The 46807-nt window shown below is 71.8% G+C and carries 43 protein-coding genes and 1 pseudogene; 23 read left to right on the top strand and 21 right to left on the bottom strand.

All coding sequences use genetic code 11. The features are described from left to right. Positions 1-134: 134 nt before the first annotated feature. Both ACFWGJ_RS09355 and ACFWGJ_RS09350 read right to left on the bottom strand, forming a co-directional pair. Positions 135-1133 (bottom strand): anion permease, encoded by a 999-nt coding sequence (locus tag ACFWGJ_RS09355; protein ID WP_387322107.1) that lies wholly within the window; start codon positions 1131-1133, stop codon positions 135-137. Positions 1134-1140: 7 nt separating this feature from the next. Then, positions 1141-1761, bottom strand: coding sequence for a DUF47 domain-containing protein (locus ACFWGJ_RS09350; RefSeq protein WP_107015224.1), 621 nt, complete (start codon positions 1759-1761; stop codon positions 1141-1143). A 203-nt stretch (positions 1762-1964) separates the two neighbouring features. On the opposite strand from ACFWGJ_RS09350, the gene ACFWGJ_RS09345 reads away from it, so the two are divergent. Next, on the top strand, positions 1965-2342 hold the full coding sequence (locus ACFWGJ_RS09345; protein WP_381834114.1) for a metal-sensitive transcriptional regulator: 378 nt from the start codon (positions 1965-1967) through the stop codon (positions 2340-2342). Between the two features lie 277 nt (positions 2343-2619). Here ACFWGJ_RS09345 and ACFWGJ_RS09340 read toward each other — a convergent pair whose 3' ends face one another. Both ACFWGJ_RS09340 and ACFWGJ_RS09335 read right to left on the bottom strand, forming a co-directional pair. Next, the gene (locus ACFWGJ_RS09340) at positions 2620-2814 is read right to left on the bottom strand and encodes a hypothetical protein (protein ID WP_387322103.1); all 195 of its coding nucleotides are present in this window, start codon (positions 2812-2814) and stop codon (positions 2620-2622) included. Positions 2815-2914: 100 nt separating this feature from the next. Continuing rightward, entirely contained in the window at positions 2915-3766 is an 852-nt protein-coding gene (locus ACFWGJ_RS09335; protein ID WP_387322101.1) for a hypothetical protein, read from the bottom strand. 131 nt (positions 3767-3897) lie between these two features. Here ACFWGJ_RS09335 and ACFWGJ_RS09330 point away from each other — a divergent pair, with 131 nt between their 5' ends. Further along, complete coding sequence (locus tag ACFWGJ_RS09330) at positions 3898-4062, top strand: hypothetical protein (RefSeq protein WP_387322114.1); 165 nt, start codon at positions 3898-3900, stop codon at positions 4060-4062. Between the two features lie 124 nt (positions 4063-4186). Here the strand turns inward: ACFWGJ_RS09330 and ACFWGJ_RS09325 are convergent, their stop codons facing one another. From ACFWGJ_RS09325 to ACFWGJ_RS09300, 6 genes are all read right to left on the bottom strand, one after another. Next, entirely contained in the window at positions 4187-4600 is a 414-nt protein-coding gene (locus tag ACFWGJ_RS09325; RefSeq protein WP_387322099.1) for an NUDIX hydrolase, read from the bottom strand. A 69-nt stretch (positions 4601-4669) separates the two neighbouring features. Further along, complete coding sequence (locus tag ACFWGJ_RS09320; protein ID WP_387322096.1) at positions 4670-5755, bottom strand: CHAD domain-containing protein; 1086 nt, start codon at positions 5753-5755, stop codon at positions 4670-4672. Next, complete coding sequence (locus ACFWGJ_RS09315; RefSeq protein WP_381832583.1) at positions 5736-7967, bottom strand: RNA degradosome polyphosphate kinase; 2232 nt, start codon at positions 7965-7967, stop codon at positions 5736-5738. The genes ACFWGJ_RS09320 and ACFWGJ_RS09315 overlap by 20 nt, the downstream gene beginning before the upstream one ends. A 535-nt stretch (positions 7968-8502) precedes the next feature. After that, positions 8503-9498, bottom strand: coding sequence for a hypothetical protein (locus tag ACFWGJ_RS09310; RefSeq protein ID WP_381833421.1), 996 nt, complete (start codon positions 9496-9498; stop codon positions 8503-8505). Then, positions 9495-10481 carry an ABC transporter ATP-binding protein gene (locus ACFWGJ_RS09305; protein WP_387322093.1) on the bottom strand — a complete coding sequence of 329 codons (987 nt, stop codon included), beginning with the start codon at positions 10479-10481 and terminating at the stop codon, positions 9495-9497. The genes ACFWGJ_RS09310 and ACFWGJ_RS09305 overlap by 4 nt, the downstream gene beginning before the upstream one ends. After that, complete coding sequence (locus tag ACFWGJ_RS09300) at positions 10478-10867, bottom strand: GntR family transcriptional regulator (protein ID WP_387322091.1); 390 nt, start codon at positions 10865-10867, stop codon at positions 10478-10480. The genes ACFWGJ_RS09305 and ACFWGJ_RS09300 overlap by 4 nt, the downstream gene beginning before the upstream one ends. A gap of 156 nt (positions 10868-11023) precedes the next feature. On the opposite strand from ACFWGJ_RS09300, the gene ACFWGJ_RS09295 reads away from it, so the two are divergent. The 6 genes from ACFWGJ_RS09295 to ACFWGJ_RS09270 all read left to right on the top strand — a co-directional run bounded on the left by ACFWGJ_RS09295 (position 11024) and on the right by ACFWGJ_RS09270 (position 15804). Further along, complete coding sequence (locus ACFWGJ_RS09295) at positions 11024-11566, top strand: RNA polymerase sigma factor (RefSeq protein WP_189771615.1); 543 nt, start codon at positions 11024-11026, stop codon at positions 11564-11566. A 38-nt stretch (positions 11567-11604) separates the two neighbouring features. Further along, complete coding sequence (locus ACFWGJ_RS09290; RefSeq protein ID WP_387322112.1) at positions 11605-12474, top strand: zf-HC2 domain-containing protein; 870 nt, start codon at positions 11605-11607, stop codon at positions 12472-12474. Further along, on the top strand, positions 12474-12641 hold the full coding sequence (locus ACFWGJ_RS09285; protein WP_387322089.1) for a hypothetical protein: 168 nt from the start codon (positions 12474-12476) through the stop codon (positions 12639-12641). The genes ACFWGJ_RS09290 and ACFWGJ_RS09285 overlap by 1 nt, the downstream gene beginning before the upstream one ends. Before the next feature lie 69 nt (positions 12642-12710). Beyond that, entirely contained in the window at positions 12711-13613 is a 903-nt protein-coding gene (locus tag ACFWGJ_RS09280) for an ABC transporter ATP-binding protein (protein ID WP_387322087.1), read from the top strand. Next, on the top strand, positions 13610-15136 hold the full coding sequence (locus tag ACFWGJ_RS09275) for an ABC transporter permease (protein ID WP_387322085.1): 1527 nt from the start codon (positions 13610-13612) through the stop codon (positions 15134-15136). The genes ACFWGJ_RS09280 and ACFWGJ_RS09275 overlap by 4 nt, the downstream gene beginning before the upstream one ends. A gap of 5 nt (positions 15137-15141) precedes the next feature. Continuing rightward, positions 15142-15804, top strand: coding sequence for an ABC transporter (locus tag ACFWGJ_RS09270; RefSeq protein WP_387322083.1), 663 nt, complete (start codon positions 15142-15144; stop codon positions 15802-15804). 93 nt (positions 15805-15897) lie between these two features. On the opposite strand, the gene mshD is transcribed toward ACFWGJ_RS09270, so the two are convergent. Then, positions 15898-16863 carry a mycothiol synthase gene (gene mshD / locus ACFWGJ_RS09265; protein WP_387322081.1) on the bottom strand — a complete coding sequence of 322 codons (966 nt, stop codon included), beginning with the start codon at positions 16861-16863 and terminating at the stop codon, positions 15898-15900. Between the two features lie 281 nt (positions 16864-17144). On the opposite strand from mshD, the gene ACFWGJ_RS09260 reads away from it, so the two are divergent. The 4 genes from ACFWGJ_RS09260 to ACFWGJ_RS09245 all read left to right on the top strand — a co-directional run bounded on the left by ACFWGJ_RS09260 (position 17145) and on the right by ACFWGJ_RS09245 (position 22604). Continuing rightward, a complete protein-coding gene (locus tag ACFWGJ_RS09260) occupies positions 17145-18971 on the top strand; it encodes a bifunctional metallophosphatase/5'-nucleotidase (protein WP_387322079.1) in 1827 nt (608 codons plus the stop codon). Between the two features lie 70 nt (positions 18972-19041). Continuing rightward, positions 19042-20355 carry a DUF2993 domain-containing protein gene (locus ACFWGJ_RS09255; protein ID WP_387322076.1) on the top strand — a complete coding sequence of 438 codons (1314 nt, stop codon included), beginning with the start codon at positions 19042-19044 and terminating at the stop codon, positions 20353-20355. Between the two features lie 227 nt (positions 20356-20582). Further along, a complete protein-coding gene (locus ACFWGJ_RS09250; RefSeq protein WP_387322074.1) occupies positions 20583-20717 on the top strand; it encodes a hypothetical protein in 135 nt (44 codons plus the stop codon). Positions 20718-20837: 120 nt separating this feature from the next. Beyond that, the gene (locus tag ACFWGJ_RS09245; RefSeq protein ID WP_387322072.1) at positions 20838-22604 is read left to right on the top strand and encodes an ABC transporter ATP-binding protein; all 1767 of its coding nucleotides are present in this window, start codon (positions 20838-20840) and stop codon (positions 22602-22604) included. Between the two features lies 1 nt (position 22605). Here the strand turns inward: ACFWGJ_RS09245 and ACFWGJ_RS09240 are convergent. Beyond that, positions 22606-23577, bottom strand: a pseudogene (locus tag ACFWGJ_RS09240) (pectinesterase family protein); the annotation flags it as partial. A gap of 349 nt (positions 23578-23926) precedes the next feature. Between ACFWGJ_RS09240 and ACFWGJ_RS09235 the strand changes: the two are divergent. The 6 genes from ACFWGJ_RS09235 to ACFWGJ_RS09210 all read left to right on the top strand — a co-directional run bounded on the left by ACFWGJ_RS09235 (position 23927) and on the right by ACFWGJ_RS09210 (position 30155). Then, entirely contained in the window at positions 23927-26995 is a 3069-nt protein-coding gene (locus tag ACFWGJ_RS09235; protein ID WP_387322070.1) for an NACHT domain-containing protein, read from the top strand. Further along, on the top strand, positions 26992-27357 hold the full coding sequence (locus ACFWGJ_RS09230; RefSeq protein WP_387322068.1) for a hypothetical protein: 366 nt from the start codon (positions 26992-26994) through the stop codon (positions 27355-27357). The genes ACFWGJ_RS09235 and ACFWGJ_RS09230 overlap by 4 nt, the downstream gene beginning before the upstream one ends. A gap of 265 nt (positions 27358-27622) precedes the next feature. Then, positions 27623-27970: a DUF6247 family protein gene (locus ACFWGJ_RS09225; protein ID WP_387322066.1), complete on the top strand. Its 348-nt coding sequence runs from the start codon at positions 27623-27625 to the stop codon at positions 27968-27970. Then, positions 27967-28290, top strand: a complete 324-nt coding sequence (locus ACFWGJ_RS09220) for a hypothetical protein (protein ID WP_387322065.1) — start codon at positions 27967-27969, stop codon at positions 28288-28290. The genes ACFWGJ_RS09225 and ACFWGJ_RS09220 overlap by 4 nt, the downstream gene beginning before the upstream one ends. Before the next feature lie 84 nt (positions 28291-28374). Further along, positions 28375-29019: an RNA polymerase sigma factor gene (locus ACFWGJ_RS09215; protein WP_387322109.1), complete on the top strand. Its 645-nt coding sequence runs from the start codon at positions 28375-28377 to the stop codon at positions 29017-29019. Then, the gene (locus ACFWGJ_RS09210; RefSeq protein ID WP_387322063.1) at positions 29016-30155 is read left to right on the top strand and encodes a CU044_5270 family protein; all 1140 of its coding nucleotides are present in this window, start codon (positions 29016-29018) and stop codon (positions 30153-30155) included. Before ACFWGJ_RS09215 ends, ACFWGJ_RS09210 begins: the two co-directional genes overlap by 4 nt. Positions 30156-30193: 38 nt before the next feature. On the opposite strand, the gene ACFWGJ_RS09205 is transcribed toward ACFWGJ_RS09210, so the two are convergent. The 4 genes from ACFWGJ_RS09205 to ACFWGJ_RS09190 form a co-directional block, all read right to left on the bottom strand. Continuing rightward, a complete protein-coding gene (locus tag ACFWGJ_RS09205; protein ID WP_387322062.1) occupies positions 30194-31660 on the bottom strand; it encodes a sensor histidine kinase in 1467 nt (488 codons plus the stop codon). Beyond that, positions 31657-32388, bottom strand: a complete 732-nt coding sequence (locus ACFWGJ_RS09200; protein ID WP_384813573.1) for a response regulator transcription factor — start codon at positions 32386-32388, stop codon at positions 31657-31659. The genes ACFWGJ_RS09205 and ACFWGJ_RS09200 overlap by 4 nt, the downstream gene beginning before the upstream one ends. A gap of 111 nt (positions 32389-32499) precedes the next feature. Beyond that, positions 32500-32754, bottom strand: a complete 255-nt coding sequence (locus ACFWGJ_RS09195) for a hypothetical protein (protein WP_387322059.1) — start codon at positions 32752-32754, stop codon at positions 32500-32502. Between the two features lie 140 nt (positions 32755-32894). Then, positions 32895-34055, bottom strand: coding sequence for a S1C family serine protease (locus tag ACFWGJ_RS09190; RefSeq protein ID WP_387322057.1), 1161 nt, complete (start codon positions 34053-34055; stop codon positions 32895-32897). A gap of 271 nt (positions 34056-34326) precedes the next feature. On the opposite strand from ACFWGJ_RS09190, the gene ACFWGJ_RS09185 reads away from it, so the two are divergent. Continuing rightward, positions 34327-36087: a trypsin-like serine protease gene (locus ACFWGJ_RS09185; RefSeq protein WP_387322054.1), complete on the top strand. Its 1761-nt coding sequence runs from the start codon at positions 34327-34329 to the stop codon at positions 36085-36087. 134 nt (positions 36088-36221) lie between these two features. Here the strand turns inward: ACFWGJ_RS09185 and ACFWGJ_RS09180 are convergent, their stop codons facing one another. Continuing rightward, positions 36222-37241, bottom strand: coding sequence for a LacI family DNA-binding transcriptional regulator (locus ACFWGJ_RS09180; protein WP_387322052.1), 1020 nt, complete (start codon positions 37239-37241; stop codon positions 36222-36224). A gap of 23 nt (positions 37242-37264) precedes the next feature. After that, positions 37265-38095, bottom strand: a complete 831-nt coding sequence (locus ACFWGJ_RS09175; RefSeq protein ID WP_387322050.1) for a winged-helix domain-containing protein — start codon at positions 38093-38095, stop codon at positions 37265-37267. 198 nt (positions 38096-38293) lie between these two features. On the opposite strand from ACFWGJ_RS09175, the gene ACFWGJ_RS09170 reads away from it, so the two are divergent. The 4 genes from ACFWGJ_RS09170 (at position 38294) to ACFWGJ_RS09155 (ending at position 42720) form a co-directional block, all read left to right on the top strand. Next, the gene (locus ACFWGJ_RS09170; RefSeq protein ID WP_387322049.1) at positions 38294-39232 is read left to right on the top strand and encodes an alpha/beta hydrolase; all 939 of its coding nucleotides are present in this window, start codon (positions 38294-38296) and stop codon (positions 39230-39232) included. 57 nt (positions 39233-39289) lie between these two features. Beyond that, on the top strand, positions 39290-39544 hold the full coding sequence (locus ACFWGJ_RS09165) for a MoaD/ThiS family protein (RefSeq protein WP_210881217.1): 255 nt from the start codon (positions 39290-39292) through the stop codon (positions 39542-39544). Positions 39545-39551: 7 nt separating this feature from the next. Then, positions 39552-40823 (top strand): hypothetical protein, encoded by a 1272-nt coding sequence (locus tag ACFWGJ_RS09160; RefSeq protein WP_387322047.1) that lies wholly within the window; start codon positions 39552-39554, stop codon positions 40821-40823. Positions 40824-41079: 256 nt separating this feature from the next. Then, a complete protein-coding gene (locus ACFWGJ_RS09155) occupies positions 41080-42720 on the top strand; it encodes a phospho-sugar mutase (protein WP_387322045.1) in 1641 nt (546 codons plus the stop codon). A 68-nt stretch (positions 42721-42788) separates the two neighbouring features. Here ACFWGJ_RS09155 and ACFWGJ_RS09150 read toward each other — a convergent pair whose 3' ends face one another. The 3 genes from ACFWGJ_RS09150 to ACFWGJ_RS09140 form a co-directional block, all read right to left on the bottom strand. Further along, positions 42789-43688: a hypothetical protein gene (locus ACFWGJ_RS09150; protein WP_387322044.1), complete on the bottom strand. Its 900-nt coding sequence runs from the start codon at positions 43686-43688 to the stop codon at positions 42789-42791. An 88-nt stretch (positions 43689-43776) separates the two neighbouring features. After that, positions 43777-45465: a hypothetical protein gene (locus ACFWGJ_RS09145; RefSeq protein WP_387322042.1), complete on the bottom strand. Its 1689-nt coding sequence runs from the start codon at positions 45463-45465 to the stop codon at positions 43777-43779. 195 nt (positions 45466-45660) lie between these two features. Continuing rightward, on the bottom strand, positions 45661-46317 hold the full coding sequence (locus tag ACFWGJ_RS09140; protein WP_387322040.1) for a PH domain-containing protein: 657 nt from the start codon (positions 46315-46317) through the stop codon (positions 45661-45663). Positions 46318-46807 lie beyond the last annotated feature (490 nt).

The following is a 46807-nucleotide window of genomic DNA, read 5'->3' as shown; positions in this document are numbered from 1 at the left end:
TTCGCGGACCGTCCGCGAATCTCCAGCCCGTCCGGCGTTTGAGGACGAGCGCGAAGCGCGATCAAGGGGGGCGAGGGGGCGCAGCCCCCATGCAGTGACGGGAAGGGTAGGGGCGGCGGGGGCGAAAAAAGGGGTTACAGGAACAGCACGTTCACGAGCCAGAAGCTCGTTGCCGCTACCAGCGCCGCCGCCGGCATCGTGATGAACCAGCCCAGGATGATGTTCTTGGCGACACCCCACCGCACCGCGTTCACCCGCTTCGTGGCCCCCACACCCATGATCGCCGAAGTGATGACATGAGTCGTCGAGATCGGCGCGTGGAAGATGAACGCCGTCGTGAACATCAGCGACGCACCCGTGGTCTCCGCCGCGAACCCCTGCGGAGGATCCAGCTCGATGATCTTCCGCCCGAGCGTACGCATGATGCGCCACCCACCGGCGTACGTACCCAGCGACAGCATCACCGCGCACGCGATCTTGACCCAGACCGGAATCGGGTCGCCCGCCTCCTCGACGTCCGAGATGACCAGGGCCATCACCACGATGCCCATCGTCTTCTGGGCGTCCTGGAGGCCGTGCCCCAGCGCCATACCGGCCGCCGACACGGTCTGCGCGATACGGAAACCGCGCTTGGCCTTGTGCGGGTTGGAGCGGCGGAAGAGCCACATGATCGCGCACATCACCAGATAGCCGGCGACCAGGCCGACGATCGGGGAGACGAACATCGGGATGACGACCTTCTCCAGGACGCCGGACCAGATGACATCGATGCCGCCGGCGAGCGCCGCGCCCACCATGCCGCCGAACAGCGCGTGGGAGGAGGAGGACGGCAGGCCGAAGTACCAGGTGACGAGGTTCCACACGATCGCGCCCACCAGCGCGGCGAACAGGATCCACATGCCCCTGTTGCCGTGCGGTGTCTCGATCAGGCCCTCGCTGACGGTCTTGGCGACCCCGCTGCCCAGGAAGGCACCGGCGAGGTTCATGACGGCGGCCATCGCGAGTGCCGCACGCGGCGTCAGCGCGCGCGTCGACACGGAGGTGGCGATGGCGTTCGCGGAGTCGTGGAAGCCGTTGGTGTAGGTGAATCCGAGCGCGACACCGATGGTCACGATCAAGGCGAAGGTGTCCATGAAGGGGTCAGGACTCCTTGACCGCGATGGTCTCCACCGTGTTGGCCACGTGTTCGAACGCGTCGGCGGCCTCTTCGAGGACGTCCACGATCTGCTTGAGCTTCAGCACCTCGATGGCCTCGTACTTGCCGTTGAAGAGCATGGCCAGCAGCTTGCGGTGGATCTGGTCGGCCTGGTTCTCCAGACGGTTGACCTCGATCCAGTACTCGGTGAGGTTGTCCATGGTGCGCAGGTTGGGCATGGCCTCGGCGGTCAGCTCCGCCGCCCGGGCCAGTACCTCGATCTGCTGCTCGACGCCCTTGGGCAGTTCCTCCACGTTGTAGAGGACGACCAGGTCGACGGCCTCCTCCATGAAGTCCATGATGTCGTCGAGGGACGAGGCGAGGTTGTAGATGTCCTCGCGGTCGAACGGCGTGATGAACGAGGAGTTCAGCTGGTGGAAGATCGCGTGCGTTGCGTCGTCACCGGCGTGTTCCGCGGCCCGCATACGCTCTGCGATCTCGGCTCGGCCGGACGAGTCCGCCCCGAGCAGTTCCATCAGGAGCTTGGAGCCCGTGACGATGTTGTCCGCGGAAGCGGCGAACATGTCGTAGAAGCTCGTCTCCCTGGGGGTCAGACGAAATCGCACGTGGGGTCCTCGGATTGCTTCGGTGTCGGTCAGGCTGATGCTAGGCGCATCATCCGGCCACGGCTAACCGGCCGCCCCCCAGTGTCGCCCATCGGGCACAGTGATCAGCACGGGGTCCCGTGAGGGCGTCTGGCAAGGGCCCTATACCCAGCAAAGTTCGTTACGATATACCCGGTAGGGGTATCAGTCAGCAGGAGGACGCGATGACGACCACCGAGGCCGGCGCGACGGCGCCCTCCGGGGAGACCGGTGCGGCGGGAGCCGGCGCCGCGGAGATCGTGACCGACCACGATCGCGGGATCCACGGCTACCACAAGCAGAAGGACGAGCACCTCAAGCGACTGCGGCGGATCGAGGGGCAGGTGCGGGGGCTGCAGCGGATGGTCGACGAGGACGTCTACTGCATCGACATACTCACGCAGGTCTCCGCCTCCACGAAGGCGTTGCAGTCGTTCGCGCTGCAGCTTCTGGAGGAGCATCTGCGGCACTGTGTCGCTGACGCGGCGGTCAAGGGGGGTGCCGAGATCGACGCGAAGGTGGAGGAGGCTACGAAGGCTATTGCTCGGCTGTTGCGTACGTGAGCCCTGGCCGGAGCCCTGGCCGGGCGGGGGGCCGGAAATGATGCGCTGGCCCTCGCGGGCCTGATGTTGAAGGCCGCGCCGTTCGCCGTGCCCCTCAAGACGAAAAGATTGCGCCGTTCCCCGCGCCCCTGGAGGGCAGCGCCGCTGAACTGATCGGCCGTGGGGATCCGCGGGTGCGTCGTGGCTGGTCGCGCAGTTCCCCGCGCCCCTGAAAGGCGAAAAGATTGCGCCGTTCCCCGCGCCCCTGAGGGGGCGCCCCTGAGTGGGGCGGGGCTGGTCAGGTGGTGGGGTCTTCTGTTCTTTGGTGGGGGAAGCGTTCTTCGGCCACCTTGAGGACCTCGTCGATCTCGTCCGGGCTGAGGCGGTCCTCTCGGGCGGCCGAGGCCGCGATGATCAGGTCGCCGCACAGCTCGATCTCGGCCAGGGCCACGTGGTCCTGAACTGCCGTACCGCGCGCCGGAGCCACGTGCATCACCTCTTCCTGCCGTTACCGACTTCCTAGAGTAGGGAGCGGTCCACGGACAGCGCATGGCACCAACGGACCATTTCCGGCCCCGCCCACCACCCTTCGCTCACTCCGCGATCCGCCCGGCGAAGATGTCCTTCGTCCTCGGCAGACGTACGTCGACCGCGGCCCCGAAGTCGTACAGCAGCGTCGTGGAGGACACCGCCACCGTGTCCTTCTGCTGCCCGTTCACGAAGCTGAACCGGTGGCGGACCTTGCGGATGCGCCCCTGTTCGTCGAGGTAGACGTCGAAGGGGACCGTCGCCGTGGCGAAGCCTTTCGCCGCCGCCCGCAGCGCCGCCCGCAGCGCCTCCCGGTTGCCCGCCGAGGCGTCGCGCGCGGCCACCGTGAGGTCGGCGGTACCCCGGTAGTGCCGTACGGCCGTGCCCGCGACCGACGTCCGGCCCATGTACGTCGCCCTGCGCGCGCCCCGCAGCAGTTCCGCGGCGGCGAACGGATCGGTCGCACCGCCCGTGACGAGGTTCCCGTCGGAGAGCGTGGCCGTGTCGACGCGGACCCACTTGTCGGTGGGCACGCCCGCGCCGCGGTTCTTCATGTAGAGCGCGCCCGGTGCGAGCAGCTCGGTGATGGGGCGGTGCCCTTCGGCGCCGGCCGGGTCCTGCGGGAGGAGTACCTTCAGCCGGCCCACCTGGTCCGCGAAGTCGTAGACGCCCTCGCCGCGGATGGTCACGCGGGTGCCGCCGGTCGCCATCTCCATGGACGTACGCGCCTTGGACGTACCGGCGCGGACGAGGTTCCCGGCGGCTCCGTGGAGCACCTCGACGGGGTCCTCGGCGGTCCGGGCGTCGTCGGAGGCGGTCCCGCCGCCGGAGCATCCGGTGGCGCAGAGCAGTAGCCCCGTCGCCGCGGCGGCCAGGGCGACCGCCCCGTCCGTTCGTTTTCGCTGCCGCTCCACCATCGCCTGCTACCCCCAGCCGGGACGTCCTTGGGCGGGCCTCGTGTCGTTCCGCTTAACGACCGGTGGGAGGTGTTGTCACGCGGGCGCCGCGCATGGGGAAGCGTTTACCCGGCATCGGTACGGTGGGGCGCGTGGCGCAGCAGGAAGAGATCACTCCCCTGGAACACCGGACGACGACGGTCGAGCAGGGCCCCTTCTGCCTGGCCCGATGCACCTGCGGCTGGCGAGGCCCGGCAAGAAGAGCCAGAAGCCTGGCCCGCACGGACGCCCAGAACCACACGGCCGACGCCGGCTGAGACCGGCCCTTTCAAGGGCGCGGGGAGCGGCGCAGTCTTGTGCCTTCAGGGGCGCGGGGAACTGCGCGGCCAGCCACGACGCAGCCGCACCCGAATACGCGCCGGCCTCACGCAGTGCGCAGTGCTACACGCGCCGCAGAACCGCCAACAGCTCATCCACCAGCTCCCGGTCCCGCGCCTGCGTGACCCGCCCCCGCGCCGCGTCAGGCGAGAGCCACAGCACACGATCCACCTCACGGTTGGCCACGAACGCACCCCCCGTCTCCTCCGCGGCCCAGTAACTGACCTGCTTGGGCCGGTCGTTCGCCACATAGTGGAGGGTCGTCAGCCGCGGCCCCGGCGCACACCGGTGCCCGGTCTCCTCCTCGACCTCGCGCAGCGCCGCCGCGAGCGTGTCCTCGCCGGACTTCAGCTTGCCCTTGGGGTGCGACCAGTCGTCGTACTTCGGCCGGTGCACCAGGCAGATCTGCAGTGCGCCGTCGGCCGGTGAGCGGCGCCACAGGACGCAGCCCGCCGCGAGCACCGGGTCTTTGTCCACGAGTACGGGGTTTCCGTCCGAGTGCACTGGGCCTCCGATCGCGAGTAGCGGTGTCCGTCGGTCACACCGTCAGGGGGTGCCGACCGTCTCCCTCATCCAGGCCCGCTGAAACGTGAACCTGGCCGCTTCCACTTCGTGCCGCTGGTCGGCGTGGAGCACACCCAGCGCGTACGCCGTCGCCGGTGCGATCCGCGGGGTGCGGGCCGCCGAGGCCGCCGCCGCGGCGGCCTCGGCCGCGTCGCGGTGCCGGTCCAGGGCCTTGCCCGCGTTCAGCAGGCGGACGTCCAGGATGACGTCGTCGCCGAACAGGACCTCGCGCGCGTAGCGGTGCAGGCGCAGCAGGAGGCGTACCTGGTGCCAGGGGGCGTCCTGGGGCTGCGGGGCCGTGTCGGCGGTGAGGCCGTGCACGAGGGCCTCCGAGTTGTAGGGGTGGCCCGCGGTGACCAGGGGCAGTGCGGTGACGGCGTCACAGAGGCGGTCCTCGGCGGCGGCGGCCAGCGACTTGAGCCCGGCGGACGCCGTGCCGGCCGTCGCGCTCGCCGTCGTCGCGGCGGGGGTCAGCGGGACCTCGCTGGCCAGTACGGCGACGTTGTCGGCGACGGCGTGGAAGCGGCTGGAGCCCAGGGCCTGGAGCGCGGCCGAATGCGCGCGGGTGCGGGCGAGGGTCAGCTGGCGTTCCAGGAGGGCGCCGGCCTTGGCCGCGCCGACGGTCAGCTGCCCCTTCTCCTGCCGTACGTCGGAGGTGGCCTGCGCGGGGAACGCCGCCGATCCGGACAGCCGGTGCAGGGCCGCGAGCAGCCGTTCCTGGCGTGACCCGTACGCGTGCTCGCGGGCCAAGGTCCCTGAGAGCCAGGCCAGTTCGGGGCGCATGGTCTCCGACCAGCCCTCGTCGAGCAGGGGCCGGAAGGTGTGCAGGGTGCCGCTGATGCGGCGGGCCGAGCGGCGCAGGGCGCGCGCCGCGTCCACGGCCTCCTTCGAGCCGTTCTCCCCCACGCCCGACTGCGCGCGCGCGGCGGGACCCCCGCCTGCCGCGCCACCGGTCTCCCGGTGCTGGCGCAGCGCGCGGAGGAACTCCGTGGCCTGGGCCCGCAGGTATGCCGCGAGGGCGTCCCCGGCCACGGGTCCGGCCGTCGGGTCAAGGTGTTGCTGTGCCACGCCGGCGCCTCCGGGCGTCTATGAGCATCTCCTGGACGTTGCGCAGGGGCTGGCCCTCGGCGTCGGTCGCGTGCCGGGTCCATTCGCCGTCGGGGCCGAGGTGCCAGGAGGAAGTGGTGTCGGACATACCGGTCTCGAACAGCCGGTTGAGGGCCGACCGGTGGGCCGGGTCGGTGATCCTCACCAGTGCTTCGATACGCCGGTCGAGGTTGCGGTGCATCATGTCGGCGCTGCCTATCCACACCTCCGGCTCGCCGCCGTTGCCGAAGCCGAACACCCGGGAGTGTTCGAGGAAGCGGCCGAGGACGGACCGTACGCGGATGTTCTCGGACAGGCCCGTGACTCCGGGCCGTACCGCGCAGATCCCGCGGACCCAGACGTCGACCGGCACGCCGGCCTGGGAGGCGCGGTAGAGCGAGTCGATGAGCGCCTCGTCCACCATCGAGTTGACCTTGATGCGGACATGGGCGGGGCGTCCGGCACGGTGGTGCTGGACCTCCTTGTTGACCCGCGCTATCAGGCCGTCGCGCAGGGATTTGGGCGCGACGAGCAGACGGCGGTAGGTCTCGCGGCGGGAGTAGCCGGAGAGCCGGTTGAAGAGGTCGGAGAGGTCCGCGCCCACCTGTGGGTCGGCGGTCAGGAGCCCCAGGTCCTCGTACAGGCGGGCGGTCTTGGGGTGGTAGTTGCCCGTGCCGACGTGGCTGTAGCGGCGCAGGGTGTCGCCCTCCTGGCGGACCACGAGCGACAGCTTGCAGTGGGTCTTGAGGCCGACGAGGCCGTAGACCACGTGGCAGCCCGACTCCTCCAGTTTGCGGGCCCACTTGATGTTGGCCTGCTCGTCGAAGCGTGCCTTGATCTCGACGAGGACGAGGACCTGCTTACCGGACTCGGCGGCGTCGATGAGGGCGTCCACGATGGGGGAGTCGCCCGAGGTGCGGTACAGCGTCTGCTTGATGGCCAGCACGTCCGGGTCCGTCGCCGCCTGCTCCAGGAACGCCTGGACGGAGGTGGAGAACGAGTCGTACGGGTGGTGCAGCAGGACGTCGCGTTCACGCAGGGCCGCGAAGATGTCGGGCGGGGACGCCGACTCGACCTCCGCGAGGTCGCGGTGGGTGCCCGCGATGAACTTCGGGAACTTCAGCTCGGGCCGGTCGAGGGCGCCGATGCCGAAGAGTCCGGTGAGGTCCAGGGGGCCGGGGAGCGGATAGACCTCCGCCTCGGAGATCTTCAACTCCCGTACCAGCAGGTCCAGTACGTACCGGTCGATGGACTCCTCGACCTCAAGGCGCACCGGAGGGCCGAAGCGGCGCCGCATGAGTTCCTTCTCCAGGGCCTGCAGGAGGTTCTCGGCGTCGTCCTCCTCGACCTCCAGGTCCTCGTTCCTGGTGAGCCGGAACGTGTGGTGCTCCAGGACCTCCATGCCCGGGAACAGCTCCTCCAGATGGGCCGCGATGACGTCCTCGATGGGGACGAAGCGGTTCGGGGAGGCCTCCAGGAAGCGGGAGAGCAGCGGCGGCACCTTCACACGCGCGAAGTGCCGGTGCCCGGAGACCGGGTTGCGCACGACGACCGCGAGGTTCAGGGACAGACCCGAGATGTACGGGAAGGGGTGCGCCGGGTCGACCGCGAGGGGGGTCAGGACCGGGAAGATCTGGTGGCGGAAGAGCGTAAAGAGGCGCGCCTGTTCCTTCTCGGACAGCTCGCTCCAGCGGACGAGGTGGATGCCCTCCTCCGCGAGCTGCGGCGCCACGTCCTCCTGGTAGCAGGCGGCGTGCCGGGCCATGAGTTCGCGTGAGCGGGCCCAGATCATCTCCAGCACCTCGCGGGGCTGCAGGCCCGAGGCCGAGCGGGTGGCCACGCCGGTGGCGATGCGCCGCTTCAGACCGGCCACCCGGACCATGAAGAACTCGTCCAGGTTGCTCGCGAAGATCGCCAGGAATTTCGCCCGTTCGAGGAGGGGCGTGTTCGGGTCCTCGGCGAGTTCGAGGACCCGCTCGTTGAACGCGAGCCAACTGCGCTCCCGGTCGAGGAAGCGGCCCTGCGGGAGCTGGACACCGTCCTGCACCAGATCCTCGTACTCGTCGAGGTCGGCGTCGAGGTCGGGCTCCAGGTCGGAGACGTTCGCCGCCACGGTGTGCGGGCGGTGCGCGGCTATGGAACCGACGGACGGCTGCGGGTGCTGGACCTGCGCCTGTGCATTGGGCTGGCTCATGAACCCATTCTTCCGTGCCGGGCCGGAAACAGGCGCGTCGGAGAGAGCGGGCGGAAGCGCCGCGAGGAGGTGCGGGCTTCCGTTCCTCCTCTTCTGGGAGGGCTCGCGCTCCGGCGGAGGCGAGGGCTCGGGCGGACCGGGGTTCATTGCCCGAGGGTCGCAAGCCTGTCTGAATCACTGGTTACGGCGACATGACGTGCGGGATATCGGGGGGAGACCCCCCGACGTCTACATGACTGCCCCGCACGTACGCCCGCCCCCAAGGGCAGACCCAACGCCCTCCCCAGGGCCGCGGGCAACGGCGCGGTCTTTGCCTTCGGGGCCGCGGGCAACGGCGCAGTCTTTGGCTTTCAGGGGCGCGGGCAACGGCGCAGTCTTTGGCTTTCAGGGGCGCGGGCAACGGCGCAGTCTTTGGCTTCTAGGGGCGCGGGGAACGGCGCAATCTTTTAGGGGCGCGGGGAACGGCGCGACCAGCCACATCGGACCCGCACCCGAACACGCACCCACACCCCCCACCCCCGCCCCCACCCGCTCCTCACCCCGTCCGACGCCGCAGCAGCACGAACGCCGCGCCGACGGCGAGCGCGGCGACGCCGAGAACGATCCCGGTCTCAGCGAGTTGCAGGGGCCAGAAATGGGACCGAGGGTGAAAGGTGACCCACACGTCGGCGAGGTCACTGTGGGCCAGACAGCTCCGCAGACCCGCCACGCTGCCGTCGGCTTCGGTGCAGGCCATGTTGTTGCCGATGCGGACGCCGTCGTCGGTGATCACACCGCGGTCGAGCTGGAGGGCCTTGTCCGGCAGGCGCAGCGCCGCGGCGCCGAACACCGTGACCGTGGGCCACATGCTGGGCCGGTACTGATCACCCAGATGGGTGATGGCGAACATGACGGCGACGGCGACGCCCAGGGCGGGCAGCGTACGCCGGGTCACCAGTCCCGCGAGGACGCCGACGGCCAGGCCGCACAGGGCGTACGCGACGGTGGTGGTGCCGTTGGAGCGGAAGCCGTACGCGTCGTACCAGTCCGTCCACAGCAGGTCCTCGCCGCCGTTCCACATCAGGCGGTGCAGGACGACCAGCAGGGCGGTGCCCGCGGTGACGAACAGCGCGGGGACGGCGAGTTTCGCGGCGAGCCAGCGGGCCGGGGAGACGGACTGGGTCCAGGCGAGGTGCGCGGTGCCGTTCTCCAGTTCGCGGGCGACGAGGGCCGCGCCCGCCCAGGCGGCGACGAGGAGGGGCAGGAAGGAGACGACGAGGGTGGTGGAGGCCACGGCCGTGCTGTACCGGTTCAGCCAGGGGCCGCTGGGGAAGTGACAGGCCTCGACGTCCGTTCGGCACTGGTCCTGGACGTCCGCGGAGGCGCTCGCGTGGCCCGGCCCGTACGCCCACAGCATCGTCGCCGCGAGGGCCACCACCAGCAGCAGCCAGAACCACAGCGCCGAGCGGTGCAGCCGTACGAGGGAGCGCGCGAGCCCGAGAGCGACCCCGGGGGCGGGGGCGGGACGCCTGAAGGCGAGAGGAGTCGTCATGGGCGCGCGTTCTCCTCGGTGATCAGGTCCGGTGCCCCGGGGTTGCGCAGATGGGCCAGGAGCAGCTCCTCCAGGGAGGGCGTGGCGGTCTCCCAGCCGTCGGTGGGCGCGCTGTCCGGGCCGTCGGTGCGTATCAGCGCGGTGAGCTGGCGCCCCGTACCGTGCGACTCGACGACGGTGTGGCCCGAGAGGTCGCGTGCGGGGCCGGTCAGCAGGGTGTGTGCGGCGAGCAGCCGTTCGGGGTCGCCGCCGAGCCTGATGCGGCCGCCGCCCATGAGGAACAGGTGGTCGCAGACGCCCTCCAGTTCGGCGACGACGTGCGAGGACATCACGATGGTCGTGCCGTGCTCGGCGGCCTCGCCCAGCAGGGCTCCGAGGAGTTCGCGCCGGGCCAGCGGGTCGAGGTCGGCCATCGGCTCGTCCAGCAGCATCAGTTCGGGCCGTTTGCCGAAGGCCAGGGCGAGGGCGACCCGGGTGCGCTGCCCGCCGGAGAGCGAGCGGATCCTGTCGCCGGGGTGCAGACCGCCCTCGCGGACCACGTCCGGCGCCGGGCCCGCAGCCGCCTTCCCGTGCGTGTCCCCGTACGTATCCCCGTGCGTGTCCGCGTACTCCGGCCCGTACGCGATCCGTTCGGCGCTCTTCCGGTCCCAGCGGGCGGGGTTCAGTTCGGCGCCGAGGCGGAGGGTGGCGGCGACCGTGAGCTGGGGCGGCAGCGGCTTGGCCTGGGCGACGTAGGCGAAACGTTCACGCGCGCGGGCGGGAGTGGTGCCGAGGACCTTCAGCGTGCCCTCGGTGGGGCGGATCAGGCCCGCGGCCAGCGCGAGGAGGGTCGACTTGCCCGTGCCGTTGGGCCCGACGAGGGCGCAGATCCGGCCCGCGGGCAGACGGAACGAGCAGTCCCGCAGTACGGGTCCCCACCTGCGCCGGTACCGCTTGCCCAGCCCGGCCGCTTCGAGCGCGGTCCCTTCACCGTCCCTGTTCATCGCTCCCCCTCAGGGCACTTCTCGTCCAGTACGGAGGTGAAGAGCGCGGAGATGTCCTCGCGCTCCAGGCCTTGCTTGCGCGCCTCGTCCAGCCAGGCCGTCAGCTTCGAGCGCAGGGCGGTGTGGTCGGCGGGTGCGGAGCCCAGGGAGCGCCGCACGAAGGTGCCGAGGCCGCGTCTGGCCTCGACCAGACCCTCGCGTTCCAGCTCGCGGTAGGCCTTGAGGACGGTGTTCGGATTGATCGCGGTGGCCTCCACGACCTCGCGGGCCGTGGGGAGCCTGTCGCCCGGTTCGAGGACGCCCAGGCGCAGTGCCTGCTTCGTCTGCTGGACGATCTGGACGTAGGTGGCGACACCGCTGCGCCGGTCGATGCGGTACTCGACCACGCGGCCATCACCCTTTCACTAATTGAGTAGTGAAAGGGTGATGGCCGCGACGGGCGCCTGTCAAGGTGACGCGGCGGTTCCTAAGGTGAATGAGGGATTCCGGAAACTTCTCCCGGAGACGTGAACCGATCCGTGGGGCTCGTGCGATGAGGGGGTGTGAGGGAAACGAGAAGCGACGGGGATCTGCTGCGGGCCATCGCGGCGGACGGTGACCGGCGCGCCTTCGAAGAGCTGTACCGGCGGTATGCGCCATGGCTCGGAGCGAGGCTGCGCGGCCGCTGTTCCGACGCGGGGACGGTCGACGAGGTCGTGCAGGAGACGTTTCTCGCGGTCTGGCGCGGCAGTGCCCGCTACCGCGAGGAGGGCGACGTGGCCGGCTGGCTGTGGCGCATCGGCTCGCGGCGGCTCATCGACGCCCTGCGGGGCGACGGCGCCCGGGGCCGGATGCGGCAGGCGCTCGCGCGGCTGCGGCACCGCGAGGAGGTGTCGGCGGAGGAGCGCGTGCTCGCGGGGGTGGAGCACGGGGACCTCGCCGGCGCCCTGGTCCGGCTGTCACCGGAGCTGCGGTCGGTCCTGCAGGCCACGGTCATAGACGGGCTGACCACCCGCGAGGCGGCCGTCCTGCTCGGCATCCCGCCGGGGACGGTCAAGACACGGGCACTTCGGGCCCGCAAGCAGCTGCGGGAGGAGTTGGCATGAGCGACGGCGACACGGACGAGATGCGCGATCCGGGCGGAATGACCTGGCACGTCGCGGAGGACGACCTGCGGGCGTACGTACGGGGTGAGCTGGCGGCCCCGATGCTCTGGTCGGCCGATACGCACCTCATGGCCTGCGCGCACTGCCGGGCGGTCCTCGCCGACGTGAGCGACCCGGTCCCGCTGGACGAGGGATGGGAGCGGCTCGACGCCGAACTGGACGTGCCGCGACCGGGGTTCCTGGAGTCGCTGCTCGTCCGGGCCGGGGTGGCCGACCACACCGCGCGACTGCTGGCCGCGACGCCGGTACTGCGCCGATCGTGGCTGATCGCACTCGTCGCGGTGCTGTCCTTCACGGTGCTCGCGACCGGTTTCGCCGGGGCCCCCGACAGCCCGGCGCTGTTCCTCGCCCTCGCCCCGCTGCTGCCCCTCGCCGGGGTCGCGCTGTCGTACGGCCCGGTGCTCGACCCGACGTACGAGATGGCCGTGGTGTCGCCGATGCACGGGTTCCGGCTGCTGATGATCCGCACGGTGCCGGTGCTGGCCGCCGCACTCGCCCTGAACGGGCTGGCGACGCTCGCGCTTCCCTCGTACGGACTGCGCGCCCTGGCCTGGCTGCTGCCGGCGCTCGCGCTCACCTCGACCGGGCTCGCGCTGACACCCCGGCTGGGCCCGGTCCTCGCGCCGAGCCTGGTCGGCGGTACGTGGATCGCCGTGCTGCTGATCGCGCAGGGGACGACCTCCGAGGGGACTCTCGCGCCCTACACGCCTGCGGGGCAGAGCGTCGCCGCCGCGGTCGCCGTGCTCGCCGCCGGGCTGTTCTACCTCCGCCGCGACCGCTTCGACTCGACCTCCGCGCACACACCGTTCGCGGGCTTCACGGGCTACACGGACGGGGGTGCGGCGTGATGTCGGTCGCCTGGCGCAGGCGCTTCAAGCTGGTCGGAGCCGCACTGCTGATGATCGCTTCGGTCCTCTTGAAGCTGCTCTACTGCGCCGTCCTGGTCCTGCTGGCCTTCTCCTCCGGCAAGCGGAGCTCGTCCTCCTCCTCTTCCTCCGGCGGGGACGACGGATGAGGACCCTTCGCCGCCGCGCCCTCCCCCTCCTGCTTTCACTTGCTTCCACGGGATCCACTGGAGTCACGCATGTCTGACCTGTCCTCGGCACGTCCCTCGGTACCTCCTTCGGTGCCGACGGTGTCCGCCGCCGGGCTGACCCTCCGGTACGGCGGGACGGCCGCCCTCGACGACGTGTCCGTGCGGCTCGGCGAGGGAGTCACCGGGCTGCTCGGGCCCAACGGAGCCGGAAAGACCACCCTGTTGCGGGTCCTGGCCACGGCCGTGCCCCCGGACAAGGGAGCGTTCACGGTCCTCGGCAACGACCCGGCCACCTCGGCCGGCCGGCAGGAGGTGCGGCGCGCGCTCGGCTATCTGCCGCAGGCACCCGGTTTCCACCCGGACTTCTCCGCCTTCGAGTTCGTCGACTACGTGGCGATCCTCAAGGAGCTGACGGACCGCACCGCCCGGCACCGCGAGGTGCGGCGGGTCCTGGACGCCGTCGCGCTGTCCGACGTACGGAGCAAGCGGATCAAGAAGCTCTCCGGCGGGATGCGCCAGCGGGTCGCGCTGGCCGCCGCCCTCGTCGGCGACCCCGGTTTCCTGGTCCTCGACGAGCCGACAGTCGGCCTCGACCCCGAACAGCGGATGCGCTTCCGGGAGTTGATCGCCCGGGCGGGGGAGGGGCGGACCGTGCTGCTGTCCACCCACCAGACCGAGGACGTCGCGATGCTCTGCCACCGCGTGATCGTCATGGTCCGCGGCCGGGTCCGCTTCGAGGGCACCCCCGCCGAACTGACCGCACGGGCGGCCGGGCGGGTGTGGAGCAGCACCGCACGCGACCCGGGCGCCTGGGCCGGCTGGCGCACGGGCACCGGCTCCTTCCGCAACGTCGGCGAGCCCCCCGAGGGCGCCGACCTGCTCGAACCGACCCTGGAGGACGGCTACCTCCTCACCCTCGACGGGGAGTCCTCGGAGGTGACGGCCGCATGAGCACGGTCATGGAGACACCCGCACGCACCGCCGCGCCGACGCATCCGCCACGCTCCTGGGCGGCCGTGTTCGCCCTCGCCCGCTTCGAGGCGCGCGAGCTGCGGATGAACATCGCCGTCCTCGCCCTGGCGGTCCTGTACGTGGCCTGGATCGTCTGGCGGGCCACCCAGCGCGAGAACGACTTCCCGGTACTGCAGAACATCGATCGCGGCACACAGATGATGCCGGTGCTGATCGGGCTGGCCGTCATGCTCAACGTCAATCGCGCAATCCTGCGCTCCCGCCGACGCGACACCGACCGGCACTTCGACGTCCTGGTCGTCGAGCCCTGGCGGCGCACGATCGCCCATGTGCTGTCCGCCGTCCCGGCCGCCCTGTTCATCGCCGTGTGCGTGACCGCCCAGTTCACCTGGGCCGCGCTCAAGCCGGGCGCCGTCGGGCACGGTTCGCCCGCCGAGCTCGCCGTCGGCCCGCTGACGGTCCTGCTGTTCGGCGTCCTGGGCGCGCTCTTCGGCCGTCTGTTCCTCTCCATCTTCGCCGCGCCGATCCTCCTCGTCCTCCTGATCTTCGCGGAGATCTTCGTGGCGCCCCCGTCCGGGAGCGACTGGGCGAGCTGGCTGTACCCGGTGGTCTCCGAGGGCGGCTCCGACCCGTTCCCCTCCGACCTGCTGGAGCGCCCCGCCGCCTGGCACGCCCTGTATCTCATCGGGCTCGTCCTGTTCGTCACCCTGCTCGCGGTGCTGTTCAGCGGCGGCCGTTCGACAGCCGTCAAGGTGGCCCTCGCGGGATCCCTCGCCCTCACGCTGGTGGGCGTGGCCGGCCAGTCCGGCGGCACCCCGCCCGGGTCGACACCGGCCCGCGAGCGGGCGTCGGTCACTCCGGAGAAAGTCCGGAAGTGCGTCGAGCACGGGAAGTCCTCGTACTGCGCCTTCCCCGAGTGGACGGACCGCACCGCCGACTGGGCCGCCGTGGTCGACCGCGTCCAGAACCTCGCGGGCGGCAGGGCGGGTGCCGAGCGGCTGACCGTGAACCAGCGCGTCGAAGCCCGCTACGGACTGACGGCCGACACCGTGATCTCCCCGTCCACCGCACCCGGTCACGTGAGCGTCGGCACGGAGTGGGGCGGCAACCGCGTCCCCGAGTTCGCCGTCGCCGTCGCGTCGGTGCTGGTGGCGGGCGACGAGAAGGCGGGCACCGAGCTCTGCGACGCGCGCCTGGTGACGGTCATGTGGCTGGCACTGGGCGGCGATTCCGACCCGATGTCCTCGCTGAGCAACGTCCGCGTCGGCGACAGCGTCTCGGGCCCCGCGCTCGTCCTGTCGCCCACCGAGCCCTTCAGCATGAGCGCCGAACAGACACGCATCGTGGCGGAGTTGCTCAAGAAGCCGCGTTACGACGTCGCCGGCAAGGTGAAGGCCAAGTGGACGGAGCTGACCTCACCCAGGACGTCGCTGGCACGGGTGGCGGAACTGCTGAACGTGTCGGCCGAGGCGGCCTCGGACGGTGACGCGTGCGAGGAATGACGGCCATGACACGCGCTCTTCTCCCGCCCGTGTGGCGCACGCTGCCCCGCCGCGCGCTCGCGGCAGCCGCCGCGGTGGGGCTGCTGCTGGCCGGCATCCCGCGCCTGCAGTCCGGTCCTCCCGATCCGCGAGTCGGTCTCTACGCGCTGCGGGCCGCAGCCCTCGTCCTCGCCCTGGGGCTGGCGTTCCTGCTGGACGACCCGGCGCGGCACATCACCTCGACGGTCCCGGCCCGCCGCCCGGTGCGGGTCGCCCTGCGCGTGGCGTTGGTCGCCCCCTGGGCCGCGCTCACCTGGACGACGGCCCTGCTCCTCGTACCGGAGGAGTCCCGTCCTCCGGCCGGCGCCCTCACGCTGGAGGCGGCGGCCACGGCGGTAGTGGCCCTCGCCGCGGCGACCCTGTCCATACGCCACACCCGCACCTCGGAACCGGGAGCGGCGATATCGACGTGGCTGCTGGTGACGGGGGTGACGGCGGCCCTGCTGCTCCCCCACGACTGGACCCTGTTCGTCACCCCGGGGGACCCCCGCTGGCAACCCACGCACGACCACTGGGCTCTGTTGCTGACGGTGGCGGCGATAGTGGGGGCGAGGGCATGCGCGGAGCCGGTCCGAGCAGGACTGAGGCTGCGCCCCTTTCGGACGGCGCCCTCAAGGGGCGCCCTTTAGGGGCGCGGGGAACTGCGCGACAAGCCCCCACCGGACCGGCACTCTCCCACCGGACCTGATGGACCCGCCCTCATCCCGGCCAGGACCAACCACTCAGGACTCAGTCCGATACATCAGGTCCGTCTCGTGCACCACGAACCCCAACCGCTCATAAACAGCCACCGCAGCCAGGTTGTCCGCGTCGACGTACAACATCGCGTCCGGCACCCCGACACCCGCCAGGTGCCGGAGGCCAACCGCGGTGAGGGCCTTCCCCAGCCCACCGCCCTGCGCATCGGGCCGTACCCCGACGACGTACACCTCGCCCAGCCCCTCGGCTTCGTGGACCTTCGTCCAGTGGAAGCCGACCAGTTCGTCGCCGCGGAAGGCGAGGAAGAACCCGGCCGGATCGAACCACGGCTCGGCCTTGCGCGCGTCGAGGTCCCGCTGTCCGAGAGAGCCCTGCTCGGGATGGTGCGCGAAGGCCGCGGCATTCGCGGCGAGCCAGGCCGCGTCGTCCTCGCCGGGCACGAACGTACGGACCCGCACGCCGTCCGGGAACGTCGGTTCGGGCAGGTCGAGCCCGGTCAGGGGCCGCCGCATCTGGCGCAGTTCGCGGAACAGCGCGAGCCCGAGGACCTGCGCGAGATGACGGGCCGCCGCATGTCCGCCGTGGGCCCACACCCGCAGCCGCTTGCCGGACTCGGCGAGCAGCGCGTTGCCCAGCGCCCGCCCGTGCCCATGGCCCCGGTGGGCCGGGTGGACGACCAGTTCGGCGGCCGGCGCCTCGACGGGATCGGTGTCCTCCAGCTGCGCGTACCCGACGAGCTGCCCCTCGGTGCTCAGCAGCAGATGGCGGATTTCGTCCCGTGCCTCGCCGCGCAACTGCAGCCGGCCCTGTTCGGACACCGCCTGCTGTCCGTCGGTCCGGGCGGCCTCCGCGAGAAGGGCCAGCACGGCCTCGGACTGCTCGGGGCTCAGCGCGGTGAGGACGTCGATGGAGCGGGCCGTGGGAGTGCCGCTCTGGCCGAGCGAGGCCGAGAGCTTGCGGGCAGCCGGTGCGGTGTCGTCGCTGGTCATGGGTACGAGAGTACGGCGTGTCCGGTTCATGGCGAAGTGGCCCGCCAAGGCCCGTCGAGGGCGGGGGCGGCCGGTGCACAGTCGGTGCGCGGCCGGTGGGGCGGCCGGCGCCCGGCCAGGGCGCGACGGGTGCGTGGCCGGTACACGACCTGTCCGTTTCGTACCGGAAACACCCTCGTGGCAACCAGTCCGTAACCCTGAACCCCCTGTCGCGCTACGCGCGTTGACTCTAGGCTGCGCCGGGACGGGGCCCACATATCAGCCGACCCACAGGGGGGCGCATGTCAGCCATACCTCAGCCGTTCCGCCCGAGACGCCGCACCACCCGCCTCCTCGCGGGTGTCGCGGGCGTCGCCACCATCGGCGCGCTGGTCGCGGCGCTTCCCACGACCGCTTCCGCGTCCGCGGGGGAGTCGGCGAAGAAGCACGGGCACGGGCACCAGAGCCCGTCCCGCTACCAGGACGTGCAGCTGCTGTCCTTCAACGACCTGCACGGGAACCTGGAGCCGCCGTCCGGCTCCTCCGGCCGGGTCACCGAGATCCAGCCCGACGGCACCACGAAGACGATCGACTCGGGCGGTGTCGAGTACCTGGCGACGCATCTGCGCCAGGCCCGCCAGGGCAACAAGTACTCCGTCACCGCGGCGGGCGGTGACATGGTCGGCGCCTCGCCGCTGATCTCGGGTCTCTTCCACGACGAGCCCACGATCGAGGCGCTGAACAAGCTCGACCTCGACGTGACGAGCGTCGGCAACCACGAGTTCGACGAGGGCGCGAAGGAACTGGGCCGTCTGCAGAAGGGCGGCTGCCACCCCACGGACGGCTGTTACGTGGAGGGCCGGAAGTTCAAGGGCGCCGACTTCCCGTACCTCGCGGCGAACGTCCTCGACGAGAAGACCAAGAAGCCGATCCTCAAGCCCTACTGGGTGTGGAAGAAGAACGGCGTGAAGATCGGCTTCATCGGGGTCACCCTTGAGGACACCCCGGGAGTCGTCTCCGCCGAGGGCGTGAAGGGCCTCAAGTTCAAGGACGAGGTCGAGACGATCAACAAGTACGCCAAGGAGCTGGAGAAGCAGGGCGTCAAGTCGGTCGTCGCGCTGATCCACGAGGGCGGGCTGCCGGCCTCGTCGGCGTACAACTACGACTGTGACTCGCCCGGTGGCGGCGACGGTATCTCCGGCCCCATCGTGGACATCGCGAAGAACGTCACGCCGAAGGTCGACGCGCTGGTCACCGGCCACACGCACGCCGCGTACGCGTGCACGATCGACGACCCGTCGGGCAAGCCCCGCACGGTCACCTCGGCCGCGTCCTTCGGGCGGCTCTACACCGACACGACGCTGACGTACGACCGCCGCACCGGCGACATCGCCCGGACCGCCGTCGCGTCCGCGAACCACGTGGTGACGCGTGACGTGGCGAAGGCCCCGGACATGACCGACCTGATCACCCGGTGGAACACCCTGGCGGCGCCGATCGGCAACAAGCCCATCGGGTACATCTCCGGTGACATCACCAACGTCGGTACCGAGTCCCCGATCGGCGACCTGATCGCCGACGCGCAGCTCGCGTACGGCAAGGAGCTGGACCCCGAGACCGACCTCGCGCTGATGAACCCGGGCGGTATCCGCGCTCCCCTGACCTACGCGTCCAAGGGCACCGAGGGCGACGGCGTGGTGACGTACGCGGAGGGCTTCACCGTCCAGCCGTTCGCCAACACGGTGAATCTGCAGAGCTTCACCGGCGCCCAGCTCGTGCAGGTACTGAAGGAGCAGGTCAGCGGTACGAACGCGGCCTCGCCGAAGGTGCTGCAGATTTCGTCGGGCCTCACCTACACGCTCGACCTCACCAAGAGCGGTGCCGACCGGGTCGTCACCGATTCCATCAAGTTGAACGGCGCCGCGATCGACCCGGCCGCCACCTACCGCGTCGCGACCAACAGCTTCCTCGCGGGCGGCGGCGACGGCTTCACCACGCTGGGCCTCGGCACCGACGACCTGGTGGGCGACGACGACCTCGCGGCCCTGGAGAAGTACCTGCTGGCCAACTCGTCGGCGACGAACCCGATCGCGCCGCCCGCGGCGAACCGGATCACCGTCGTCCAGTAGTTCGTGAGATAGATCGCGAACCGCAGGCAGGAGTTGCGGGTGGGGTTGGTACGCATGGTCGAATCGGGCGATGCGTACCCCCCACCCCATAGCGGCGCATGCCCCTCCGCATCCCTCGGCCGATCCGCCGCCCAACCCGTACGAGGATCTCGCCGCCCTCGACGACGGGCCCTTCGACAACGGACCCCTTGAGGACTTCCTCCGCGACGAGGAACCCGCGGTCGCCGAGGAACCGCGGCCGGCGGAAGAGACGCAAGCGCGGTGGTCACCCCCCGACCACCGCAAGAACCCCAGTGGCCGGCGCCGGCAGCGGCGCGGCCGTGTCCGTGGCCGAACTCCCCTGTCCGCCCTGCCCCTTGCCGCGAAGGCCGTCATCGCGGTCCTCGTCCTCGCCGCCTTCCTCGCCCTCGGCGACCGCTGGGCGCTGCTGTACGCGGAGCGCACGGCGGCCGAGGAGGTCCGGGACCAGCTGGACCTGCGGGCGGCACCCGAGGTGGAGATCGACGGCTTTCCCTTCGTCACCCAGGTCCTCGACGGCCGGCTCGACTCGGTGTCGGTCACCGTCCCGGACGTGGCGGCGGACCGGATCTCCCTGGCGAAGGTCTCGGCGACGGCCACCGGGGTACGGCTCGACGGCGCCCCGACCTCCCTGCGCGGCGCACGCATCCCCTCGCTCGACGGCGAGGTACTGCTCTCCTTCGACGACCTGAACCGTGAACTGGGCGCCTCCCAGGTCACGTTCACCGGCCATGGCGGCGACGAGGTGCGGGCGCGCGGCACCCTGCCCGTCGCCGGGCACGATCTGCGGCTGCGGGCCGACGCGCGGATCCGGCGGGACGGCGAGCGCGGCATCTCCACCGAGGTCGGCGGTATGCGGCTGGACATCGGCGACCTGGCCACCTTCCGCCCCGGCACCCGTGAGTCCGAGGGCCTGCATCTGACCCGTAGGTCCGCGGACCGTCTCGCGAAGGAGAAGCGCAGGGCGAAGGAACTGCTCTCCGTGCCGGCGATCGCCGGGCGGTTCGGCGTCCCGGACAGCGCGGTGCGGGCGGCGCTGCGCGACGACAACGACTTCGCCCGGTTCACCGGCTCCCCGAAGTTCGTCCGCGGGCTCATGAAGGTCAACCTCGTCGATCTCGCCGTGGACCACCCCGAGATCATCGAGCGGCTCGGCTTCGACCCGGCGCTCCTCGACGGCCTCTCCCGCCTCACGCGACCGGCCCTCGTCGACCGCCTCTCCATCGGCTTCCGGCTGCCGAAGCCGCCCCAGGGCGAGCTGAGGCTGCGGGACGTACGTGTCCACAAGGACGGGATCAGCGTGCGGGTGACGGGCCAGGACCTCGCGCTCGGCGCCTCGGTGGACAAGGCCCCGGCCGGTAAATAAATTCCGGGTGAGCGGCGTAATAAAGCCTGTGTGAACTGGGATCTGGTTCCCGACTCCGTCTGAAAACCGTCTCAGCCGCAATTCATCGAGGTCTCAGCGGATTTGGCGATTTCCGTCTCCGTGCTCCCGTAGTGTTTTCCATGTCGAAGCCGAACAGGGCTTACGGCAAAGGGAACACCGCACGACGCACGACATCAGAGATCACCCGCACAGGAAAGAGAAATCCCATGAGCTTCCACAAGGTCACCCCGGTCCGCACGTCCCGCAAGTCCGCTCCGGCCGCCAAGAAGCAGGCCGGGAAGCCCGCGCCGAAGCGTGCCGCCAAGCAGCAGCAGCGCCGCCGCCCGGTCGGCAACAAGTAGGCGACGCCACGAGGCGGGGCCCCCGGATTCGGTCCGGGGACCCCGCCTCGGCCATTTCCCGCACTCGGGAAATGGAATGGAAAACGGCAGGACACGGGCAGGGAAAGGGAATTAAACGCCATGCGGGGAGTACGGGAGGCATTCGCGCGTTTCTGGCCGCTGACGCGCGGCGACCGCCGATGGCTTTTGCTGATCATCGCCTGCGTGATCGTGTCCGCGCTGGCGGAGACGGCGTCGATCCTGCTCTTCGCGCAACTCACCGACCACGCGCTGCAGGCCGGTTCGCTCAGCGCTTTCTGGGGCCCGGCCGGTGCCTGGCTGGCGGTGGCCGTGCTCGGCGCGGTCGTCGGCTATCTCGGCAACTCCCTGGCGATCCGCACGGCCGAGAGATTCGTCCTGCGCCTGCGCGCCGGCGTCTTCCGCCATGTCCAGGACCTGCCCCCGCACTTCTTCCAGCGGTACCGCCGCGGCGACCTGGTGGAACGGCTCACGGGTGACGTCGAGGCCATCGAACAGATGGTGGTCTCGGGCGCGGTCGGAGCCGTCTCGGCCGCCTTCTCGGCGCTCTTCTACTCCGCCGCCGCGCTCTGGCTCCGCTGGGACCTCGCCCTGGTCACCTTCCTCCTCGCTCCCCTCTTCCTCGTCGCGGCCCGCCGCTTCGCCGGCCGCATCCAGAAGGCCGCGAAGGACGAGCGGACCGCCGACGGCGCGATCACCTCGGTCGTCGAGGAGTCCCTCGGCAACATCGTGCTCACGCAGGCGTACAACCGGCGCGGGGCGGAGGAGCAGCGGCTCGACCGCGAGGCGCGCGCCTGGCTGCGGGCCAGTGTGCGCGGGGCCCGCACGAGCGAGATGTACGAGCAGTGCGTCGAGGTCGTGGAGACGCTCTGCGTGCTCACGGTGATCGGGCTCGGTGCCTGGGAGATCGCGCAGGGCCGGATGTCCCTGGGCCAGCTGCTCGCCTTCGCCGCGTTCCTCGGCTATCTCTATCCGCCGATCCGCGACCTCGGCCAGCTCGGTCTGACCCTGACGGCCGCGACCGCCGGAGCGCAGCGGCTCCAGGAGATCCTGGACACCGAGCCCGCCGTCACCGACCCGGCCGCCCCGGCCGGGGAGTGGCCCGTGCGGGGCCGGGTCTCCTTCCACCACACCTCCTTCCGCTATCCGGGCGCGGAGCGCGACAGCCTGCACGAGGTGTCGTTCACCGCGCAGCCCGGCGAGTTCGTGCTGGTCACCGGCCCGAGCGGGGCCGGAAAGTCGACCCTCGCCACACTCCTGACCCGGTTCTACGACCCCTGTGCGGGGGTGATCTGCCTGGACGGTGTCCCGCTCGGCGACGTCACCCTGGAGTTCCTGCGCGAGAACGTGACGCTGCTGCCCCAGGAGACGCTGGTCCTGCACGGCACGATCCGCGAGAACATCGCCTGCGGGCGGCCGGGCGCGACGGACGAGGAGATCGAACGGGCCGCTCGGGACGCGGACGCCCACGATTTCGTCCGCTCCCTGCCCGACGGGTACGGGACGCTGATCACACCCGGCACGGCCGTGCTGTCCGGCGGGCAGCTCCAGCGGGTGGCCATCGCCCGCGCGATGCTGCGGGCCGCCCCCGTCCTCGTACTCGACGAACCGACCGCCGGGCTCGACGCGCTCGCCGCACGCCGGGTCGTACGGCCGCTGCGGCGCCTGGTGTCCGGCCGGACGACCCTGATGATCACCCACGATCTGACGCTCGCCCCGGACGCCGACCGCATCCTCGTCGTGGACGGCGGACGGCTGGTGGAGCAGGGCACGCACGAGGAACTGCTCGCGTACGGGGGTACGTACGCGCGGTTGGCGGGCCCGGTCCCGACGGAGACGACCATGCCGCTGCTGCAGCCGAGCCCGTAGCTCAGGAGGCGGCCGGCGTCCAGCCGGCCAGCCAGTCCGCGACCTCCTGGCCGGTCGCCTGGGCGTCGGTCAGCTGCGGGCGGTCGCCGCTCGCGGCGCCCGAGCCGGGGCCGGTGTTCCTGTACTCCGCGAAACGGTCGTCCTTCCAGGAGAAGCCGCCCATGTCCACCCACGGGGTCGACCTGATCGCCGCGCTCAGCGTGGAGTCGCGGACGGTGGTCTGCGGATCGAGGGTCGCGTCGCCGCCCGCGTGCCAGTTGCGGCCGAGGTAGAAGGTCCCGGCGGACACGTCACCGTTGACGGCCGAGCGGTTGATGAGGATGCCCTTGCGGTCGGCCGCGGTGCTGGGGGCGGTGATGTACCCCGCCGAGCTGCCGTCCCAGCGCTTCTTCAGGGTGATCACCGACTGGTCGATCACGGCGGTCGCCCGCCCGAAGATGAAGTCGACGTTCCCGATGACGTAGGAGTTGCGGACGTAGACGCGGCCGAGCTTCTCCTTGGCGGCGGTGTCGAGGAGCAGGGTGTCCTGGTCGCCCTCGACGATCACGCCGTCGAGGAAGACCTGGTCGGCGGCGGTGCGCAGGGCCACGGCCTGGTGTCCGCTCAGGCTCTGGTTGGCGCCCTCGTCGAAGTCGTTGGAGAGCGTGAGGTTGCGGGCCTGGAAGTCGTCCGCCTCCACGGCGACGGTGGCGCTGCCGCTCGTCCCGTACGTACCGCCGCCGGGTTTCGCGGTCCCGGCCGCGTTGTTGTGGACGATGACGGTGTCCTTGCGGCTGCCGCCGCTGCCCAGGATCGTCACGTGCGGCTTGTTCGAGGGGACCTTCACCACCTCGCGGTACGTGCCCGGCTTGACGGAGATCACGACGCGTGAGGCGTTGTTCGCGGGCACGGCGTTCACGGCGTCTTGGACGGTGGTGTACATCCCGCTGCCGTCCTTGGCGACGGTGAGGGTGGTGGCCGCGGCACCGGCGGCGGGCGCGGCACTCGCCGTGCCGGCGGTGGAGGCGACCAGGGCCAGCGGGACACCGACGGCCAGGGCGGTCCTGCGCCCGCGGAGGCGGGCCTTGCGGCGGTTCACGGTCACGGGCGGCTTCCGTTCGTGTGGGGGTGGGGGAGCCGGTCGCTGGGTGGTCGCCGCGCGCGGGGGAAAGGTTGCCGCGGCACGGAGGACGGCGTCGGCGCCGGTGCCGTCCGCCGGACACGGGCATGTGCTCCCGTCATGCTTCCGCGCGCCCGCCCAGGCGCCCGGTACGCCGGTACGCGGACACCTGCCGCCTCGTTCACCCCGTGCAAGGACGGGCGCGGGCGGGAGGGGGCGGAGCATGCGGGATGCACGGTTGCGGCGGCGGTTCGGGCTGGGCATGGGCGCCGCGGCGCTGCTCGCGCTGGCCCTCGCGCTGGCGGGCGGTGGCGGCCCCGACCGGACGTCGATGTGGATCTCGGCGGTCTCGGCGCTCGTCTCGGTCGGCGCGTTCCTGACGGAGCTGCTGCGCGAACAGACGGACACCGGCACCGCCGCCGACCGGCGGCAGCGGGCCGCCGACGAACTCGCCGAGGCCGTGGACCTGCAGTGGCGGGCGGAGGCGCGGCTGCGCCGGCTGTACGACCCCGAGCCGCTGACCGTCCGCTGGTCGCGCGTCGGCCCGCCGCTCGCCGACCGGCCCCACACCGTCCGACGAGGTGTGGAACTGCCGGAGCCGCGCGACGGCGACCAGCGGCTGGACCGGATCGTCGAGACGTTCACGGCCCTGCCGTCCCGTCGGCTGGTCGTGCTGGGCGACCCGGGGGCGGGCAAGACCGTACTCGCCGTACGGTTCGTGCTCGGGGCGCTCGCGGACCGGCAGCCGGGCGATCCGGTGCCGGTGCTGTTCCCCCTGGCGGGCTGGGACCCCGGGGCCATGACCCTGCGGGACTGGCTCGCCGAGCGGCTGGCCGCGGAGTACCGGCCGCTGGCCGCCGGCACGGGCGAGCGGACCATGGCACGTGAACTGCTCGACGCCGGGCTCCTGTTGCCCGTGCTCGACGGGTTCGACGAGATCCCCGGGCCGACGCACGAGACGGCCCTGCGGCGTCTGAACGCCGAACTCGACGAGCGGCTGCCCGTCCTGCTCACCTGCCGTACGCAGGACTGGACGCGGGCCGTGGGCGCCGGTGGTGTGCTGACCGCCGCCGAGGTCGTACGGCTGCGACCGCTGGACCTCGCCACCGCGCGCGGCCACCTGGAGATCACCGCGCGACCCGACCCGCACGGCCGCACGCCCTGGACCCCGGTCCTGGCGGACCCGTCCCCGCTCCTCACGGAGGTCCTGTCCTCCCCGCTGATGGTGACGCTGGCCCGCACGGTGTACGGGAACACCTCGCGCGACCCGGCCGAACTGCGGGACATCGGCCGCTTCCCCACCGCCGGACATGTCGAGCAGCACCTGCTGGAGGCCTGCGTCCCGGCGGCCTTCGGGGAGGCGGGCCACGGCACAAGTACCTGGAGTCCGGACGCGGCGCACCGCTGGCTGCGCCGTCTCGCCCGTGACGTCGGCACGACCGGCACCTGGCGGCTGGCCTGGTGGGAGCTGCCGACGGCGATGCCCCGGGCGCTGCGGGTGCTCGGCCCCGCCGTACTGGCGCTGCTCGCCTCGGCGGCGCTGCTGGTGCCGCTGGCCAAACTCGGGCCCGGGGTGGTCGCCGACTGGGACAGCGTGCCTTCGACCTTCCTCAACTACGCGGGCATCCTGCTGGGCCTGTGCTTCGGCCTGGCCCGGCTGCTGCCCGCCACGGCGCGGACTCCGCAGGGGCCACGGCAGTTGGTGCGGTTGGCCCTGTGGATGGCCGCCGCGGCCACGGTGGTGGCGGTGGGCATGGGCCTGCTCGCACCGCCCCTGGTGAGTTCCCGGCTCGGCGCGGTGCTCACGCAGCGACCGGCCTGGTTCCTCAACGGCTGCTGCTTCGGCCTGATCCTGTCCATGATGTTCGGGGTCGCGGGACTGCCCCGGCGCCCCCTCCCGATGGGCCTGCCGTGGGCGGGCAGCCCGAGCGGCCCGCGGACCGTGCGCGCGCTCGGCGCCGTCGTCGTCTTCGCCGGCCTCGCGGTCTACGGCTACTCACGGCAGACGGCGGTGGTCCCCGCCCTCACCTGCCTCGGCGCGGGGCTGCTGCTCCTCCTGGCCGGACTGCGGCGCGGCGAGCGCACGGCGGCGCCGTACACCGGCCCGGGCGCGGTACTGCGCGGCTTCGCCCGAGGGCTCCTCCGCGGGTTCGTGGCCTGCACACTCATCGGGGTCTGCGTGGGGGCGCTGGTGGGCTGCGTGGCCGGTGCGTTCGCCGCGTACCGGATCCACTCGGCGCAGCCGCGGGTGAGCGGTGAGGTCATCGGGGGCTGGCGGCTCCAGGAGACGGCCGACGGCGACCGTACGGTCCGCTCGGTCGTCCCCGGAGAGTTCCTGCTGGTGGAGCGTACGGGCCTCGACGAGCCGTTCGCCGTGAAGGCGGGCGCCCGGATCACGTGGGACGAGGAGGTCGGGGCGTACGAGGGGACGGTGACGATCCACGAGGACCGGGACGACGGCTGGGTGACCGTCTGGAAGGGCGGCCCCGGCGACCGCGAGGGCGAGGCGGTCGACGCCCACAACCTCGTGCTCGCCCTGCCGTACGAGGCCGAACTCTGGCTCGTCCACCGCCCGGTCCGGGCCGTCGTGCTCGACGCTGTGGGCCCCTTCGCGGCCTTCGGCGTGCTCATCGGTGCGATCGGCGGCTGCGCCTCGGGTGTCTACCGCGCCCTGAACACCCCGTCCGACACCATGCGTGCGGCGGGCCCGCGCAGCACCCTGCGCACCGACCGGGACGCCACGCTCGCCAGGAGCGCCATCGCCGCGCTCCTCGCCGGCGGGGTCTGCCTGCTGCTGCTCTCGGTCATGCCACCGGGCGGCACGCTGGGCACCATGCACACCGAGGTGTGGGTCCAGGTCGGCACGTCCTCACTCGCGCTGAGCGCCTGGGGCCGCCTCGCCCCGGCGAGAATCTGGCTGGCCCTGACCGGCCGGGCACCGTGGCGGCTGATGGCCTTCCTGGAGGAGGCACACCGGCGGGGGGTGCTGCGCAGGTCGGGGGCGCACTACGAGTTCTGCCATCTGCGTCTCCAACAGAGCCTGGCCGGTGCCCTGCCGCCGGTGGGCGGCGGCGGCCCGGCTCCCGGACCCGGGAATTGGCCGCCACGACCGGACCGGCCCGGTCCGCGCAGGGGTGCGGCACTGCTGACGGGCGTCGTCGGCGCGGCCACGTTCCGCGGCCTGCGTCCCTCGGGCTCCTCGGGCGCTCCGCCGGGCCCGCCGACGAGGGACGACCAGTTGCACGACGCGTACAACCGGCTCGGCCCACCGCCCACGGGAGGCGCCCGATGAGCGAGCCCACGCCCGCGCCCGCTGCCGGAGCCGAGGCGTCCCCGGAGAACCGGAGCAGTTGGCGCGACCTCCCCGTCGAGGAGCAGATCGCCTCCTGGGAGACGGCCGTCCCGGGCAGCGCGGCGCGGATGCTGCGGCAGGTCGAGGCGGACTACGAACACCGGCGCTGGCTGGACCGGGTGGAGGTCCGCTTCCGGATGTTCGGCGCGCTGCTGGGAGGCACGGGCATCACCGGCGTCTTCTGGCTCACGAAACACCTCGTGGACCACGACGCCCCGGCCTTCGCGGCGGGTGTCTTCGGCACGAGTGTGGCGGCGCTCGCGGGACTGGTGCTCAGGAGTGATCGCAGGCGGGGGCCGTGAGCGGGTGCGGATCGACGCCGACGCGAATCCGCGCCGGCCGGGTCCGCGTTCACCCCCGGGCGTCAAGCGTGGGGCGGGCCTGCATCCCAGCGGGTGAAGCGGGCGGGGAACCCGGACGGGAAGGCGGGCCGTCCGGGCAGGGTGATGCCATGGCAGAGATCATGACCACAGACCCCTCGGCGGAGCCGCCGCGCGCACAATCCGCGCCGGGACGGTGAGCGCGACTATGGTCGTGGACACGGCGCGTCGAAGGAGGACATCGATCATGGCTGCTCACGCTGCGGAATCCGATGCGGTGATCCCCCCCATGCCCGAGCGGACCCCGAAAGCGCTGCGCAGGGCGCTCGCCGAGGACGCTCCCCACCTCCTCCCCGACTTCGACAGGCACTGGAAGCGCGCGATCGCGGACACGTACGACCTCGGACCCGTGCCCGCGTTCATGGCTCGCTGGTGGATCGAGTACGCGATCGCACGTGATCCGAAGCTCGATGCCCATCTGCATGACCTGGAACAGCGGGCGGCTGAGGCCACTGACATCACCGAGGCCAAGGCCCTCCTCGAAGAGGCATCGAGGATTCGGCACGAGGCTCTGAGGGCGGAGCCCGGCGAGTGACCGACGAGTTCATGGGGCCGCCTTGGCAAATGGACTGGCGGCTTGACGCCCTCGCCGTCCGTGATGCGCTGCCCGAGCATGCGCGCAAGATGGTTGACGAGGCTCGTGCCGAGCTGGTCACCGCGAAGGACCCGTACTTCCGAGGCATCGAGGCCGATGGACTTCTACCCGACGGCATGGCCGTCGAGCCGGCACGGTCCAGCAAACCGAAGGGCGCTCGCCTGTTCTCCTTCGACCATGGAAACGGCTGGCTCATCTACACCTTCGTGTCCCGCGCAGAAGACCCGCAGATCATCGTGGAGCAGGTCTTCTGGCAGTGAACGGTCGGCCGGCCCGGTCGCTGTGACGCACCTCACGGGAAGTCGTCCCCCTCTGCCGTACAGCTCATAGGCGTGACCACTCATATGCGAACCCGGGTGCGGGCCGGGGATCAGGGGGCCTTCGGTGAGCTCTTCGACGCGTACGCCCGTGCCGTGTACAACCACGCCTACCGGCTGACCGCGGACTGGGCGACCGCCGAGGACGTGATGGCGTCGACCTTCATGGAGGCCTGGCGGCTGAGGGACCGGGTCGATCCCGAGGGCGGCTCCCTGCGGCCCTGGCTGCTGGGCATCGCCACCAACACCGCGCGCAACCAGTTCCGCAGCAACCGCCGTTACCGGCGCGCCGCGAGCGCCGCCGCGGCGGCCGAGACGGCCGTGCCCGATCACGCGGACGAGGTCGCGGGCCGGATCGACGACCGGCAGCGGCTCGCCACCGCCCTGACCGCGCTCGCCGCCCTGCGCAGACCCGAGCGCGAGGTCATCACGCTCTGCCTGGGGGAGGGCCTGGACTACGAGTCCGCGGCGGAGGCGCTCGGCATCCCCGTCGGCACGGTCGCCTCCCGTCTCTCCAGGGCCCGGAAGAAGCTGCGGGCCGTCGCGGAGAAGCAACTTGGCGCCGGCTCCGCCGGAAAAGTTCGCGGAAATCGGGAAGTGCCGCGCCCCGCCCGACAGACAAGAGGCGATCACACACAAGCGATCCGGCCCGCACAGGAGGGAAACCGATGAACGCGAACACGCCCCGCCACGACTCAGCCGAGTCCGAGTCCGGGTCCCGTTTCGAGTGGGAGCAGGACGCCCAGCTCCTGTCCCGTACCGCGCGCGACCTGCCGTCGGGCCGTCACCAGTTCCACAGGGAGCGTCTGATGGCCCAGATCCACGAGCAAGTACAGCGGGAAGAGCGCACGGCGGCCCCGGCCGCACCGGCGAAGGCACGGCGGCTGCGGCTGCCGCGTCCCGCGATCACGCTGCCCGCGATGGCGTTCGGCCTGTCCGCGGCGATCGTCGCCGGGGTCGTGGCCTTCGGCGGCGGCGAAGGCGTGCGGGAGAGCGGAGTCGCCACCGGACCCGCCCTGACCACCGACATCGGTACCGCGACCACGAAGGGCGTGCCCCAGCTGCTGGACCAGATCTCCCTTGCGGCGGCCGAGGGCGACCACCCGACCGTGCGGGCAGGCCAGTTCATCTACATCGAGTCCGTGGTGGCCGACACCCACGTGAGGACCGTCGACGACAAGAGCAGCCTGGTCGGCGAGGAACTGCACAAGCGGCAGATCTGGGAGTCCGCGGACGGCGTCGAGGGCTGGCTGATCGACCCCGCCGTCAACGACAGCCCCGAGGGCGAGACCCTGACCCTGCCCGACGAGCAGGGCAACACCCCGAAGGCGCACCTGGGCAGCCCGTCGTACGACTACCTGGCCGAGCTGACCACCGACCCCGACGCACTGCTGGCCAAGATCTACAAGGAGACGAAGGGGCAGGGGAACACCCCCGACCAGCAGGCCTTCACCACCATCGGTGACCTGCTCACCGAGAGCTACCCGCCCCCGGAGCTCTACTCGGCGCTGTTCGAGACCGCCGCGAAGATCCCGGGCGTGGTCGTCGTCGACGACGCGGTGGACGCGGCCGGCCGGCACGGCGTGGCGGTGGCCCGGCTGGACGAGACCAGCGGACAGCGCGAGGAATGGATCTTCGACAAGAAGACCCACGTCTACCTCGGCGCGCGCAACGTCCAGGTGAAGCCGCTCAAGGAAGAGGGCGTCCTGATCAAGCCCGGCACGGTGAACTTCACCATGGCCATCAAGAACCGCGCCGTCGTCGACGGGATGAAGGAGACCCCGTCGGCCCCGGCACAGGCGGGCTGAGGCCCGGTCGGTCCCCGGCCCCCGGCTTCCGGTCCTGGTCAGTCCCCGTCCAGCGCGGGCGGCGGAGTCGGGGCCCCTGGCAGGCGGATCGTCGCGACCGTGCCGCCGCCCGGGGCCGGGCCCAGCGCCACGTCCCCGCCCGACTCCTGGACCGTACGCGCCACGATGGACAGGCCGAGGCCCGAGCCGGGGAGCGCGCGGGCGCTCGGGGAACGCCAGAAGCGGTCGAAGACGTGGGGGAGTTCGTCGGCGGGCACGCCCGGACCGTGGTCCCGTACGGTCAGTTCGCCGCCCCTGAGCGTGACGTCGATCGCGCCGCCCCCGGGGCTGAACTTCACCGCGTTGTCGAGGATGTTGACGATGGCCCGCTCCAGCGCGGTGGGCTCCGCCCGGACGAACCACGGGTGCACGTCCGCCGTGATCGTCAGCTCCGGGCCGCGCAGCCTGGCCCTGCGCAGGGCCGACTCCACGGTGTCCTGCAGCGCGACCACCTGTACCCGGTCGGCCGGCGTGCCCGCGTCCGACCGGGACAGCGTCTGCAGATCGCCGATGAGCACGGCCAGTTCGGTCATCTGCGCCTTCACCGAGGCGAGCAGCGCCTTGCGGTCCGCCGGGGGGATGGGCCGGCCCGTCTCCTCGCTGCGGGTGAGCAGTTCGATGTTCGTCCGCAGCGAGGTGAGGGGGGTGCGCAGTTCGTGACCGGCGTCGGCGATGAGCTGCTGCTGCAGCTCACGCGAGTTGGCGAGGGACGCCGTCATCGAGTTGAAGGACCGGGAGAGCCGGGCGATCTCGTCCTCGCTGTCGTCCTCGACGGGGATGCGCACGGACAGGTCCTCGGTACGGGCCACGTGCTCGACGGCCTCGGTCAGCTTGTCGACGGGCCGCAGACCGGCACGGGCGACCGCGAGTCCCGCGGCGCCGGCGCCGAGGACTCCGATACCGGAGACCAGGAGCAGGATGAGGGCCAGGTCGTTGAGGGTGCCCTGGGTGCTCTTGAGGGGCACGGCGATGAGGAGGGCGGTGTCGGGGTAGAGCTGCGGCCGGCTCGGGCCCTGGGTGACGGTCAGGGGGACCGTCAGGATGCGTACGGCGTTCCCGTCGGTGTCGGTTCCGTTGCGGAACACCCCGTCCGTGCTGCCCGCGTTCTCGATCACGCCGGTGTCGTCGCCGGTGACCTTGACCGTGCCTTCGGAGTTCGCCGAGACGCAGGGCGTTCCGTCCGCCTTGATCAGCTGCAGGTAGTAGATGTCCCGGGCGCCGAAGTCGTCGTTCTTCGGCAGCGGTGTCTGGGTGCAGTTCTCCAAGGCGGCCTCGACCTGGGAGTTCGGCTGCGGCGTGGCAGCCGCCTTCAGGTCGTTGTCGACCTGGTCGTACAGCTTCCCCTGCACGATGAACCAGCAGGTCACCGAGACGGCCGCCACCGCGAACGCCACCGCCGCCGCCACCAGGAGGGACAGCCGGGCCCGGATCGGCAGCGAGGTGAACCGGCGTACGAGCCTGTTCACTCCGCCCCGCCCGACCGCAGGACATACCCCACGCCCCGCACCGTGTGCACGAGACGCGGCTCGCCGCCCGCCTCCGTCTTGCGGCGGAGATACATCACGTACACGTCCAGCGAGTTGGACGACGGCTCGAAGTCGAAGCCCCAGACCGCCTTCAGGATCTGCTCCCTCGTGAGGACCTGGCGCGGATGGGCCAGGAACATCTCCAGCAGGGTGAACTCCGTGCGGGTCAGCTCGACGGGCCGCCCGGCCCGCGTGACCTCACGGGTCGCGAGGTCCATGCGCAGGTCGCCGAAGGTCAGCGCGTCGTCCGCCGGGGCGCCGACCGCGGCGGCCGCGTACGAGCTGCGCCGCAGCAGCGCCCGTACCCGCGCGAACAGCTCGTCCAGTTCGAACGGCTTCACCAGGTAGTCGTCGGCGCCCGCGTCGAGACCGGTGACCCGGTCGCCGACCGTGTCGCGGGCGGTCAGCATGAGGATCGGTGTCGTCGTGCCCGCGCCACGCATCCGGCGGGCGGCGGTCAGCCCGTCCATGCGCGGCATCTGGATGTCGAGGACGACCAGGTCGGGCTGGTACGCGATGGACTTCTCCAGCGCGTCCGCGCCGTCGACGGCCACCTCCGTGCCGTACCCCTCGAAGGCGAGACTGCGCTGGAGTGCTTCGCGCACGGCCGGCTCGTCGTCGACGATCAGGATGCGCTGGGGTTCACGGTCGCCTTCGGCGGGGCTCATCGCGGTCAGTTCCTCGGGTGCGGTGGGACGGGGGCGGGGCGCTTTCAGCCTCGCACGTTTCAGGGCTGTTCTCGTAGAGCCGCCGGGCGCCGAGCCCGCGCACGGCCGGGGTCAGCCTCGTACGGTACGGCGGGTGCGGGCCGCGGCCCCGCTGCGGCGGGCGGCGGCGCGCGGGGCCCGCGCGGTGGCCATCTCGGGTGCGCGGGGCGCCGGCGCGTGCAGCTCGTGGGCCACCGCGAGGGCCAGGGCGAGTCCGGACGGGTCGCCGCCGACGAGGGTGTGGGGCACGGACTTGATCGGCCCGATATGGCTGATCTGCTTGGCCTGCTCGGTCTGCTCGGTCTGCTTGGTCTGCTTGGTCTGCATGACGGCCTCCAGGGTCTGGGGTGGGGCGGTCGGAGTGGTGCGGGGGCGCGTGCGGGGTCGTGTGCGGCGCCGTCGTGGCTGGTCGCGCGGTTCCCCGCGCCCCTGGTCGGCCGGGGCCCGGGCAGTGGCCCAGGTGCGGCTCAGCTGTCGGAGCCGCCGGACCGCAGCGAGGCCAGGTCGGCCTTGACGGTGTTGACGGGGATGGCGAAGCCGAGGCCGACGCTGCCGGCGCTCGACGAGGACGAGGAGTCCGTGGCGGCCGAGTACATCGCGGAGTTGATGCCGATGATGTTGCCGCTCATGTCGATCAGCGCGCCGCCGGAGTTGCCCGGGTTGAGGGACGCGTCGGTCTGCAGCGCCTTGTACGTCGTCGTGGACGAGCCGGTGTCGCCGTTGAACTCCTGGCCGCCGAACTCGAACGGCCACTGCCCGCTGCCCCCGCTGCCGCCGCCCTGCTGTTGCTGCTGCTGGCCCTGGCTCTCGTCCGTGGAGACGGTGACGTCCCGGTCGAGCGCGGAGACGATGCCACTGGTGACGGTGCCGGTCAGGCCCTCGGGGGAGCCGATCGCCACGACCTCGTCACCGACCTTGACGGCGTCGGAGTCGCCGAGCGTCGCGGGCGTCAGACCCGTCGGCGCGTCCTCCAGCTTGATCAGCGCGAGGTCCTTCTTGCTGTCGGTGCCGACGACGCTCGCGGTGTACGACTTGCCGTTGCTCAGCTGCACCTTGATCTGCGAGGCGCCGGAGATCACGTGGTTGTTGGTGATGATCTCGCCGCCGGTCGTGATGACCACGCCGGAACCGGTGGAGGAGCCCGCGTTCGAGGTCGCGCTGATCTCGACGATGCTCGGGCTGACCGCCTCGGCGACCCCGGCGACCGTGCCCTTCTTGCTGGTGGCCACGACGCTGGTGCTGCTCGCGCCGCCGGCCGCGGTGTCGTTGCCGGTCAGCTCCTGGAAGGCGTACGCGGTACCGCCGCCCACGGCCGCGGCGGCTATCGCCACGGCGGCGAGGAGGGCCAGCGGGCCCTTGGCGCGCTTGCGGGGCGCTGCGGGCGCTGCGGACACCGGCTCGGTGAGGAGCGCGGTGGGGGCGTCGCCCTGCGCGCCTCCGGCTCCGGCTCCGGTTGAGCCTCCGGCCACGGCCGCGGCCGGCTGGTACGCCGGCGGAGGCGGCCACTCCGGGTTCACGGGGGAGGTGTTCTGCTGGTGGTGCGACTGCTCGTACGGCTGTCCTGAGTACGCGGACTGCTGCTGGTCGCCCTGGGGGTACTCGCCGCTGCGGCGGAAGCTCTCGGTCATGGGTATGACTCTGTCGCCCGACCATGAGAGCTCCCTGAGTGCTCGCTGAGAAGCCCGACAGAACCTCGTATGCCCGATATAAAGGCGTCCGAGCCCCGTGATACCGGGGAAACGGCGGGTTGCCGCACGGTGAGGTGACGGAAGCGGCGGACGAACACTTGTCGGCCTGCTGTGAAGCGCGTGTGCGGAGGGGTTTGCGAGCCGCAGGCTTGGCGGGTTCAGGACACACCACCGCCATGGGCGTCCACACCCACCACCTCAGGAGCCCTGAGTGATACCTGCTCTGCGCAGCCGCTGGAGACGCCGGGCCACGGCGTTCCCCGCGGCCGCCCTCGCGCTGGCGCTGGCTTGCGCCGGCGTCCTCGCGGCCCAGCCGGCCACCGCGGCGGACGGCCCCGCCGGGGGACTGCCCGACACGAGCCTGGCGCGGCCCGCGAAGCCGGCCGCCTCCGCGAAGGAACTGCGCGACCGGATCGTCGACGCCGCGAAGGCGACCGGCGAGACCCCGGACGACGCCTCGCCCGCGAAGTCGCCGTTCATCATCGGCGGCGGCGAGACCACCATCGCCAGTGCCCCGTGGATGGTCCAGCTCGGCTACTACGACCCGGCCACCGGCGACGGCTACTTCTGCGGCGGCACCCTCGTCGCTCCGAACAAGGTCCTCACCGCGGCCCACTGCGTCGCGGGCCTGGACTGGGTCGGCAACGGCGCGGTCCTGGCCGGCACGACCGACCTCGACGACTACACGAACGGCGCCGCCACGGGCGTGCTCCGCCAGTGGACGCACCCGCGCTACAACGCGGACACCACCCAGAACGACATCGCCGTCCTCACCCTGGACACTCCGCTGCTCGACCGGCCGACCCTGCGGCTGGCCGCGTCCGACGACAGCGCGCTCTACAAGAGCGGCACCACCGGCACCGTCTACGGCTGGGGTCTGACCTCCGGCGCCGACGACGCCACCCTCTCGACGAAGCTGAAGAAGGCGAATCTGCCGCTCGTCGCCGACGCGACCTGCAAGAGCGCGATGGCGTCCGTCCTCGACGGGGACTACTTCATCGCCGGCTCGATGGCCTGTGCGGGCACCCCCGCGAGCGGCGCCGACGAGGGCACGAACAGCCCCTGCAACGGTGACTCCGGCGGCCCGCTGGTCGTCGGCGGCAAGATCGCCGGCATCGTCTCCTGGGGCGTCGCGGGCTGCACCGCGAAGGGCGCCTACCCGGTCTTCACCAAGGTCAGCTCGTACATCTGGGCGGCTCAGCCGCGCATCGACGACGCGGACCTGTCGTACGACGGCCGCGCCGACCTGCTCGCGCGCACGCCCTCCGGCGGTCTCTTCCAGCAGAACAGCACGGGCACGGGGCTCGCGCAGCGCGCCTACCAGGGTGCCAACTGGCAGAGCGCCGGCTGGGCCCTGCAGGCTGACCTTGACCGGGACTACTACCAGGACCTGATCATCCGCGACAAGACCGACGGCAAGCTGTACCGCAGCTACCTGGACCACTCCGTCGGTGACTGGGCCTGGATGCAGATCAGCTCGGTGTGGGGCGGCTACAAGTCGTACGCGATCCCCGGCGACCTGACGGGCGACGCCCGCCCGGACCTGGTCGCGGTGGACGCCGACGGTTCGGTCTACCTCTACCCGGGGCGCGGCAACGGCCAGTTCTACGGCAAGGTCAAGGTCGTCAGCGGCGCCTGGAAGAACGTGAAGCTCCTCGGCCACGGCGACCTCTCCGGCGACGGCAAGCCCGACCTGCTCGTCCGCTCCACGGACGGCACGCTGTGGCTGTACCGCGGCACGGGCAAGGAGAAGACCCCCTGGTCGACCCGCATCAAGGCCCGTACCGGCTGGAACTTCACGTCGTACGTCTCCAGCGGCGACGTGAGCGGCGACGGCATCGCGGACGTCATCACCCGCGACTCGGCGGGCAAGCTCTGGCTCTACAAGGGCACGAACAAGGCGACCACGGACCTCTTCGCCCCCCGCACCACCCTGGGCACAGGCTTCAACCAGTACAACTTGCTGTTCTAGAACCAACGCCGGCAGGCGCTGACTTCTACTACTCGGGTAAGGGTCAGCGCCCTGCTTTTTGCTTTTAGGGGCGCGGGGAACTGCGCGACCAGCCACGACGCACCCGCAGCCGAAGAACGACCCACCCAGCGGAGCTAACACCCACAGCTGCGCCGCACGACCAAGGAGGACGGGAACAACTTCAACCGCTCCCGCCGAGCCCCGGCAACCCGAAGCCCGTCATCAAGCACAAGATCAACGGCCGCCCGAGCCATCGCGGACCGATCACTGGCGATAGTGGTCAGCGGCGGATCCGTCAACGCCGCTTCCTTGATGTCGTCGAACCCCGCGACAGCCAACTCCCCCGGCACATCGATCCGCAGCTCCCGCGCAGCCCGCAGCACCCCGATCGCCTGGTCGTCCGTGGAGCAGAAGATCGCCGGCGGCCGATCGGGCCCGGCCAGCAGCCGCAGCCCCACCTGGTACGCGTCGTACCGGTTGTAGAGCGCCTCGAAGAGGCGACCCTCCGTCGAGCGCCCCGCCTCGTGCATCGCCCGCCGCCACCCCTCGACGTGGTCGGAGACCGGGTCACCGACCGTGGGGGTCTCCGCGACACCGCCGAGACAGGCCACGTACGCGTACCCGTGCTCAAGGAGATGCTTCGTGGCGAGATGCGCCCCGCCCACGTCGTCCGTGACGACCGCGACGTCGTCGATGGCCTCGGGCCGCTCGTGCAGCAGCACCACCCGGGCGTCCCACGCCTCGATCTCGGCGGCGGCCAGATCGTTCAGCGCGTGGCTGACGAGGATCAGCCCCGAGACCCGCATACCGAGAAAGGCCCGCAGATAGTGGACCTCGCGCTCGCCGACGTAGTCGGAGTTGCCGACGAGCACCATTTTTCCGCGCTCGGACGCGGCCTGTTCGACCGCGTGCGCCATCTCTCCGAAGAAGGGCTGGCGCGCGTCCGGCACGATCAGGCCTATGAGGTCCGTGCGCCGCGAAGCCATGGCCTGGGCGACCCGGTCGGGCCGGTACCCCAGCTCCTTGATCGCGGCGAGGACACGCTCGCGCGTGGCCGGGGCAACCGGCCGGGGTCCGTTGTTGATGACATAGCTGACGACGGCGGTGGAGGTACCCGCCAGTCGCGCCACGTCATCCCGAGTCACCTTGGCCACGCGCGGAGTCTACGCGGATGGACCTACCGCTGGGCAGGTCGTACGGCTTCTTCCTGCGCCTTCGCCGGAGCCTGCGCCGAGGCCTTCGCGGCACCGGCCGCGTCGAGGTGCGCCGTCTCGTCCGCATCCTCCGGCTTTGGCTGTGCGGCCTTGGCCTTCGCCTCGTCCGCGGCCCGGTCCACCTTCTCCGGAGTAACGAATCGATAACCGACGTTGCGGACGGTACCGATCAGCGACTCGTGCTCGGGGCCGAGCTTCGCGCGCAGCCGCCGTACGTGCACGTCGACCGTGCGCGTACCGCCGAAGTAGTCGTAACCCCATACCTCCTGCAGCAGCTGGGCGCGCGTGAAGACGCGGCCCGGGTGCTGGGCGAGGTACTTCAGGAGCTCGAACTCCTTGAAGGTGAGGTCGAGGACCCGGCCTTTGAGCTTGGCGCTGTAGGTCGCCTCGTCCACGGAGAGGTCGCCGTTGCGGATCTCCATGGGGGAGTCGTCGTTGACGATCTGCTGACGGCCCATGGCCAGCCGCAGCCGCGCCTCGACCTCCGCCGGACCGGCGGTGTCGAGCAGCACGTCGTCGATGCCCCAGTCGGCGGTGACGGCCGCGAGGCCGCCCTCCGTCACGACGAGCACGAGTGGACAGCCGGGCCCGGTGGAGCGCAGCAGCTGACAGAGGCTGCGGACCTGCGGGAGGTCACGCCGGCCGTCGATGAGAATGACGTCGGCACCTGGGGTGTCGACGAGTGCGGGCCCCTCCGCCGGGGCCACGCGCACGTTGTGCAGCAGGAGGCCGAGGGCGGGAAGCACCTCCGTCGACGGCTGAAGGGCATTGGTGAGGAGCAGCAGAGAACTCATCGCACCCCACCTGCCTGGGTCGTCCTACGGTCACGCACGGTTCGCTCGCCCATAACGTCTGGTTCCTCCTCGGTCCCTGCGAGGACGTTTTCGGCACTGCTCAACGTCGTATACAGCGTTCGTATACAACGCTCCAGAAAGCGCAAAAGGACCCGGGGGCTTCTCTGCCCGAGTCCTCTGCCCAGGAGAATAGCCCACATGAGCCAAGGTCCGGCAGGTCATGTGACGCGATCTTTCATTCGTCCAGAACCTGAGACGGCGGGTGGATGTACGGAAAGTGCCTCGGAAAGATCTTCGCGAGGGGTGCTGAGAAAGTTTCTGCGCACCGCCGACGGAGTGACGATCGACGCCGCGTACGAGCCCGCGAGGAACACATCGGACACGTCCGAAACGTCCGGCACATCTGCCGGATCCGACGCGGCCGGGCCCGCAACCGCCCTGGTCATCGTGGTGGCGCACGGGTTCACGGGCGATCTGGAGCGTCCGCACGTCAGACGGGCGGCGACGGCCTTCGCGCGGTACGGGGCCGTCCTCACCTTCTCCTTTCGCGGACACGGCGCTTCCGGTGGGCGCTCCACGGTCGGCGACCGCGAGGTGCTCGATCTGGCGGCGGCGGTGCAGTGGGCGAGAGAACTCGGTCACACCCGGGTGGTCACCGTCGGCTTCTCCATGGGCGGCTCGGTGGTGCTCCGGCACGCGGCTCTGCACCCGAAGAGCGATCAGGAGCACGAGGGGCGCACGGGAGCGCATTCGGACGCGGTGGTTTCGGTCAGTGCACCCGCCCGTTGGTACTACCGTGGTACGGCCCCTATGCGGCGCCTGCACTGGCTGGTAACGCGGCCGATGGGCCGGGCGGTCGGCCGCTACGGCCTGCGAACCCGCATCCATCACCGCGAATGGGACCCGGTCCCGTCCTCCCCGGTGGAATCGGTCCCTCTCATCGCCCCCACGCCTCTCCTGATCGTCCACGGCGACCGGGACGGCTATTTCCCGCTGGACCATCCGCGGATGCTGGCCGCCGCCTCCGGTGACCACGCGGACCTGTGGCTTGAGCGCGGCATGGGCCACGCCGAGAACGCGGCGGACGACGAACTCCTGGCCCGCATCGGGCAATGGGCCGCGGCACACGCGGGCTAGCCTGACGGGGTCCGTCACCCGTTTTCTTGCACCGCTGACCGAAGATCGAGGAACCAGATGGCACAGGGCACAGTGCGTTACTGGGCCGCCGCCAAGGCCGCGGCAGGAGTCGCCGAGGAGCCGTACGAGGCGGAGACCCTCGCGCAGGCGCTGGACGCGGCACGCGAACGACACTCCGGCGAACTCGCCCGGGTGCTGCTGCGATGCTCGTTCCTCATCGACGGCGATCCCGTGGGTACCCGCGGACATGAGACGGTACGGCTGGCCGAGGGCGGCACGGTCGAGGTGCTCCCGCCGTTCGCAGGAGGGTGACGGGACGATGAGCGATCAGCCGTACGAGGGGCCTTACGAGGGTCCGTACCGGGGACAGGGCCAGGGCGGCCAGGGTCAGGGGTATCAGGGTCAGGTTCCCTACGAGGGATACCACCCGTACCAGGAGCAGGCCCACCAGGCCCAGCAGGCGGCGCAGGCCGGGTGGCCCGGTCAGCAGCAGTACGACGAGGCCGCCGTGCAGCAGCAGTACACCCAGCAGTGGGAGGGCCAGACCTGGGAGACCCAGGTCCAGCCCCCGCTCCGGCCGGCGGCTCCGGCCGCCCCGGCCGCGGACACGGCGTATCTGCCGCAGCAGGGTCCGGGTGAGGCGTCGTACGGGGCGTACGGGGCGCAGCAGCAGTACGGGGGTCAGCAGCCGTACGGGAATGTCGGGCAGCCCATGCCGGGTCAGCAGGCTCCGGTCGGCGGGAACCCCGTGGCCGCGCCCACGCCCACGCCCCCGGCCGCGCCCGTCGACGGCGGGAACGGCTACGGTCCGGCGACCGTCACCGGCAACACCCGGATCACCGACGCCCAGCGCGCCCGCGCCGAGGGACGTTCGCCGATCATCGAGCCCGGCGGACAGCCGGCCGTGCTGACCGGGGTCCTCGGACTGCTGCTCGCCGGCGCGGCGGCACTCGGGCAGTACGCGCTCGTCGTGCCGCTTGTGATCCTCCAGGCGGTCACCGCGGCGGGCTGGTTCCGGCTCAACGGGATGTGGCCCGCACGGCAGGGCATCGCGCTCGCCTTCGCGGGTGCGCTCGCCGCCGACGCGGCCCTGCTCGTCGCCGGGCGCTCGAACGCGCCCGCCGCGATCCTCGGCACCCTCGGCGTCTGGGTCCTGCTGACCCTGGTCCTCCAGCTGCGCAGCCACGCCGGAGCCGACGAGCGGATGCTCGGCCTGATGGCCACGGTCGTCTCGGCGGCGCTCGCGATCATCGCGACCGGGTACCTGGCGGCGGAGCCGGACGCGGTGGTCGTGGGCGGGGTGGCGGTCGCCGCGGCGGTGCTGGCGCGGGCGCTGCCGTTGCCGACGGCTGCGTCCGTGGTCGTGGCGTTGCTCGCGGCGGCGGGGGCGGGGGTCGCGCTGGGCGGGCTGACGGATCTGGGGGCGGGTGGGGCGTTGCTCGGGGCGGGGGCGGGTGTCTGTGCCCTGGTCGGGCACCGGGTCGCCAGCTATGACTATCCGTCGAAGTTCGTGCACTTCACGGCGGGCGTGGCGCTGCCGCTCGCCGCGGCGGCGCCGGCGGTGTACGTCCTGGGCCGAGCCCTGGCCTGACGTTTTCCTCGCCCCCGCCGCCCCTACCCGTTCCCGTCCACGCATGGGGGCTTCGCCCCCTCGCCCCCCTGTCGCGCTTCGCGCTCGTCCTCAAACGCCGGACGGGCTAGTAGTTAGCCTCTCCGGCGTTTGAGGAGCGGGGGTTCGGGGGCTGGCCCCCGAGTCGTTGACGGGAACGGGTAGGGGCGGCGGGGGCGGAGAAAACCCTGGGCCGGGGTACACAACCACGCAAGACGACGAAGAGAGGTCGACCCTCGTGCAGGACGAACTCATCGCGCGGGCCACGGCATGGCTGGCCGAGGACCCCGACACGGACACCCGCGAGGAACTCGCCAAGCTCATCGACGCCCAGGACACCGCGGAACTCACCGCCCGCTTCTCCGGCACCCTCCAGTTCGGCACGGCCGGCCTCCGCGGCGAACTGGGCGCGGGCCCGATGCGGATGAACCGCGCGGTCGTCATCCGCGCCGCCGCCGGCCTCGCCGCGTACCTGAAGGCGAAGGGCCAGACGGACGGCCTCGTCGTCATCGGCTACGACGCCCGCCACAAGTCCGCCGACTTCGCCCGCGACACCGCCGCGGTGATGACGGGCGCGGGCCTGCGCGCCGCCGTGCTCCCCCGCCCCCTCCCGACGCCCGTCCTCGCGTACGCCATACGGCATCTGGGCGCGGTCGCGGGCGTCGAGGTGACGGCCAGCCACAACCCCCCGCGGGACAACGGCTACAAGGTGTATCTCGGCGACGGCAGCCAGATCGTGCCCCCCGCGGACGCCGAGATCGCAGCGGAGATCGCCGCGGTCGCGCGCCTGGCCGACGTCCCGCGTCCGGACTCCGGCTGGGAGACCCTCGACGAGGGCGTGCTGAACGCCTATCTGGAGCGCACGGACGCGGTCCTGGCCCCCGGCTCCCCGCGGACCGCCCGCACGGTCTACACGGCCCTGCACGGCGTCGGCACGCAGACCCTGCTCGCCGCCTTCGAGCGGGCCGGCTTCCCCGCGCCCGTCCTCGTCGCCGAGCAGGCCGAGCCGGACCCCGACTTCCCGACCGTCGCCTTCCCGAACCCGGAAGAGCCCGGCGCGATGGACCTCGCCTTCGCGACGGCCCGCGAGAGCGACCCCGACCTGATCATCGCGAACGACCCGGACGCGGACCGTTGCGCCGCCGCCGTCAGGGACGGCGGGAACGGCGGCGACTGGCGCATGCTGCGCGGCGACGAGGTCGGCGCGCTCCTGGCCGCGCACCTCGTCCGCCGGGGCGCGCGCGGCACCTTCGCGGAGTCGATCGTCTCCTCCTCCCTCCTCGGCCGCATCGCCGGGAAGGCGGGTCTGGCGTACGAGGAGACCCTGACGGGCTTCAAGTGGATCGCCAGGGTGGAGGGCCTGCGGTACGGCTACGAGGAGGCGCTCGGCTACTGCGTCGACCCCGACGGCGTACGGGACAAGGACGGCATCACGGCGGCGCTGGCCATCACGGAGCTGGCCTCGGAGCTGAAGGAGGAGGGGCGCACGCTCCTCGACCTGCTGGACGACCTCGCCGTCGAGCACGGGCTGCACGCGACGGACCAGTTGTCCGTCCGGGTGGACGACCTGTCCGTCATCTCCGACGCGATGCGCCGGCTGCGCGAGCAGCCGCCCACGCGTCTCGCGGGCCTGTCCGTCACCAGGACCGAGGACCTCGCCCTGGGGACGGACCTGCTGCCGCCCACGGACGGCCTGCGCTACACGCTGGACGGCGCCCGTGTCATCGTCCGGCCCAGCGGTACGGAGCCGAAGCTGAAGTGCTATCTGGAGGTCGTGGTGCCGGTGGGCACCCGCGACGGCCTCCCGGCGGCGCACGCGAGGGCGGCGGAGCTGCTGGCGGTGATCAAGCGGGATCTGTCGGCCGCCGCCGGCATCTGAACGGGGTGACGGACCGGCGCCGCCAAGAGCGCCGGTCCGCCAGCCCTTCACTCCTGGCCCCCTGCGCCTCAGAGCCCGTACCGGCTCTTCAGGTGGCGCCAGAAGTCGCGGAACATCCACTTGTCGAACTCGGTGATCTGCGTGGCGCTGCCCGCGTTCATGAGGAAGCAGCACTGGCCCGTCGGCGTCCAGTCGTAGAAGTCGTCGAGGCCGAAGGTGTGGCCGACCTCGTGCAGATAGATGTGGATGTCCTCCTGGGACAGGGCGCCGGTGAAGTACTCCTGGCCGACGCGCTGGCCCCAGTCGCCGCCCGCGCCGCCCTGGAAGCCCTTGGTCAGCCAGAGGGACTGGTCGTAGTGGCGGGCCGCACCGCCCGGACACGTCGAGTAGTTGCCGTCCTGGTGGAAGAACCGGCCGCAGTCGGGCGCGCACTGCGGGGCGCCGCCGCTGTCGAGGTTCCCGGCGTAGACGTCGACGGAGGTGTCGGTCCACTGGAGGGTGGAGCGGTTCCTGACCGCCCAGCCCACGATGTTGACCGGCACGCTGGTGTACGGCCAGGCGTTGTGGCCCGTGCCGTTGTCCAGCATGGCCGCCGTCCACTTGCCGAACTGTTTCTTCAGCGCGGCGTGGATCTGGTCCCGCAGAGCCGGGCTGACCGGGGCGTCGGACTCCCAGCGGACGCAGTAGTTGATGCTTCCCCGGTTGGCCATGACCTGGTCCCAGCCGTAGTTGCGGAAGCCGTAGAGGTCCGGGTAGGTCGTCGAGACGTGGTTCCACACCTCGTTCAGCGGCTGCACCAGGTTCGCGGGCGGGTTCCACTGGTCGGCGGCCTTCGCCGGGGCGGCCCGGGTGAGGGGCGAGGCCGCCAGCGCCACGAGCGCGACGAGGACGGTGACCAGACGCGCCGGGCGCCGGTGCGGACGGCCGGGCGGACGGCTTGGCGGTCGGCTGTGCGGATGTCTGCGCACGGTGAACTCCCTCGGTGGGGGACGGGATTTCACCCTCAGGTCGCCACCGGCGCCCCCGCGGTTGCCCGCCGTGCCCGTCGCGTCCGGCTCAGCCCCACACCACCAGCACCGCCGCCCACACCAGCGCGAGCACGACGGCCAGCGGCCAGAGCGGGCGGCCCCGTTCGGGGGTGGTGCTCTCTCCGGTGGGCCGCAGCGCCGGGTCGTTGCGCATGGCCGAAAGCTCGGCCGCCAGCGCGTCGTACGGATGCACCAGGCCGCGCCTGCGCTCGAACCACGCCCAGCGCGGCGCGGCGACCGACCAGTCGTCGCCCCGCCAGCGCAGCTTCAGCTCGAAGGACCGGCGGCGTACGGAGCGGATGTCGTCCCAGGGGACGTGCCGGGGGCCGCGCAGCCCCGTGACCCACAGGCCCGAGCGGTCCGCGGTGATGCGCCAGGCGAGTTTCACGGGGACGCGGGCGGCTCCGTAGAGGCCGAGCGCGGCGGCCAGGCCCAGTTTCCAGGGCGGCAGTTCGGCCTCGGTGAACCCGGCCCAGGTGAGCCAGACACCCCACTGCACCAGCAGCGCGGCGGCCACCCAGTCCAGCCAGCCCGCACGCCAGCGGCGCACCGGGGCGGGCGCGCGGTCCACGACCGACTCCCTGGCCTGCCGCTCCAGTTGGCGGTTCTGCTCCTCGCGGGCCTTCTCCCTGGCGATGCGCCGCACGCCCGCGCTCGGCGACAACGGGCGGACCGGGCCCGCCGACCACTCCGTCAGCGGCGGCTGGTCCGGGTCCTCGTCGGCGCTGAGGACCACGACCTCGGCGCCGTCGAAGGGCGCCCCGAAGAGGACGGCCTCGCGGACCGGCCCGGGGACGTCGTCGTCGACGGCGTCGAGGAGCCGCTCCAGCTCTTCGGCCCCGGCTTCGGTATCGGCACCGGCGGTGTCCGCCTCGTCCTCACCCTCGTGCTCGTGCTCGTCCTCGTCCTCGTCGGACTCACCGTCGTACGACGTCAGTTCCACCGTGAACAGGGGGCGCAGCGCCGCGAGGTCGTCCGCCGCGTACACCTCCGTGGTGCCCTGCGCGTCGTCGCGTACGAGGACCCGCAGGACGGGGGCCGGGGCGCGGCGCAGGGCGACGGCCCGGTGGCGGCCGAGCCACGCCGAGACCAGGGCGGTCAGGCCGAGCCCCGTCAGATAGAAGGCCATGACCCAGGAGCCGCGCTGGTCGTCGACCGTGCCCCACAGATGCGCGGTGACGCCGGTGAGCACGCCGAGCACGAGCACCACGAGGCCGAGCGGGAGCAGGAAACGGCCGCGCCGCACCGGGGCGTGGGCGTCGGGGACCTGTGCCGTGCCGTCCCCGGCGGCCTCCAGGGCCTGTTCCAGCTGGGCGCCTCGGGCCCGCAGGCGTACGGCGACGGCGGCCCAGGAGGCCACCACGACGAACGCCCCTGCGGCGGTCACCGCCCAGGGCAGGGACGACGCCTGCACCGCGAGCCCCAGGAGCAGTGCGGGCGCTCCGGCCCAGACCAGTTCGGGGCGTGCGAGCACCCACAGGACGTACACCGCGAAGCCCGCCGCGACGAACGGCCACAGCCCGCCGAGCATCGCGGCCCAGGCGCCCGCGCAGAGCGCGAGGGTGGTCACGGCGCCGGCGATCGACCGGCGCACCCGCAGGAACGTCCAGCGCGACGGGAGCGCGGCCGACCAGTTCGCCGCCCGGCCGGCCGTCCAGTCCCGGCAGTCGTCGGGTATCGCGGCCGCGGGCAGTCGCAGCGGCTCGTCGTACGACACATGCACTCCTGGATCGCGTGGAAACGCCGGTGCCGACACCGGCGCGGGCACCGGTGGTGACAGTAGCGAGCGAAACGGCCCGCCCAGGCCGGCGGACGTCCCGGCGCCCGATGCGGGTGCCGCCCTCTCGTACGGGCGGGCGTGGCCATCCGCCTCAAGCGTCCACGCGCGGAGTGCGGCGGGAGGGGGTGCGGATCAGGCCACTGACAGGAGGATCGCCAGCAGAACGGCTCCGGCCGCCGCGGGGGCCACGACCTCGTAGGCCCAGCGCACCGACACCTCGCCCTGGGCTTGCGGGTCCTTGCCGCGGGCCTCGACCAGTTCGCGCAGTTCGTCGATGATCTGGTCGCCCTGGGCGCGTACGGGGCCGGTGGCGGCCGGGGTGGGGTGCGGGGCCTGGCGGGCCGGGCGGGTCTGGCCGCGGGCCTCCTTGCGTGCCGCCCGGTTGCGGGCCCGCAGGGAGACCGGGACGGCCCAGACCTGGTACTTGGTGCCTGTCTTGTCGAGTACCTCGTTCGAGTAGCCGGACCGGAACGCCTCGACCGTTCCCCAGGGCAGCGTGATCACCCGGAAGGGGTTACGGATGCGCAGGCGCTGCTCGTTCGCGTAGACCGCGGGGCGCAGGGTGAAGGCGGCGACCAGGGGGACCAGCAGGAGCAGTGCGGCCAGCGCGACCCAGGGGGTGCGGCCCTCGCCCGTGACCAGTGCGTCGATGCCGAGCCAGGCCGCGATGGCGAGCAGCAGGGCGCCGCCCGCGACACCGGAGGGGGACCGGTAGACCCTGTCCTTGAACTGGGGCTCCGGGGAATCCGGGGTGTCCGGTGCGGGTGGCTGGTGGTCCGGGGTCGTCATACAACCGATTCTGCCTGACCGCCCCGACGGGGTCGCTCCGCGGGTGGGGACGCCGACGCGGGTCGCTCCGCGGGTGGGGACGCCGACACCCGCGGCACCCGCCACGGCCTGCGCCCCGTCCGGGCCCGTGGCCGGGCCGTCGCCGTCTGCGGGGCCGTGGGGGCGGGCCGCGCAGTTCCCCGCGCCCCTGGCAGGGCGCCCCTACGGGCAGGCCCTTGCCCGGGCGTCGTCGGCTGCGGGAGCGCGCGGACTGGCCGCGCCGTTCCCCGCGCCCCTTACGGGCCCCGGCCCAGCAGCATCGTCGCCTGCGGCCGCGTGGGGGTTGCTCGCGCAGTTCCCCGCGCCCCCGAGCGGGCGCCCCCGGCCGGGAACATCGTCGGCTGCAGGAGCGCGGCGGCTGGCCGCGCAGTTCCCCGCGCCCCTTTGGGGCGGGGGCCGGGGCGTTGTCGGCTGCGGGGCCGTGGGGGTTGCCCGCGCAGTTCCCCGCGCC

It is taken from the genome of Streptomyces sp. NPDC060205, from assembly GCF_042728395.1.
GTDB lineage: Bacteria > Actinomycetota > Actinomycetes > Streptomycetales > Streptomycetaceae > Streptomyces.
This window is presented reverse-complemented; position numbering and strand designations above follow the sequence as displayed.

What these genes read in the sequence shown, in the direction of transcription:
- ACFWGJ_RS09280 (WP_387322087.1), top strand. Translation starts at nt 12,711, where the DNA reads ATGTCTGACCTGTCCTCGGCACGTCCCTCGGTACCTCCTTCGGTGCCG.
- ACFWGJ_RS09215 (WP_387322109.1), top strand. Translation starts at nt 28,375, where the DNA reads ATGCGAACCCGGGTGCGGGCCGGGGATCAGGGGGCCTTCGGTGAGCTC.
- ACFWGJ_RS09140 (WP_387322040.1), bottom strand. Translation starts at nt 46,317, where the DNA reads ATGACGACCCCGGACCACCAGCCACCCGCACCGGACACCCCGGATTCC.
- ACFWGJ_RS09305 (WP_387322093.1), bottom strand. Translation starts at nt 10,481, where the DNA reads ATGAACAGGGACGGTGAAGGGACCGCGCTCGAAGCGGCCGGGCTGGGC.
- ACFWGJ_RS09290 (WP_387322112.1), top strand. Translation starts at nt 11,605, where the DNA reads ATGACCTGGCACGTCGCGGAGGACGACCTGCGGGCGTACGTACGGGGT.
- ACFWGJ_RS09255 (WP_387322076.1), top strand. Translation starts at nt 19,042, where the DNA reads ATGCGTACCCCCCACCCCATAGCGGCGCATGCCCCTCCGCATCCCTCG.
- ACFWGJ_RS09335 (WP_387322101.1), bottom strand. Translation starts at nt 3,766, where the DNA reads ATGGTGGAGCGGCAGCGAAAACGAACGGACGGGGCGGTCGCCCTGGCC.
- ACFWGJ_RS09285 (WP_387322089.1), top strand. Translation starts at nt 12,474, where the DNA reads ATGTCGGTCGCCTGGCGCAGGCGCTTCAAGCTGGTCGGAGCCGCACTG.
- ACFWGJ_RS09275 (WP_387322085.1), top strand. Translation starts at nt 13,610, where the DNA reads ATGAGCACGGTCATGGAGACACCCGCACGCACCGCCGCGCCGACGCAT.
- ACFWGJ_RS09260 (WP_387322079.1), top strand. Translation starts at nt 17,145, where the DNA reads ATGTCAGCCATACCTCAGCCGTTCCGCCCGAGACGCCGCACCACCCGC.
- ACFWGJ_RS09235 (WP_387322070.1), top strand. Translation starts at nt 23,927, where the DNA reads ATGCGGGATGCACGGTTGCGGCGGCGGTTCGGGCTGGGCATGGGCGCC.
- ACFWGJ_RS09225 (WP_387322066.1), top strand. Translation starts at nt 27,623, where the DNA reads ATGGCTGCTCACGCTGCGGAATCCGATGCGGTGATCCCCCCCATGCCC.
- ACFWGJ_RS09245 (WP_387322072.1), top strand. Translation starts at nt 20,838, where the DNA reads ATGCGGGGAGTACGGGAGGCATTCGCGCGTTTCTGGCCGCTGACGCGC.
- ACFWGJ_RS09195 (WP_387322059.1), bottom strand. Translation starts at nt 32,754, where the DNA reads ATGCAGACCAAGCAGACCAAGCAGACCGAGCAGACCGAGCAGGCCAAG.
- ACFWGJ_RS09270 (WP_387322083.1), top strand. Translation starts at nt 15,142, where the DNA reads ATGACACGCGCTCTTCTCCCGCCCGTGTGGCGCACGCTGCCCCGCCGC.
- ACFWGJ_RS09175 (WP_387322050.1), bottom strand. Translation starts at nt 38,095, where the DNA reads ATGAGTTCTCTGCTGCTCCTCACCAATGCCCTTCAGCCGTCGACGGAG.
- ACFWGJ_RS09160 (WP_387322047.1), top strand. Translation starts at nt 39,552, where the DNA reads ATGAGCGATCAGCCGTACGAGGGGCCTTACGAGGGTCCGTACCGGGGA.
- ACFWGJ_RS09315 (WP_381832583.1), bottom strand. Translation starts at nt 7,967, where the DNA reads ATGAGCCAGCCCAATGCACAGGCGCAGGTCCAGCACCCGCAGCCGTCC.
- ACFWGJ_RS09200 (WP_384813573.1), bottom strand. Translation starts at nt 32,388, where the DNA reads ATGAGCCCCGCCGAAGGCGACCGTGAACCCCAGCGCATCCTGATCGTC.
- ACFWGJ_RS09250 (WP_387322074.1), top strand. Translation starts at nt 20,583, where the DNA reads ATGAGCTTCCACAAGGTCACCCCGGTCCGCACGTCCCGCAAGTCCGCT.
- ACFWGJ_RS09165 (WP_210881217.1), top strand. Translation starts at nt 39,290, where the DNA reads ATGGCACAGGGCACAGTGCGTTACTGGGCCGCCGCCAAGGCCGCGGCA.
- ACFWGJ_RS09170 (WP_387322049.1), top strand. Translation starts at nt 38,294, where the DNA reads ATGAGCCAAGGTCCGGCAGGTCATGTGACGCGATCTTTCATTCGTCCA.
- ACFWGJ_RS09210 (WP_387322063.1), top strand. Translation starts at nt 29,016, where the DNA reads ATGAACGCGAACACGCCCCGCCACGACTCAGCCGAGTCCGAGTCCGGG.
- mshD (WP_387322081.1), bottom strand. Translation starts at nt 16,863, where the DNA reads ATGACCAGCGACGACACCGCACCGGCTGCCCGCAAGCTCTCGGCCTCG.
- ACFWGJ_RS09355 (WP_387322107.1), bottom strand. Translation starts at nt 1,133, where the DNA reads ATGGACACCTTCGCCTTGATCGTGACCATCGGTGTCGCGCTCGGATTC.
- ACFWGJ_RS09345 (WP_381834114.1), top strand. Translation starts at nt 1,965, where the DNA reads ATGACGACCACCGAGGCCGGCGCGACGGCGCCCTCCGGGGAGACCGGT.
- ACFWGJ_RS09230 (WP_387322068.1), top strand. Translation starts at nt 26,992, where the DNA reads ATGAGCGAGCCCACGCCCGCGCCCGCTGCCGGAGCCGAGGCGTCCCCG.
- ACFWGJ_RS09340 (WP_387322103.1), bottom strand. Translation starts at nt 2,814, where the DNA reads ATGCACGTGGCTCCGGCGCGCGGTACGGCAGTTCAGGACCACGTGGCC.
- ACFWGJ_RS09310 (WP_381833421.1), bottom strand. Translation starts at nt 9,498, where the DNA reads ATGACGACTCCTCTCGCCTTCAGGCGTCCCGCCCCCGCCCCCGGGGTC.
- ACFWGJ_RS09190 (WP_387322057.1), bottom strand. Translation starts at nt 34,055, where the DNA reads ATGACCGAGAGCTTCCGCCGCAGCGGCGAGTACCCCCAGGGCGACCAG.